At 41.5% G+C, this 56263-nt stretch carries 57 protein-coding genes and 10 tRNA genes (1 of these 67 cut by a window edge); 16 read left to right on the top strand and 51 right to left on the bottom strand.

Going from position 1 to position 56263, the window contains the following annotated elements:
• On the top strand, positions 1-26 hold the final stretch of the coding sequence (locus ACRYKC_RS14565) for an NAD(P)/FAD-dependent oxidoreductase (RefSeq protein WP_433807582.1). 1063 nt of this gene lie to the left of the window's left edge; 26 of the gene's 1089 nt are visible here — the last part of the coding sequence; its start codon lies off the left edge, out of view; its stop codon occupies positions 24-26.
• A gap of 35 nt (positions 27-61) precedes the next feature.
• Here ACRYKC_RS14565 and ACRYKC_RS14560 read toward each other — a convergent pair whose 3' ends face one another.
• Positions 62-643, bottom strand: a complete 582-nt coding sequence (locus ACRYKC_RS14560; RefSeq protein ID WP_433807580.1) for a cell wall hydrolase — start codon at positions 641-643, stop codon at positions 62-64.
• Positions 644-871: 228 nt separating this feature from the next.
• Between ACRYKC_RS14560 and ACRYKC_RS14555 the strand changes: the two genes are divergently transcribed.
• Positions 872-1534, top strand: a complete 663-nt coding sequence (locus ACRYKC_RS14555) for a TVP38/TMEM64 family protein (RefSeq protein ID WP_433807578.1) — start codon at positions 872-874, stop codon at positions 1532-1534.
• A 9-nt stretch (positions 1535-1543) separates the two neighbouring features.
• Entirely contained in the window at positions 1544-2122 is a 579-nt protein-coding gene (locus tag ACRYKC_RS14550) for a CDP-alcohol phosphatidyltransferase family protein (protein WP_433807959.1), read from the top strand.
• Positions 2123-2219: 97 nt separating this feature from the next.
• Here ACRYKC_RS14550 and uvsE read toward each other — a convergent pair whose 3' ends face one another.
• The 5 genes from uvsE to ACRYKC_RS14525 form a co-directional block, all read right to left on the bottom strand.
• Entirely contained in the window at positions 2220-3176 is a 957-nt protein-coding gene (gene uvsE / locus ACRYKC_RS14545) for a UV DNA damage repair endonuclease UvsE (RefSeq protein ID WP_433807576.1), read from the bottom strand.
• A gap of 96 nt (positions 3177-3272) precedes the next feature.
• A complete protein-coding gene (locus ACRYKC_RS14540; protein ID WP_433807574.1) occupies positions 3273-4040 on the bottom strand; it encodes a helix-turn-helix domain-containing protein in 768 nt (255 codons plus the stop codon).
• A 255-nt stretch (positions 4041-4295) separates the two neighbouring features.
• On the bottom strand, positions 4296-5120 hold the full coding sequence (locus ACRYKC_RS14535) for an aldo/keto reductase (RefSeq protein WP_433807572.1): 825 nt from the start codon (positions 5118-5120) through the stop codon (positions 4296-4298).
• 90 nt (positions 5121-5210) lie between these two features.
• Entirely contained in the window at positions 5211-5675 is a 465-nt protein-coding gene (locus ACRYKC_RS14530; RefSeq protein WP_433807570.1) for a DUF4362 domain-containing protein, read from the bottom strand.
• Between the two features lie 60 nt (positions 5676-5735).
• Entirely contained in the window at positions 5736-6515 is a 780-nt protein-coding gene (locus ACRYKC_RS14525) for an SAM hydrolase/SAM-dependent halogenase family protein (protein WP_433807957.1), read from the bottom strand.
• A gap of 188 nt (positions 6516-6703) precedes the next feature.
• Between ACRYKC_RS14525 and ACRYKC_RS14520 the strand changes: the two genes are divergently transcribed.
• A complete protein-coding gene (locus ACRYKC_RS14520) occupies positions 6704-7006 on the top strand; it encodes a sunset domain-containing protein (RefSeq protein ID WP_433807568.1) in 303 nt (100 codons plus the stop codon).
• Between the two features lie 122 nt (positions 7007-7128).
• On the opposite strand, the gene ACRYKC_RS14515 is transcribed toward ACRYKC_RS14520, so the two are convergent.
• The 4 genes from ACRYKC_RS14515 to ACRYKC_RS14500 are packed head-to-tail and all read right to left on the bottom strand — an operon-like array spanning position 7129 to position 9753.
• Complete coding sequence (locus ACRYKC_RS14515; RefSeq protein WP_433807566.1) at positions 7129-7980, bottom strand: pirin family protein; 852 nt, start codon at positions 7978-7980, stop codon at positions 7129-7131.
• 55 nt (positions 7981-8035) lie between these two features.
• Positions 8036-8530, bottom strand: coding sequence for a DUF1189 family protein (locus tag ACRYKC_RS14510; protein ID WP_433807564.1), 495 nt, complete (start codon positions 8528-8530; stop codon positions 8036-8038).
• Positions 8531-8544: 14 nt separating this feature from the next.
• Positions 8545-8793, bottom strand: coding sequence for a YuzB family protein (locus ACRYKC_RS14505; RefSeq protein ID WP_085031662.1), 249 nt, complete (start codon positions 8791-8793; stop codon positions 8545-8547).
• 27 nt (positions 8794-8820) lie between these two features.
• Positions 8821-9753, bottom strand: coding sequence for a bifunctional riboflavin kinase/FAD synthetase (locus ACRYKC_RS14500; protein WP_433807562.1), 933 nt, complete (start codon positions 9751-9753; stop codon positions 8821-8823).
• A 148-nt stretch (positions 9754-9901) separates the two neighbouring features.
• Between ACRYKC_RS14500 and ACRYKC_RS14495 the strand changes: the two genes are divergently transcribed.
• On the top strand, positions 9902-10441 hold the full coding sequence (locus ACRYKC_RS14495) for an HD domain-containing protein (RefSeq protein WP_433807560.1): 540 nt from the start codon (positions 9902-9904) through the stop codon (positions 10439-10441).
• A 128-nt stretch (positions 10442-10569) separates the two neighbouring features.
• On the opposite strand, the gene ACRYKC_RS14490 is transcribed toward ACRYKC_RS14495, so the two are convergent.
• The 6 genes from ACRYKC_RS14490 to ACRYKC_RS14465 all read right to left on the bottom strand — a co-directional run bounded on the left by ACRYKC_RS14490 (position 10570) and on the right by ACRYKC_RS14465 (position 18784).
• Positions 10570-12063 carry a UDP-N-acetylmuramoyl-L-alanyl-D-glutamate--2,6-diaminopimelate ligase gene (locus ACRYKC_RS14490; RefSeq protein ID WP_433807558.1) on the bottom strand — a complete coding sequence of 498 codons (1494 nt, stop codon included), beginning with the start codon at positions 12061-12063 and terminating at the stop codon, positions 10570-10572.
• 317 nt (positions 12064-12380) lie between these two features.
• Entirely contained in the window at positions 12381-13514 is a 1134-nt protein-coding gene (locus ACRYKC_RS14485) for a Ger(x)C family spore germination protein (protein ID WP_433807556.1), read from the bottom strand.
• A gap of 20 nt (positions 13515-13534) precedes the next feature.
• On the bottom strand, positions 13535-14995 hold the full coding sequence (locus ACRYKC_RS14480; protein WP_433807554.1) for a spore germination protein: 1461 nt from the start codon (positions 14993-14995) through the stop codon (positions 13535-13537).
• Complete coding sequence (locus tag ACRYKC_RS14475; protein ID WP_433807552.1) at positions 14992-16077, bottom strand: GerAB/ArcD/ProY family transporter; 1086 nt, start codon at positions 16075-16077, stop codon at positions 14992-14994. The genes ACRYKC_RS14480 and ACRYKC_RS14475 overlap by 4 nt, the downstream gene beginning before the upstream one ends.
• Positions 16078-16307: 230 nt before the next feature.
• Complete coding sequence (locus tag ACRYKC_RS14470; RefSeq protein ID WP_433807550.1) at positions 16308-18431, bottom strand: heavy metal translocating P-type ATPase; 2124 nt, start codon at positions 18429-18431, stop codon at positions 16308-16310.
• Between the two features lie 14 nt (positions 18432-18445).
• On the bottom strand, positions 18446-18784 hold the full coding sequence (locus ACRYKC_RS14465; RefSeq protein WP_433807548.1) for an ArsR/SmtB family transcription factor: 339 nt from the start codon (positions 18782-18784) through the stop codon (positions 18446-18448).
• Positions 18785-19024: 240 nt separating this feature from the next.
• Between ACRYKC_RS14465 and ACRYKC_RS14460 the strand changes: the two genes are divergently transcribed.
• Together ACRYKC_RS14460 and ACRYKC_RS14455 are read left to right on the top strand one after the other, a co-directional pair.
• Positions 19025-19684, top strand: a complete 660-nt coding sequence (locus ACRYKC_RS14460) for a type 1 glutamine amidotransferase domain-containing protein (protein WP_433807546.1) — start codon at positions 19025-19027, stop codon at positions 19682-19684.
• An 82-nt stretch (positions 19685-19766) separates the two neighbouring features.
• Positions 19767-20186 carry a VOC family protein gene (locus ACRYKC_RS14455; RefSeq protein ID WP_433807544.1) on the top strand — a complete coding sequence of 140 codons (420 nt, stop codon included), beginning with the start codon at positions 19767-19769 and terminating at the stop codon, positions 20184-20186.
• A 42-nt stretch (positions 20187-20228) separates the two neighbouring features.
• On the opposite strand, the gene ACRYKC_RS14450 is transcribed toward ACRYKC_RS14455, so the two are convergent.
• The 5 genes from ACRYKC_RS14450 to ACRYKC_RS14430 all read right to left on the bottom strand — a co-directional run bounded on the left by ACRYKC_RS14450 (position 20229) and on the right by ACRYKC_RS14430 (position 25516).
• Positions 20229-21350 (bottom strand): NAD(P)/FAD-dependent oxidoreductase, encoded by a 1122-nt coding sequence (locus ACRYKC_RS14450; RefSeq protein WP_433807542.1) that lies wholly within the window; start codon positions 21348-21350, stop codon positions 20229-20231.
• A 98-nt stretch (positions 21351-21448) separates the two neighbouring features.
• The gene (locus ACRYKC_RS14445; protein ID WP_433807540.1) at positions 21449-21670 is read right to left on the bottom strand and encodes a hypothetical protein; all 222 of its coding nucleotides are present in this window, start codon (positions 21668-21670) and stop codon (positions 21449-21451) included.
• A 67-nt stretch (positions 21671-21737) separates the two neighbouring features.
• Positions 21738-22121, bottom strand: coding sequence for a carbonic anhydrase (locus tag ACRYKC_RS14440; protein WP_433807538.1), 384 nt, complete (start codon positions 22119-22121; stop codon positions 21738-21740).
• Positions 22122-22228: 107 nt separating this feature from the next.
• Positions 22229-23941, bottom strand: a complete 1713-nt coding sequence (locus tag ACRYKC_RS14435; RefSeq protein ID WP_433807536.1) for a DNA-binding protein — start codon at positions 23939-23941, stop codon at positions 22229-22231.
• 633 nt (positions 23942-24574) lie between these two features.
• Positions 24575-25516 carry an MBL fold metallo-hydrolase gene (locus ACRYKC_RS14430; RefSeq protein WP_433807534.1) on the bottom strand — a complete coding sequence of 314 codons (942 nt, stop codon included), beginning with the start codon at positions 25514-25516 and terminating at the stop codon, positions 24575-24577.
• A gap of 135 nt (positions 25517-25651) precedes the next feature.
• On the opposite strand from ACRYKC_RS14430, the gene ACRYKC_RS14425 reads away from it, so the two are divergent.
• Positions 25652-26044 (top strand): hypothetical protein, encoded by a 393-nt coding sequence (locus ACRYKC_RS14425; protein ID WP_433807532.1) that lies wholly within the window; start codon positions 25652-25654, stop codon positions 26042-26044.
• A 113-nt stretch (positions 26045-26157) separates the two neighbouring features.
• Here the strand turns inward: ACRYKC_RS14425 and cydC are convergent, their stop codons facing one another.
• Both cydC and cydD read right to left on the bottom strand, forming a co-directional pair.
• The gene (cydC, locus tag ACRYKC_RS14420) at positions 26158-27873 is read right to left on the bottom strand and encodes a thiol reductant ABC exporter subunit CydC (protein WP_433807530.1); all 1716 of its coding nucleotides are present in this window, start codon (positions 27871-27873) and stop codon (positions 26158-26160) included.
• Positions 27870-29600, bottom strand: coding sequence for a thiol reductant ABC exporter subunit CydD (gene cydD, locus ACRYKC_RS14415; protein ID WP_433807528.1), 1731 nt, complete (start codon positions 29598-29600; stop codon positions 27870-27872). The genes cydC and cydD overlap by 4 nt, the downstream gene beginning before the upstream one ends.
• A 682-nt stretch (positions 29601-30282) precedes the next feature.
• Here cydD and cudC point away from each other — a divergent pair.
• Positions 30283-30837: a choline uptake/conversion transcriptional regulator CudC gene (cudC, locus tag ACRYKC_RS14410; RefSeq protein ID WP_433807526.1), complete on the top strand. Its 555-nt coding sequence runs from the start codon at positions 30283-30285 to the stop codon at positions 30835-30837.
• A 108-nt stretch (positions 30838-30945) separates the two neighbouring features.
• Entirely contained in the window at positions 30946-32577 is a 1632-nt protein-coding gene (locus ACRYKC_RS14405; RefSeq protein ID WP_433807524.1) for a high affinity choline transporter 1, read from the top strand.
• A gap of 148 nt (positions 32578-32725) precedes the next feature.
• On the opposite strand, the gene ACRYKC_RS14400 is transcribed toward ACRYKC_RS14405, so the two are convergent.
• The 4 genes from ACRYKC_RS14400 to ACRYKC_RS14385 form a co-directional block, all read right to left on the bottom strand.
• A complete protein-coding gene (locus tag ACRYKC_RS14400) occupies positions 32726-33241 on the bottom strand; it encodes a P-loop NTPase family protein (RefSeq protein ID WP_433807522.1) in 516 nt (171 codons plus the stop codon).
• A gap of 2 nt (positions 33242-33243) precedes the next feature.
• Positions 33244-33969: a nucleotidyltransferase domain-containing protein gene (locus ACRYKC_RS14395; protein ID WP_433807520.1), complete on the bottom strand. Its 726-nt coding sequence runs from the start codon at positions 33967-33969 to the stop codon at positions 33244-33246.
• Positions 33966-34415 (bottom strand): NUDIX hydrolase, encoded by a 450-nt coding sequence (locus tag ACRYKC_RS14390; protein WP_433807518.1) that lies wholly within the window; start codon positions 34413-34415, stop codon positions 33966-33968. Before ACRYKC_RS14390 ends, ACRYKC_RS14395 begins: the two co-directional genes overlap by 4 nt.
• A 436-nt stretch (positions 34416-34851) precedes the next feature.
• The gene (locus ACRYKC_RS14385) at positions 34852-35175 is read right to left on the bottom strand and encodes a DUF2628 domain-containing protein (RefSeq protein WP_433807516.1); all 324 of its coding nucleotides are present in this window, start codon (positions 35173-35175) and stop codon (positions 34852-34854) included.
• 167 nt (positions 35176-35342) lie between these two features.
• On the opposite strand from ACRYKC_RS14385, the gene ACRYKC_RS14380 reads away from it, so the two are divergent.
• The gene (locus ACRYKC_RS14380) at positions 35343-36065 is read left to right on the top strand and encodes a 3-ketoacyl-ACP reductase (RefSeq protein ID WP_433807514.1); all 723 of its coding nucleotides are present in this window, start codon (positions 35343-35345) and stop codon (positions 36063-36065) included.
• A gap of 102 nt (positions 36066-36167) precedes the next feature.
• Here the strand turns inward: ACRYKC_RS14380 and ACRYKC_RS14375 are convergent, their stop codons facing one another.
• From ACRYKC_RS14375 to ACRYKC_RS14360, 4 genes are all read right to left on the bottom strand, one after another.
• Complete coding sequence (locus tag ACRYKC_RS14375) at positions 36168-37403, bottom strand: MFS transporter (RefSeq protein WP_433807512.1); 1236 nt, start codon at positions 37401-37403, stop codon at positions 36168-36170.
• Positions 37404-37407: 4 nt separating this feature from the next.
• Complete coding sequence (locus ACRYKC_RS14370) at positions 37408-38454, bottom strand: ArsR/SmtB family transcription factor (protein ID WP_433807510.1); 1047 nt, start codon at positions 38452-38454, stop codon at positions 37408-37410.
• A 96-nt stretch (positions 38455-38550) separates the two neighbouring features.
• On the bottom strand, positions 38551-38967 hold the full coding sequence (locus tag ACRYKC_RS14365) for a GNAT family N-acetyltransferase (protein ID WP_433807508.1): 417 nt from the start codon (positions 38965-38967) through the stop codon (positions 38551-38553).
• A gap of 106 nt (positions 38968-39073) precedes the next feature.
• The gene (locus ACRYKC_RS14360; RefSeq protein ID WP_433807506.1) at positions 39074-39829 is read right to left on the bottom strand and encodes a class I SAM-dependent methyltransferase; all 756 of its coding nucleotides are present in this window, start codon (positions 39827-39829) and stop codon (positions 39074-39076) included.
• 228 nt (positions 39830-40057) lie between these two features.
• Here ACRYKC_RS14360 and ACRYKC_RS14355 point away from each other — a divergent pair, with 228 nt between their 5' ends.
• Genes ACRYKC_RS14355 through ACRYKC_RS14345 form a run of 3 tightly spaced genes read left to right on the top strand, consistent with a single transcriptional unit; the run spans position 40058 to position 43955 of the window.
• Positions 40058-41011, top strand: a complete 954-nt coding sequence (locus ACRYKC_RS14355) for a glycosyltransferase family 2 protein (RefSeq protein ID WP_433807504.1) — start codon at positions 40058-40060, stop codon at positions 41009-41011.
• Positions 40983-41369, top strand: a complete 387-nt coding sequence (locus ACRYKC_RS14350) for a GtrA family protein (protein WP_433807502.1) — start codon at positions 40983-40985, stop codon at positions 41367-41369. The genes ACRYKC_RS14355 and ACRYKC_RS14350 overlap by 29 nt, the downstream gene beginning before the upstream one ends.
• Positions 41370-41381: 12 nt before the next feature.
• A complete protein-coding gene (locus tag ACRYKC_RS14345) occupies positions 41382-43955 on the top strand; it encodes a YfhO family protein (protein ID WP_433807500.1) in 2574 nt (857 codons plus the stop codon).
• Between the two features lie 50 nt (positions 43956-44005).
• Here the strand turns inward: ACRYKC_RS14345 and trxB are convergent, their stop codons facing one another.
• Positions 44006-44959, bottom strand: coding sequence for a thioredoxin-disulfide reductase (trxB, locus tag ACRYKC_RS14340; RefSeq protein WP_433807498.1), 954 nt, complete (start codon positions 44957-44959; stop codon positions 44006-44008).
• A 230-nt stretch (positions 44960-45189) separates the two neighbouring features.
• On the opposite strand from trxB, the gene ACRYKC_RS14335 reads away from it, so the two are divergent.
• On the top strand, positions 45190-45459 hold the full coding sequence (locus tag ACRYKC_RS14335; RefSeq protein ID WP_433807497.1) for a phospholipase: 270 nt from the start codon (positions 45190-45192) through the stop codon (positions 45457-45459).
• 87 nt (positions 45460-45546) lie between these two features.
• Here ACRYKC_RS14335 and ACRYKC_RS14330 read toward each other — a convergent pair whose 3' ends face one another.
• The 8 genes from ACRYKC_RS14330 to sigW all read right to left on the bottom strand — a co-directional run bounded on the left by ACRYKC_RS14330 (position 45547) and on the right by sigW (position 53604).
• Positions 45547-45744 (bottom strand): hypothetical protein, encoded by a 198-nt coding sequence (locus tag ACRYKC_RS14330; protein ID WP_433807496.1) that lies wholly within the window; start codon positions 45742-45744, stop codon positions 45547-45549.
• Between the two features lie 302 nt (positions 45745-46046).
• Complete coding sequence (locus tag ACRYKC_RS14325) at positions 46047-46310, bottom strand: hypothetical protein (protein WP_433807494.1); 264 nt, start codon at positions 46308-46310, stop codon at positions 46047-46049.
• A 277-nt stretch (positions 46311-46587) separates the two neighbouring features.
• Positions 46588-48390, bottom strand: a complete 1803-nt coding sequence (glmS, locus tag ACRYKC_RS14320) for a glutamine--fructose-6-phosphate transaminase (isomerizing) (RefSeq protein WP_433807492.1) — start codon at positions 48388-48390, stop codon at positions 46588-46590.
• A 489-nt stretch (positions 48391-48879) separates the two neighbouring features.
• Positions 48880-50232 carry a phosphoglucosamine mutase gene (gene glmM, locus ACRYKC_RS14315; RefSeq protein WP_085026824.1) on the bottom strand — a complete coding sequence of 451 codons (1353 nt, stop codon included), beginning with the start codon at positions 50230-50232 and terminating at the stop codon, positions 48880-48882.
• Positions 50233-50308: 76 nt separating this feature from the next.
• Entirely contained in the window at positions 50309-51283 is a 975-nt protein-coding gene (locus ACRYKC_RS14310; protein WP_433807489.1) for a CdaR family protein, read from the bottom strand.
• On the bottom strand, positions 51276-52088 hold the full coding sequence (cdaA, locus tag ACRYKC_RS14305; RefSeq protein WP_085026828.1) for a diadenylate cyclase CdaA: 813 nt from the start codon (positions 52086-52088) through the stop codon (positions 51276-51278). Before cdaA ends, ACRYKC_RS14310 begins: the two co-directional genes overlap by 8 nt.
• Positions 52089-52371: 283 nt before the next feature.
• Positions 52372-53022, bottom strand: coding sequence for a zf-HC2 domain-containing protein (locus ACRYKC_RS14300; protein ID WP_433807487.1), 651 nt, complete (start codon positions 53020-53022; stop codon positions 52372-52374).
• A gap of 18 nt (positions 53023-53040) precedes the next feature.
• On the bottom strand, positions 53041-53604 hold the full coding sequence (sigW, locus tag ACRYKC_RS14295; RefSeq protein WP_433807485.1) for an RNA polymerase sigma factor SigW: 564 nt from the start codon (positions 53602-53604) through the stop codon (positions 53041-53043).
• A 163-nt stretch (positions 53605-53767) separates the two neighbouring features.
• Between sigW and ACRYKC_RS14290 the strand changes: the two genes are divergently transcribed.
• Positions 53768-53962, top strand: coding sequence for a Spo0E family sporulation regulatory protein-aspartic acid phosphatase (locus tag ACRYKC_RS14290; RefSeq protein ID WP_433807483.1), 195 nt, complete (start codon positions 53768-53770; stop codon positions 53960-53962).
• A gap of 14 nt (positions 53963-53976) precedes the next feature.
• On the opposite strand, the gene rocF is transcribed toward ACRYKC_RS14290, so the two are convergent.
• The 11 genes from rocF to ACRYKC_RS14235 all read right to left on the bottom strand — a co-directional run bounded on the left by rocF (position 53977) and on the right by ACRYKC_RS14235 (position 56234).
• Positions 53977-54879, bottom strand: coding sequence for an arginase (gene rocF, locus ACRYKC_RS14285; protein ID WP_433807481.1), 903 nt, complete (start codon positions 54877-54879; stop codon positions 53977-53979).
• Between the two features lie 243 nt (positions 54880-55122).
• Positions 55123-55198: transfer RNA gene (locus ACRYKC_RS14280), tRNA-Ala, on the bottom strand.
• Between the two features lie 3 nt (positions 55199-55201).
• A tRNA-Gly gene (locus tag ACRYKC_RS14275) sits at positions 55202-55276 on the bottom strand.
• A gap of 63 nt (positions 55277-55339) precedes the next feature.
• Positions 55340-55412 (bottom strand) — tRNA-Lys (locus ACRYKC_RS14270).
• A gap of 113 nt (positions 55413-55525) precedes the next feature.
• Positions 55526-55600 (bottom strand) — tRNA-Gln (locus ACRYKC_RS14265).
• 106 nt (positions 55601-55706) lie between these two features.
• Positions 55707-55792 (bottom strand) — tRNA-Tyr (locus ACRYKC_RS14260).
• Between the two features lie 26 nt (positions 55793-55818).
• Positions 55819-55894, bottom strand: a tRNA-Thr gene (locus ACRYKC_RS14255).
• Between the two features lie 17 nt (positions 55895-55911).
• Positions 55912-55987, bottom strand: a tRNA-Val gene (locus ACRYKC_RS14250).
• A 7-nt stretch (positions 55988-55994) separates the two neighbouring features.
• Positions 55995-56069 (bottom strand) — tRNA-Glu (locus ACRYKC_RS14245).
• A gap of 15 nt (positions 56070-56084) precedes the next feature.
• Positions 56085-56156: transfer RNA gene (locus tag ACRYKC_RS14240), tRNA-Thr, on the bottom strand.
• A gap of 3 nt (positions 56157-56159) precedes the next feature.
• A tRNA-Asn gene (locus ACRYKC_RS14235) sits at positions 56160-56234 on the bottom strand.
• Positions 56235-56263 lie beyond the last annotated feature (29 nt).

Below are 56263 nucleotides of genomic sequence, written 5' to 3'. Positions count from 1 at the left end.
CTCATCCTATTCCAAGAAGAACATAAAAAAGCAAGCATGCCGGGCATGCTTGCTTTTCGTTTTATCTTAAGAAGACGTGGTTACCAATGACAGTTGTTACTTCTTGATTGCTCAGATAGTCACTGGATGCTTTTCCAGGGTTATAAAAGAATAAAGACTCTCGGTCAAACCCCTGGTAATTTAGTGCTTCTTGTACGGCTTTTTTAGATTCCTGACTTGCAGGATTGTTAATCGTTCCATTTAATACAGGCGAGAACTGAATGCCATCATAAATGACGTTGTACAACGTATCTGGGAAACGATCACTTTCTACGCGGTTAAGGACTACCGTGGCTACGGCAACTTTCCCTGCATAGCTTTCGCCTTTAGCTTCTGCTTCCACTAAACGCGCAAGCAAGTCCTTCTCTGACTCGTCAAGCATGACAGGAAGTTCCAGTGTTTCGCCAGGGTAGATCATAGTACTGTTTTTGTCATTCACGGCTTGCAATTGTTGGGCTGAAATTCCGTATTTATTAGCAATTTTATATAGGGACTCGCCCTTCTGGACGGTGTGGACATTTTGTTGAGCATGCGCATGCGCGGGAGTGGAAAAGGAAAGTGCGCAAGCTATCGTTAAGCCTGTGATAAGCAAACGTTTTAACATTTTGCTATACCTCCTTAAAATTTATCTATTATACGGTAACATAGCATTCTAGCGGTTTTCACTATTAATTCTTTCCAGCATTACCAGCCTCCCTGGCTCCTTTTCCAGTTATTATCCATCCGTTTCTTACCACTTTGTAATAGAATTGATCGGACTTAAATAACCGTAACTATTCCATGGCATGTATAATATAAAATATACGTACTGGCGCAAGAAGGAAGTGTAGCGATGAGCCATAAAAAATACTGGATTAGATTTTTCGTAGCCGCCTTTCTCATTGTCACGATTATTTACTTTGTCTATTTTAAATGGTCCATCACTCCAAATGAGATCCGCGATTTTATTCTCTCCTTCGGATGGTTGTCTCCGGTCATATTTTGGGTGATGTATTCCTTAGGTCCCTTCATTTTCTTTCCGACCACTATTTTTTCAATGACTGCTGGGCTTTCGTACGGGGCCTGGCCTGGAATATTATATATATGGATCGGACTAACAGCAGCAGCCATGACAGGGTATTGGATCGGTCAGCTGTTTGGAAAATCTATGATCAAGTGGCATGCCTTGTCCTGGTCTGAGCCATTTCAAGAAAGGATCAGAGAACATGGATTTCTCTACGTCTTAATTTTACGCGTGTTTCCTTTAATAGGATTTGATTTACTCTGTTATACTTCAGGGTTTGCCAGAGTACGATTTAGTCACTACCTTGCTGCCACTATGCTTGGAGTCCTGCCTGGTGCTACCGCCTACGGACTGCTGGGTTCAAGTATAGCTTCTGGTGATAGAAGATTAATTTTTCTAGCCGTGACTGGAGTCCTGATACTCCTTGGGATGAGTTATTTGTTTCGCTCGAGGGTAAAAGAATGGTTAGGATTGGATCATGAAGAAAAGTAGGTGTTCGTCTTGTTAGATACTCATGCGAGAAAATATGTTCAGCCTTCAATTGATAAAACTGCTTCCTTTTTCCTTAACAAAGGACGAACAGCGAATGAAATTACGATTGCTGCCCTGATTATTGGCGTTTCGACTAGCGTTTTTTATGTACTTGGATACCCTGTCCTTGCAGTACTCATGTTATGGCTATCAGGGTTTTTAGATGCCGTTGACGGTACGATGGCGAGACACACAAAAACCTCACCATTTGGGACGGTTATGGATATTACATTTGACAGAGTCGTAGAAATTGCAATAATCGTAGCCATTGCCTATGTGCATCCTGAAGTGATGTTTCCACTGCTCTTACTCAGTGTTTCTATTGTCGTTTCCATGACAATCTTTCTAGTGGTCGGCGCTGTCTCTGAGAAAGCTGGAATCAAATCATTTTACTATCAAGCTGGGGTGGCTGAAAGGACAGAGGGGTTTATTTTATTCAGTATTATGCTGCTTTTCCCTGATTTTCTTCTATGGTCGACGCTACTGTTTTTTGGAGTTGAATTATTTACAGGTATTCAGCGATTCATGGAAGCTAAACACATACTTTAACTCTAGTAGTCAGAAGACTAAGTTTGGCCTTTCCTCGTTTTCACGTGCTCTTATAACATAAAAAACCATCCGGTACAGATTCACCTGGATGGTTCTATTACAAATTCACCATAGCTCCCCCCAGCCGCTTTACCCCCCGTATGTTCGCTATCTCTTCAACAAGCTGAAGCAATGCTCGATCCTTTGCTTTTGCCTCAATCATAAAATCAACCGGTTCATCGAGTGTCTTGAGTATTTTTAATAAGGGCTTTATATAATCAAGGCTGACGTAATCTGCATGACTGCGGTAAGCTTTTTCTGATTTTGGCGATGAGATATGGATTTTCGGCGGTACGCCCATCCCTTTCCATGTATCAAAGAACCTTGGCAGCAACTCATCCAGCTTCTCCTCTTGCTCGTGATTGGCCAAATAATGGTGATAATCAAACATGAGGGGAATACTTTCTTTTTCGCATACCTCAAGCGTCTCAGATGTCGTATATGTCTTATCATCATTTTCCAGAGTCATTTGTTTTTTTATCTGAGTTGGAAGTTGTTTCAGATTATCATGAAATCGTGCAACAGCTGCTTCCTTATTTCCATATGCTCCCCCAACATGAAGGTTGATGTGACCTTCTTTCTCCAAACCCATCGCTTCTAATAACGCATAATGGTATTCCATATCCTTCACAGCATTATCCGTTACATGGGGTTTATCACTAGTAAAAAGCGTGAATTGATTGGGATGAAAGCTTGTGCGCATCTGATGAGTTTGGATCATCTCTCCGATCTCTTGATAAAGAGACTTAAATGGACTGATATAGTCCCATTGAACTTCTCTATGAGTGGCGAGCGGCACAAGGGAAGATGAAAAACGATAAAGATGGATTTCATGAGCAATATTGAAGTGTAATGCCCTTAGAGTGTTACGGAGATTGATTTCTGTAATCTTTTCTAGATGGGGAATACGCTCCTCGTCATCTAATTTTTTATACCTAGCATATGTCATGGTTCTAGCCGGTGTTGCTTCCCATAAGGAAAGAGCGTGGGAAACATAGCCAAATCGGATTCTCATAATTAATCTCCTTTAGTTAATCATTTCCTACTCTTAAATTGCCCTTCCTTCCTATAAAAAAACACCGTGATGTTCACCGGTGCTTAAAAGAATTTCTTAAGTAAGACTCAATGGATAAAGCTGAGTATTCTGCTGATATTGCTTACGGTATTGCTTGGGCGTAACTCCAAACTGATCCTTAAACTTTTTTGTATAGTAACTTTGGTTACAAAAAACAAATTGATTAGAAATATCCGCGATCGGTCTTTTCGAATGCTGCAAATAATACACCGATGCGGAAACTTTCATTTCATTGATGACCTTTTTCAACGTCTTTCCTGTTTGTTCTTTGAATTTTCGCGCTAAATGAGAAGAACTAATCTCCAGCTCTTTTGCTATATCCTGAATGGTAATAGATTTTTCTAAATGAGCACTGATAATGTAATAAGCCTGTGAGATCATGGGGTGGTCTGACGCAGGCATCCGCCATTCTTTTACAATATTTGAAAAGTAGGAGATTAAAAACTCCATCGATTCTTTAAGCTTATCAGGCGTGGTATGTCGCTCTATGTAATCAATACTCGCTGCATTATAAGCGAACACACGTGACCGCGGAATGTTCCACTCCAATGTGTTTTGAAAAAAGTTTGAAATGAGCGCAATATAAAAATTGCGATAAGCCCGGTAAAGGTCGTTCGGTGCTCTTTCAGCGAGCATTCGATTAACCATTAAAAGAGAATTTATAGCATTTTCCTCATTCCCTAATTTCATGTCTTCTACGATTTGATTGGCTGCCTCAAAAAAGAGATCAAGATCCGGATGGTCAAGCGTAGCATCAATCTCTTCCATGATCATTGTCGAGAATAATTGGTTTTGATCTGTCATACTCTCACCTCTGATTTAACGATAAACAAGATCTTTCTGCGTGCTTCTCGACGCTTTTTCAGAAAAGCCCGATAGTTTTCCTATGAACTAATATAATACTAAAGAACTAAACACCTTTCTATCAAATTTTTGATATTTTTTAATAATAAAGCGTTGTTTTTTGATACTTTATGGACATATCTGTAAAATAATAAACAAAAATAAGCTGCCGGCGTATCATCCGGCAGCTTGTCAACGTTTTATTATCATTTCTATTTACCTTACATTCATTTCAGAAGGCTCTGGTCCTTTACGCTCACCGCGGTCCAATTTATTAATGGCCTGCATATCTTCTCCTGTCAGCTCAAAATCAAACACATCAAAATTTTCTTCGATGCGAGAAGGCGTAACAGACTTAGGAATGACAATCGTATCATTTTGTAAATGCCAGCGAATAATAACCTGCGCTGGTGTTTTTCCGTGATTTTTAGCGATGGACTGAATCGTCTCATTCTTCAAAACTTCTCCACCTTGCATGAGCGGGCTCCAAGCCTCTAAGTGAATGCCGTTTTGACGACAGAAATCCTTCAGCTCATTTTGAGCAAGATAAGGATGGCATTCTACCTGATTGACGGCCGGTTTCACTTCACATTCATCAAGAATACGCTGGAGGTGTTCAATGTTGAAGTTGCATACGCCGATCGCTTTGACTTTTCCGTCTTTGTGCAATTGCTCCATTGCTTTATACGTTTCAACATACTGGTCGTATTCAGGAGTAGGCCAGTGGATCAAATAAAGATCTACATATTCTAATCCTAATTTATCTAGACTGGTTTCCAGTGCTTTTATAGTGTTGTCATATCCCTGGTCGGTGTTCCACACTTTTGTCGTGATAAAAAGCTCGTCACGTCCTTGATCACTTTGACGAATCGCTTCACCAACTTGCTTTTCGTTGCCGTAAATAGCAGCTGTATCAATCGAACGGTAGCCGGTTTCCAGTGCTTTCGTCACCGCTGGAACTGCATCTGCTTCTTCTACTTGCCACACACCGAAGCCGAGCTGCGGCATTTCTATATTGCTATGTAGCGTCATGGTTTTCATGTGAATACACCCTTCCTAATAAAAGATACAGTTGTAGTGTAGCACGAACCACTTTCCAAATGCCGGAATTTTGCTCACATGAAGCCATGACTAGTATTCTTGATACGCAAGAGTAAGCAGTTCAATATGACCGTAAATTCCACAATTCAAGAAGTAGACAGTCTTCCCCAGTTCTTCCTCTTTTTTTATACTCTGACAGATTCTTTCGATGACTTGACCATTCCCTTGTTTATCCCTTCTTGTATCACGTTTAAATTCGATCGATTCTTTATTAAATGCTAAATCAGTATAAATGGGGTCTCCTTCCACTGTGTACCGAGTAATTCGCACCTTAGCCGGGGCACCCTTTTTCACTTTTTCCATGAAATCCTCAAGCTTTTTCTGATTCTCCAGCTCATTCTTCAACGATGAATCCTCCGGAATTTCTGGCTTTTCTGCTTCCTTTTCTGAACGTTCTTCCTCAAGCTCCGTTGTCTGGGTTGTTTCCTCCACCGGGGTGGTCATTCCGCATCCAATTAGCACGATGAGTAAACCAATACTAAGCATCCGGTACATGATTCATCACCCGCCTTTAATGAATGAGACGAATGAGGTGGAAAAAGGTTACAGGATCTCTTACAGTTTTGTAAACACAATCTCCCAATTAGATCCAGTGCCAATATTGTAAGCTTTAGCAAATGAGCCTTGATTGATCGCAACCCCTAAATTATCTAGGGAATTCACATATACAAGCGGCTCTCCTTTATGTGTATCTGCAAAAGACCTTCCAAATGTCATAGCACTGTGATACACTTCTCGGCCATCATATAGGATTGTGACGTTTAGTGTATCTCCATAAACAATATCCAACTCTCTGAAAAAAGGCCGAGGGATATTTGTCCATAGGTTTCCGAAGCGAACATCTAAAATATCGATGATGCCTTCTGTAGAATGCTTTTTTCTTTTTGGTTCTTTGACAGGAAGTTTGACGATTGACTCATGATCGATTTTCTCTCCGACTTCTTCATATGAAATGACTCCTGAGGCCAGGCGCGCACCTGTGTAAGCATAAATATCACGACCATGGAATGTGTAAGATTCTCCAGATTTCGGGAGCCTGTTAATGGTTTCATCAATGATCCGTGCTTCCACAACCCCTTCTGTACGCTGGATATGAGTCAGTGTGCCATTATCCGGGGTTACAACATAATGCCCTGATCCTGTCTTGACTACAATACTCCTTCTTGTTGAACCTACACCTGGATCAATAACCGAAACGAAAACTGTCCCTTCCGTCCAATAAGTCATCGTCTGCCAAAGCCGGTAGGAAGCCTCCCATATATTGAATGGAGGGATATCATGGGTCAAGTCGAAAATGGATAAATCACTACTCACAGAGTGAGCCACGCCATGCATTGCACTTACCGCCCCATCACTAATGCCAAAATCCGATTGTAATACAAGTGCGTTTTTCAATTGTTCTCCCTACCTTTCTTTTTGGAATTATAAATTATTGATAGTTTATAGAATATTCAGAATAAAATCAACTTAACTCCAGAACGGTTGTAAATGTCAGAGCATACGATACCTTAAGGGGGAAGACTATGAAGTACTTAGGAATGTTGCTATCTAAATCCCGTTCAGTCATTAAAGACCTTTTCTATACAAGCGTATGGATGATGATAAAAATCAAACATCTCTTTACCATGCCGTGGAACATTGCAATCTCTAAAGAACCTAAGTTAAACCGTGAATTCATTGGATTAGTCAAGGGGCATCAAAGTCCCGAAGGAGAATTGATTTATCACATCCCTGGCGACCCTGATTACGAAAGAATAGAACATGCGGTCCTGTTTATCTCAGAATATGAAGCCATGAAAGCCGGCTATAGAAAATGGAACATGTAAAGCTTGCCTACATAGAGAAGGCAAGCTTTCGATTTGTATAGAGAAAATTGGAAGGAAACAGCTTCTCTGTTATCCAATATTCCCTAATATTAACTGGGGAGAATTTATCACTAAATCCTTTTCTAAGATTTCACATCCGGCCCGAATTCCCCTCTTTGAAAATCAAGAAAAGCTTTTTTCACTTCGCCCATCGTATTCATCACAAAGGGACCGTGAGCCACCACTTCTTCACGGATCGGCTCTCCTGAATAAATAAGGACCCGTGACCGGCTGTTAGCCTTTATTATTAGTTCGCTTTCATCTTCTGCTTCAGCTGATTCGTCAAAAGTTAGTGTAGCTGCTCCAGTTTTCTTTAAGTTCTCTTCCTCTTCACCTAAATCAACATCTCCAGACAGGATGTAAAGAAAAGCATTATGGTTAAGAGGAAGATTGTGTGTATAGGTATTTCCTGGTTCTAGCTTAATTTCAGCGAGTGTGATCGCCACTTCCGATTGAAGCGGTCCTTGAACTCCTGCAGTTTGTCCAGCGTAAACAAGAACATCCGCTCCGTCTTTAGAGACTTTCACCGCATCTTCTTTTCGAACATCCTGATAGCAAGGTGTTAATCCCTTTTTCTCTTTAGGAAGATTGATCCATAGCTGCAAGGTGTGAGCAATATCTTCATCTACAGCTTCTTCTGCGTGCCTTGCTCCAGACCCTGCATTCATATATTGAATATCTCCAGATTCAAGGATTCCATGTCCGCCACGATTATCAATGTGCTCCAATCTTCCATCAATGACATAAGTTAAGGTTTGAAACCCGCGGTGAGGGTGGTCAGAGAAAGTTCCTCTCTTAAACCAGTCTTCTGCCATCAATAGAAAAGGATCAAACTCCTGCCAGCGGCCTGGTTCAAGGATCATTCCTTTTTGCACAGCCGGGAACTCCATCTCGTCATACTTCACGTACCATTTCTTCTCTACTTCCCTTTTCATGCTTATCACTCCTCGGCACATTTTACATAAAAAATACCAACGAAAAAGTTTGATATCAAGACAAACGCTTCGTTGGTACTCTCGGATAAATAGTAATCATTCGATACATTAAAAAACTGAATAACAAGAAAAACAATATAGCGCTCACCCCATCGGGGATGGCAATATTTTTAAGAACAACGGTTAAGATTAATGGCAGCGTGGCCGCATAGGCGGTCAGTTTCCACAGCTGCTGGTAGGTCAGCTTACGCCCGAGTGCTTTACGCATTAACAAAGCAACCCCCGCAAGCATCGAAACCCCAATAAGAATCAGGAAAAGGATGAACATCGGATAAAAAACGATCACCTGTACCAGGTACTGGCCCCGTGATACTTCCGTCAAGTTGGTATCAAGATTGCGAATCGTACGAATCATATCCGGTAAGAAAAGAACAGCTAAAAGGATAAACAAATAGACAATTGTATTTGTCATCCCCTTACGATTCAAACGAAACATCGCTTCTCTTTTCGGTAAACGTAAACTGTTAATCAACGAATCAATAAACCCCATTTGTCTCTCCTACCTTAATCGGCATATACAGCCAGTTCTTCCTCAATCTTAACACGAATTTTGTCTAGGGCTTCTTCGGGTGTTTTGGCAAAAACTCTCGTGCCGTTTACGATCGCGTATGGCCGTAGCGCGCACATGCCGCAATAAGAAAGGCATTCATTCATGAGTACCGCCACTTCAGGGTATTCAGACTCAATGATCCCTTCAATATCAAGTTCCGTAATCAAGTTACCGTCACAGACTTCGACAACGACTACCCCCATGGTTCAATACTCCTTTCTATGATGACTTTAATCTATGCCTAAAATTAATCGTGCTTCACGCTCGTCCTCTTTCATTTGCTCTACTAATGCCTCAATCCCGTTGAAGTCCACTTCATCGCGCAAATGTCTCAAAAATTTAATTCGAACCTTTTGATTATACAAATCACCTGAATAATCGAGAAGGTAAGCCTCAACTTTATAAGAATCACCATTGACCGTCGGGCGGTAACCCGCGCTGATCAATGTGTAATAATGTTCATGTGTTTCATCTAGCTCAACAACTCCTAAATATACGGCAGGCTTCACTTCCACATATTCTGCAATTTGACCGAGATTTAGTGTAGGGAAACCAAGCTCTCTTCCCAGTTTTTCCCCTTTTTCCACAACTCCTGAGAGTTCGAAGGGGCGAGAAAGCATAGCTTGTGCAGCCTCCATATGACCTTGCTGGACAAGCTTTCTAATTGTTGTACTGCTGATTTTTTCTCCGTTCAATTGCACTACAGGCAGAATGGTGACTGGGATGTCAATTTGGCTGCAAAGCTTAGCAAGGCCTTCTGCATCGGACCCTCTTCCTTTTCCAAAACGAAAATCCTCTCCTACTACGATTCGGGAAAGCTTCATCTGACTCAAATGCTCAAACACAAACGTTTCAGGAGATGTCCGGGCATATTCCTCTGTAAACTGAACATGGTAATAACGGTCGACACCGAAGTGATCAAGAATTTCACGCTTGTGCTGAGGAGAAGTAAGCGTATATTTGTATTCCTCGTTCCCTTTCAGCACCCATTTAGGATGATCGGAAAAACTATATACAGCCAGCTGTTCACCGTTCACCACCTTTTTTTTCGCTTCTTGGAGAAGAAATTGATGTCCAAGGTGAACGCCATCAAGCTTTCCAATGACTAACACTGTTTTATTTTCATTTTTCGGTGGTCTGCCTGATACTTCTATCGTTTCCATCTCCCATGCATCCCCTTCTGCCTATTGTTTAAACCTATTAATTATAATATACCAACATTTATTTAATCAACCCAACAAACAATTTGCAACTGATGTGCACCTTCGATTTAATGGAAATAGAAATAGAGTTCCGAAAAGGAGTGAGCCCATGATAGAAGAAGCAAAAGCCTTTGCCGCAAAAGCCCATGCTGGTCAAAAACGGAAGAATTCTAATGTCGATTATATTGTCCACCCTATACGAGTTGCGAAGACCTTAAAAGAAGCAGGATTTCCAGAAGAAGTTATTTGCGCCGGATACCTTCATGATGTTGCGGAAGATACGGACTATGACTTAAGTGACATCGAAAGACGTTTCGGCACTGAAGTAAAGGAGATGGTCGCTGCCCACACGGAAGATAAAAGCCAGTCATGGAATGCGAGAAAAACTCATACGATTGAAACTTTAAGAGATGCCCCATTGGAAGTTAAAGCACTGATCATTGCTGACAAGCTCGATAACCTCCAGTCTTTAAGTGAGGATTTGGAACAGGAGGGTGATGCCATTTGGATTCATTTTAACGCAGGGTATGAAAAGCAGAAGTGGTATAACGAATCGATTGCAGAGGTGATGGAAGAGGGACTTGAAGCGGAAGAAGTCCCTGAATTTTTCCACACCTATCAAGAGCTGGTCAAACAAACGTTTGATTAGAGTTGTGACTCATGGAATGAGGGGGATTATTGCAGTTACTCATTTGAGTGTGGTATTGCACCATTCTCTGTCTGGATTGCACCAATTTCATCACAAAAAACAGATCAGGCCAAATACCTGATCTGTTTTTATTGGACAACTGGAGGGAAATACGCATGAATGATCTCTTCATCAGAATGCGGAATTTCTTCTCCTTTTATAATTTGCGCATTATTGATACACCCGCTTGTAAGCAGGATGATGTCATTCTCTTGGCCCAACTCAAGTGATTTCAGTACGCCTTCTCTTCTTGTTAAAGATGTGTGGACATTCGGAGCGGTGGGCTGTTGGAATCCCGTAAGCACTTGATCAACAACTGTTTGCGGGTCGTTATAACCAGGATGGTCGACAGTCACCACTACTTCATCCGCTTTGCCTTCTATAGTTGCTGCCATCTTTGGCATTTTGTTAAAATCGCGAATGCCGATTCCTGCGATCATCACAATTAATCGGTTGTAATCGAGTTTTTTCACTTCTTCAAGCAAACGGTTCAGGGCTACTGGTGTATGAGCATAATCAAGGATGACTTTTTGGTTATGAGGGGTTTGAATCACTTGAAAACGCCCTTCTGGTCCTTCCAATTCAGGCAGGACGGTTAGCACCTCATAAATGCTGTATCCAAGGTGAAGTGCTGTACCAATCGCCGAAAGGACATTGGCTACATTGTATGTGCCATAAACAGGAACATATACACGGTAAGAGTCCCCTTTATAACTCAAGTTAAAGAAAGATCCTTCTTCTATGACTTCGATGTTTTCCGCCTTTAAATCTGCTTTAGGATGAGATTCAATGCTGTAAGAGATCATCGATCCTGCGCATTTTTCCTGCAAGTCTTCCCCCATTCCCTTATCATCAAGGTTTACGACTTTGTGTTTAGCCTGTTCAAATAACCTCAATTTACATTCCTTATAGTGTTCAATCGTCTTATGATACTCCAGATGTTCTTCAGAAAAATTCGTATGAATCGCAACATCAAAATAGATTCCATCCACTCGATGCTGATCAAGGGCAATCGATGATACTTCCATGACTGCTGCTTCATCATTCATCTCGTAAAGATCCCTAAAAATTTGATGAAGGTCTAAAGATTCAGGCGTCGTAGGAGTACTTTTTTTGTAATCGAGCTTCCTTTTTGAAGTCCATATCCCTGTTGTTCCTATAGACCCTGTCGGCATTCCAAGAAGCGTCAATAAAGACCTGACATAAGCGGTTACCGTCGTTTTTCCATTTGTACCTGTCACACCGATGGTTTTGATGTCTTCATCCGGTGCATTAAAAAAGAACTTCGAAAAAGAAGCCATGGCTTGCCGGATATTTTTTACTACTACGAACGTGCAGTATGGGTTTCGGTAACTCAAGTACTGAAATAATATAGGATCTGTCCCAACAATAACGTTTGCGCCTCTTTCTATTGCTTCTTCAATGTAGTAGTCCCCATCAAACGTTTCTCCTTTGATGCTGAAAAAAGCAGAGTGCGGTTCTACACGCTTTGAATGAAAGGCCAAGTGGTTTACGATTTGCTGGCTTGGACCGAATATGTGTTCAATATTCATATGTGGAAAATCATTTAAATAGATCATCATAGCTGTTTCCTCACTCTTAGTATAGTTTTATCGTCTCTGAATGTAGCAAAAGTATGTATCTTTATAAGACTGGGATTAACGGAAAAGAAACCATAATTTTCTTGAATTCAAAATAGTGGTAAGTATCTTTTCCCATTGGTCATGCAATTTGAAACATAAGAAACCGTCCTTACCAGTAAAACAGGTCTAACGCCTATATAATTTCCATTATCATCCACCTCAGGTCATCCATAATATGGATGACCTGAGGTGGTGAAAATAGGAAAAATTCATATAAAAAAGCCAAGGAGCTCTCTAAGAGAGCTCCTTGTTAATGCTTATTCTTTTATTTTTAGTTTACCTGAAGAAACAATGCTTGCTTTTACTTTTAAATCTTTTAATGTCTCAGGTTTCATCCAATCTTTATGTTCAAGGCCAAGCTTTTTAAAGGCTTTGGGGTTCTTTTTGTACACATGGTACGTGAGTTGATAGACGTCAATGTTTTTCTCTAAAGCTGTTAAATAGGTGTTTTTTATTTGTTCTTCAATTTGCTGTTCAGCTTCTTTAGCAAGCGTTTGGTCACCTTTATGGAATGGATTCTCAATAATTTCCCCTGTTACCTCTACTTTTACAGACACACTCACCTCTTCACCATGAATCTCAGGCTTGATATCAATTTTAGGATCGGTAAAGATTATCGAAGCGTAATCTCCTTCATTCTTGTATAAATAAAGAGGTATCCTATTAGACTCTTTCTGCATCCACCGAACACCTTTCTCTTCTTCTGCAGAAAGACTCCCTTTGTACTTCCCTCTATAGAGATAAGCACTTCCGCCAAATTCATGAACAGGATGCGGTTCATTCCCTTTCTTCCACTGCTTAGCATTAAGGGCAAACTTAGGAATATCTAACATTTTTCCAGGTTCCTTTTGATCAATCAAATACTCCCGCAAAGTAATAGGTGTAATGAGGGAAAACTGCCGGAAAACAGGGTAGGGATTGTTGATTCTTGAATACCAGGGAGAAGTTCCTAAAATCGGTCTCCCTTGTGCTAGACTGGAGAGTTCCTCATCGGTGGCGTAAAGCATCACTTCACTTCTCGTCTCCGAATAGCGGTTGAGCACATCCATGATCTCATCAAGAATTCCGTCCTTTTCCAAAGCCCTGGTTGTTATGACCAGCTCACCGATATGGGCCCATGAAACAGGCTGTTGAGCAGTATAGTAAAGATTATCAGTTGCACTATCGAAGGTTTTACCGATGCCTTTTGCAACCCAAATCGGTAATTCTTCCTGGGAACCCCCACCACCTTCTTGTTTACCCACGTTCTCAAATTGAAGGAACCTCGTATAGATATGAAATTCTCCATTTTCATAATCTATACCCAAACCGGAAACATAATTCACTTGCTCAATAGTCTTACTATCCCAGCAACCTCCCAAAAACATTAGAGAAAATAAGACAAGTATCATCCATTTTCTGTACAATTTATTCACTGCCTTTTTCTCGTAGTATCAATAGGATCCAGCATCTCTGGTCTTCGGTATGTATCATTGGCCGAATTCCATACGGATTTTTTCAAGTCTCCAGGTTTCAATGGTGCAAAAGGAGCCAGGTATGGGACCCCGAACGATCGCATACTTGCTAAATAACCAACTACTGCAAACAGACAAATGAAAAATCCGAACATTCCAAAAATAGAAGTGACAAGTAAAATGACCAAACGTAAAATACCTACAAGACCTGTTAATGATTGATTGATCAAGGTGAAAGTAGCTACAAGAGCGACTGCATTGACAACAAGGATTCCAGGTGCTGTCAAACCTGCTGCGATAGCGGCCTGCCCAATAATTAAACCACCTACCACCGATAAGATTTGTCCAACTACCATAGGTAATCGAACACCTGCTTCTCTAAATAATTCAAATAAGAATAACATTAGAAAACACTCTACAGGAGCAGCAAAGGGAACACCGTCCCTCGAAAGTGTGACGGTTGCTAAAAGAGTAAATGGAAGTTGGTCAGGATGATAAGTAATCAATCCTATCCAAAAAGCAGGCACGAATAAAGCAATGAACAACCCCACCATGCGTAGAAACCGTTCAAAAAGGACAAAGATGGAAGAAACATTGCTATCCTCCGCTGTTTTTAACACGAAAAATAAATTGACCGGTGCGATGAGAGCTGTCGGGGTACCATCAACCAAAATGGCAAACCTGCCATGCATCAAACTTTCCACTACAAAGTCCGGCCTTCCTGTATAGGCAAATAAGGGAAACAATGGATGTTTTCGATCAGCAATCAATTCCTCAATTTGCAAGCTGCTCTCCACTCCGTCAATATTAATATTCCCAAGCCTGGATTTAGCCTCATCAATCATTTCCTTGTTGGTTACATCCTCCAAGTAAAGCAGCTGCACGGTGGTCTTCGTACGTTTACCTACAACGAAAGATACGACCTTCAAACTGGAAGTTCTAAGTCGCTTACGTACAAGAGCCGTATTCATGACAATTTCTTCAACGAAGCCTTCCTTCGATCCTCTAATCGATACTTCTGTACTTGGTTCCTCTACATTCCGCATTGGATGGTCAATGGCTTCGATTTTCCATAATTGGGAATCCTCTTCATGGAGAATGACTGCCTTTCCTTTAAAAACGATGTTGACCATCTTTTCTTTGGTAAGCGATGTACCAAGCTCTGTTACATTTGCTGGAAGAACGTCCTTCAAATCTGCTCTTTTTCTTTTGTTATGCATAATAGGTCTCAGCACGTACTGAAATAAAGCAGTCTGATCGTACAACCCTTTACAGTAAACCACGAGTATTTTCCCCACAGATGTATCTGCTTGATGAAATTTAACATCGGCGCACCCGTCAAATAGTTCTCTCAAAGATTCTTCAGTAAACGTGACAGCTTGTTCTGTAATCTCGTGCTTTTCATTTTTCCTGTTCAAGATGTCCGCCTCCTATGAATCCATACTACCGCTCCCAACAATAAGAAAAGGTACAGACCCATTCCATACACAAAACCGGGCAAAACAAATTTCTTCAATAAATTATAGAACTGCATATCGGATAAAGGTGCATATAAGCTAAGAACTAAAAGAACTGCATACCCCAATTGAAGCCTTCTTTTCACCTTTACTTTTTTAATAGTAAAAATAGCTGGGATCAAGTATATGATTAGAGCTATCCTTATCACAGCGCCCGAAAGCCACTGATAAATCGTCAAATAATCCACATGCGTAATATAAGCCCCTATGGATACCATCCTCCATTGCTCATATGCCGGATATCTTAATTCAGCACCGTGCTCTGGCCCAAACATAGCTATAGCCCCTGTAATCGGTGCTACTAAAAGATTTAGAAGTAAAGCACCAATTATTAAATACTTCCAAAACGCCATCTTTTTTTTCACTTGATCTTGAATACACAAAAGAAGAACCAAATCGATTGCTCCGCTGCTTCCAACAATGAAACCTTTCCACACGGGTTCCCATCCTTCAACCATCACAGGAAACAGTAAGGAGTAATCTTTATTCTGCATATTAGCAATGGTTACAAAAATACCTAAAATCACAACGAAGGGAAGCAGAACTCCTGCTGAAATCGCTAAAGTCTCCATTCCTTCTTTAAGCATTAAAATAACTACCAGTAAAGTTAGAACAGCTAAAAAAATTTGAGGAGTACTCTGTAAATACGAAACTTTCGTCCACATGATCGTGTCGAAATACGTAATAAATCCACTGATACTTAGATAAGCCAATAGAGGTATAACAAATAGCCACTTACCTACTTTTCCGAGACCTTCTTGAATGAACTGAAATAGAGATTGGTCTTTTGTCAGTTTATGAATGATGAATATAATCAAAAGAACAATGAGGAAGGACACCGTCGTCATAGACACAGAAATCCATGCATCTCTTCTCGCCACATTCAAAACAGGGGGTGTCAAAATAACGTGATTATAAAAACCCGAAGACATCATGACTAAAAAGAGCAGTTGTACGTAACTGATTTTTCCATCTCTCGTCATTGAAAGAATCCTTTACCTTTTTTATTAGACTCTGTGAAGGAGAGGTAAAATATACATAATCAGGTGAATAAAAGATATCCAAGAAGAAAAGCCCAAAGCGGTAAGCTTTGAGCTTCAGGTAATTGATGAAGATTCGTTTGCTCACGACAAACCACAAAAGCTTGTAGAGCACAAATAGTGATTACTCTACAAGCCATGGAAAGCCCCTTTATAAAAACACCATATCAATTTTACGCAGAAGGCTGGAATTCTACTTCTTCTTTAGGTGTATGAGATTGTACCTCTGACTTTTGCCATAAGATCGTAAGACTAATCAGTGTTACAAGGATTGTCGCACCCATATCTGACAAGATGGCGACCCATAAGGTCAACCAACCTGGAATCGTCAGTAATAACGCGAACAGCTTTAACCCTAATGCAAGCGAAATATTTAATTTCACTACCCGGTTTACTTGTTTAGCTATTTTAACCGCACTAGGCAGCTTGCCAAGGTGATCCTGCATCAAAACAATATCAGCTGTTTCAATCGCACTGTCGGTACCTTTTCCCATGGCAATACCAAGATCAGCTGTTGCAAGCGCTGGGGCGTCATTAATCCCATCGCCTACCATCGCAATTTTAGTGCTTTGGCTTAACGCTTTCACCTGATCAACTTTCTGATCTGGAAGTAGGTCTGCATATACATCAGTTACGCCAATTTTTCCAGCTACTTTGCGTGCTGTTTTTTCATGGTCGCCAGTAAGCATGATCGTATGTTGAATCCCTGCTTGGTGAAGGCGTTGCATAAGTCCTGCACTTTCTTCTCTAATTTCATCCGCTATTCCAAATACACCGAGAAGTTCTTCATCACTTGATACGATGACAAGAGTATAACCTTCCTCCTTAAGGGCATCAATATCCCTTTGCTGCATTTCCTGAATTGTCAGATGAGTAATCGTCTGTTCACTACCGATATGGTAGGCACGCTCTTCAATCTCTGCCTCAATCCCTTTTCCAGGAATAGCATTAACGACCGTAGGCTCTACCAATGTCTGTTGTGTCGTTTCGACTTCCTTCATGACTGCTTTAGCAATCGGGTGTGAAGAGCTTTTTTCAATCGAACCGGCAATTTTGTAAAAATCTTCGTGGTAGACTTTCACTTCTTGTACGATCGGTTCTCCTTTTGTGAGTGTCCCTGTTTTATCAAAAGCGATACTTTCAATCTTGCCTAGCTGCTCAAGAAATACTCCGCCTTTGATTAAAATTCCATTCCGGGCATTCTTTGTAATTCCTGCAATGATTGCAATCGGCGAAGAAAGAATCAATGCACATGGACACCCCACAATAAGAACGGCTAATCCTTGATAAAAGGACGCTCCCCATGCAGCACTCGTCAGTATGGGCGGTGCGATCATGACTAGACCGGAAATCACCATAATTAATGGCGTGTAGTACTTGGCAAAACGATTGATAAACAGCTCTGTCGGAGTCTTTCTGTCCTGCGCATCTTCAACAAGGTGCAAAATCTTAGCTAAGGAAGAGTCCTGATAAGCTTTGGAGATCTTTACTTTGATTAGCCCTTCATTGTTAATGCTGCCGCCGTAAAGCGATTCACCAGGAGCTTTTTCTACTGGTAGTGACTCTCCGGTGATAGCCGCTTCATTAACGGAACTGAAGCCTTCTATGACAATTCCATCTGATGGAATCTTCTCACCTGCTTTGACGAGCACAATATCCCCTTTTTCCAAAGATTCTATAGGGACGATCGTTTCCGTCCCGTCCTCACATAGCAGGGTCGCTTGCTTTGGTGCCACTTTCAAAAGTTTCTCCATAGAATGACGAGCTTTTTCCATGCCTAAGCCTTCTAAATACTCATTCAATCCAAAAAGAATCGCGACCATAGTGGCTTCCCGCCATTCCCCTATGGCAACTGCTCCGACAAGGGCAATGGTCATTAACGTATCAATGTTGAATTTCAACCGAACAAGGTTCTTTGCGCCTTTGATAAACGTCTGGTAACCGCTAATTGCCATTGCCACAATATACATCAAAATTAAAACAAATCCCGGGACCATGCTCTCAACAAAAAATGTTAAACCGAAAATCAGACCGGAAAAGATGACGAGCAGCTTCATGGTGGGGCCGTGTGAATGGTCATGGTGATGATACTCATCACCTTCTTCTTCCACTAACGTTGCACCGTCCGATTTAAGAATTTGACGGACTTTCGCTAGGTCTACGTCCTCATCGACCATCAGTTTGCTGGATCCGAATTTCAGTTGAGAATCTTCGCCATGGTCCAGTTTTTTTATTTCACTTTCCATTTCTGCTGCACAGTTTGCACAGGATAATCCCTGAAGCTTAAACTCCTTCATATTTCTACTCCCCTTTAATGGTGAAGAGCGTGGTTAATCGTTTGCTGCAAAACGTTCATAACGTGATCATCATCATTGGAATAGTATAAGGTCGTTCCCGCTCTCCGATACTTGACTAAACGTAAATTTTTCAAAAACCGCAATTGGTGAGATACCGTTGACTGTCTTAGTTCTAATGTATCTGCGATTTGATTTACAGACATCTCCTGTTTACAGAGAAGATGAAGGATTCGAATTCTAGTCGGGTCGGACAACGCTTTGAACGTTTGGGAGACAACAAACAACGTCTCCTCATCTAATTGTTCTACTTCCTCTTCATTTCCGTCCACTTCGTGTTTAGGATCTTTTTCCATATATCGGCACCTTCCTTATATGCACATATATTCATATATACACTTATCGTATGATTGAATATTCCTTTTGTCAACGGACGAACACCCATGTTTACTGTTCGTAGTTAGAGGGAAAATCCTCACATGTCGACACTTTGTATAGTTTCATTTACTCAAATGGCAAGCATATTTTTTGTTTTGTATAAACCTGCCGTACTATGATTTCATGGCTATACCTACTTTAGATAAGGAGGAATTTAAATGTCTAAAAAAGTATTAATGGTAGTGACCAATCATGCAAAGATTACTGAGGATACACCGACAGGGATTTGGTTATCCGAATTTGGAGAAGCCTATAATGAGTTTAAAAACCACGGCTATGAAGTGACGGTGGCAAGTCCTTCTGGCGGGGAATCTCCTGTGGATCCAAATAGTGTGAGCGAAGATGAGCCGCAAGAGATTTTAAATACTAAGCCGCATTTAGAAAATACAATACCAATTAGTGAAGTAACTGCTGAGGATTTTGATGCCATCTTCCTTCCAGGAGGTCATGGTACAATGTTTGACTTCCCTGACAACGAAAAACTTCAGAAACTACTTCGCAGCTTTTACGAATCTGATAAAGTTGTAGCAGCAGTCTGCCATGGTCCTTCAGGTTTAGTTGGAGCTACTTTATCGAATGGCGAACCTCTTGTGAAAGGCAAACGAGTAAGTGCCTTTACCGATGCGGAAGAAGTGGAAACAACACTAGATAAACATATGCCATTCTTACTTGAAAGCAAACTGAATGAGCTAGGTGCCACAGTTCTAACAGGTGAGAAATGGGCTACGCACCATGAAGTTGATGGTAATTTAATTACGGGGCAAAACCCGCAGTCTACAGAAGTTGTAGCTAAAGAAGTCGTGAAACATCTGGGATAACTCTACAAAACAGCCTCTTTCCATAAGAGGCTGTTTTTTAATGTGATAAAATGGATGGACCATAGTATAAGGAGATTTTTTGATGAAGAAAAAGTTAGACCATATCGGCGTTGCCGTACGAAATATAGAGGAAAGTATTGAGTTTTACACGAAGGTTCTCGGAGGTTCAATGATTGACCGGTACCGCAGTGAAGCTGAAGGGGTCGAGAGCGAAATTGCCATCATCGATCTTGATGGCGACAGAACAGAGCTGCTGATGCCGACAAATAATACGACTTCGCCCATTGCTCGGTTTATAAAGCAAAAAGGGAAAGGCGTCCACCATGTAGCGTATCAGGTTGAAGATCTGGATGAGGCTCGGAAGGAGCTTGAACTACAAGGGATTCGTACGCTTGACTGGTCTCTCCGCACCAATAAACATGGCAGGCGATTAATTTACTTGAACCCGGCTGACACGGAAGGCACCATAATTGAGTATTGTGATTATCCTGAACAAAATTAAAAAGGATGTCCTACGAGGCGGTAGGACATCCTTTTTGTATCGTTATTCCTCTGTACGGATCGCTTCCGCTACATCATAGTCGGCTGGATCTAATTCAGTTTCCTCTCCAAGTGCCAGACGTGCAAGCTCTGCACCCAGATAGGGGCCTGAAGTTAAGCCTGAGGCTCCTAATCCATTGGCCACTAGCAATCCACCTATATTGGGCACTTCCCCAAAAACAGGTAAAAATCCTGGAGTGAATGGACGGAAGCCAACTCGTGTTTCTACAAGAGTGCTGTCGTATAATCCAGGAGCGATTTCCAATGCCTTGTCGAAAATATAATGCATGCCTCCCGCTGTAGGACGGTTGTCGAACCCTACATCATCCTCGTGGGTCGCACCGGCGACAATGCGGCCTCCGCCGAAGGAAAGCATGTACTGATTGTTTGGCGGCATTACGACTGGCCACTTGCTCGAGTCTGTATTTGGCAGTTCAAGGTGGACAATTTGTGCCTTTTGAGCAGAAACTAAAAATTCGACCCCGAGAGGTTTAAGTAGCGGCTTTGCCCATGCGCCTGCCGTCATCAGCACCTGTCCACGAATGGTTTCACCGTTCACCTTGACTCCTATCACCTCGTTTTTATCAAAAGCCAAGGAAGCATCGCCCTGGACAAACGTCGCACCGTTTTTTTGGGCAGCATTCAAAAGAGACTCTTTTAAAGCACGTCCATTAACCCTTGCAGCACCGCTGACGTGGACTGATCCATATCCGTCAGCTAAAGGAGGAAAATGATTTTTGGTCTCCTCTGGACTCAAGCGGGTAACTTCTCCGATTTCCGGGGCATCCTCTCTCCTCTTTAATGCACGCTCCACCATTTGATCGAGTTTTTTATCATCAGTATGAAGGCTGATTGCTCCTACTCTGCTGTAGCCAGTCTCGTCCTCGCCATCTTCCTTTAACATCTGAATTAGTTCAGGGTAATATTTGGCGCCGCCTTTGACGAGACGATACCATTTTTTATTTCGTCTTTGCGATAACCAGGGGCATACGATTCCAGCTGCAGCTTCTGTGGCCTGCCCTAAATCATTGCGATCTATGACCGTTACATCCACTCCTCTTTTTGCTAAGTGATAGGCGGTTGAAGCTCCTAATATACCTGCTCCGATAACGATCTGTTTTTTCATGTGGAACACCTATTTCCGTATAAGATTCATTTTTACATTTTACAAGAGTTCCCTGGCTCCCTCAACAAAAGGAGAGAGCCTTGACCAAGGCTCTCTCCTTATTTTTCACTGTATTCACATAAATAACGGTAACACTGTTCAAGTGTACTTACACAATCGTGAATGCCATCACTCTCAATTTCATAAAGGTCATAATTGTTTTTCGTAATCGTAAAAGGCGATATGTGTACGACGTTTTGGGCTTGAGAAAACTTCTGAAGCTCTACGTATATGGGATCCCATTCATCCTCCAACAACTCAAAACAGCTCGCCTGTTCCACATTCCATCGCTCCCTCGTGCGAAAATTTATCACCTAATTATTTTCGCTATACGAGTGACGTTTTCCTTTATTGAGAGATAACTTCTACTTCCCAGTTTTCATTCACATACAATCCGATGACGGTAACAGAAGGCTCCCATGAACGAATAATTTCTAAGGATTTTTTCGTTTGCGCAACTTTTTCATTTTTGTCGATAGGGTTTCCTGCACAGTCATGGTGACCGACAACAGCTACGACTTCTGAACCGTGCTTTTCTGTGGAAATTTTAACTTTCGACTTCATAGACTCAAGTCCTTCTTCTGTTCCGTTTAAAATAAAATGGTTCGGGCCAGCCTCCGTAATCATGTCTATGTACTCGACCTGATAATTTTCTTTCATCCAGTGGATGACCGGAAGCTGTACTCTCCCATCCATACAATTGATTGCTGTTGCAAATGTAGCTTTTGACATTTCGATTACCTCCTAAAATGTTCTTTCCATTATTTTATCATAAATAAATAAAAAATAGAGGAATAGCAAAACCCCCTACAGAATGAAACGTAGGAGGCAAAGAATTCTTATTGGTTAATTCCTTCAATTTGCATCTCTTCGACAGTAGCGGTTCCGTTATCGCGGATTCTCGCCTGCATCTCTACTTTGTCGCCTTCTTTTAAGAAAATAGCTAGAGGTGCTTTACTCGTATTAACCGTGTATATCGTCGTTTCTCCTTGTAATAAGAATTGGACAGATTGCCGTGCTTCCGTAGAAGTGACGAGCACACGATTAATAACACCGCTTTTCTCTGTCAGCTCTACTCCACCGCTGCCTTCAACAGTGCTCGGGTCCTGGGCAAGCTGAAGCCGGTAAGCATTTAAGGTTTGCTTCGCTGTATCTCCAAATACGGCAAAATCTGAATCAGACGCTTTTATATAAGCATATTGCTTAAATAACCCATTAGGATCAAGAACGTTTACAATCCAAGTCGGGTGGCCATCCACGTTATACAAAACCGGCATTGAACCAGTCCAGTTCTTTTCAGGAAACTCTTTATTGACGATCTGTTTCGCACCCTTACTATCCATTATTCCATTGTTCTTCTGACCATTATAGTAAGTCAGCGCTCCTGTTCTGGCGTGGATTAACGTGTAGCCGAGCGCAGAATCAATATTTTCCTTCGGAGAAGCCATATCTGTAAAGTAATACATTTCGCCTTCCTCACTGAAAATTGGAGTTACGCTGCTTTCTGTACCGGATTCATTGGGGATCTTGACATCTTTCTTACCAAAAATAGAATTCAGCCAGCCGTGCACATATTTTCCGAAATACTCATTTTCAATTGCAGCCAACTCAGAGCTCACGGATCCTTCTATAAATTCAGGGGCTTCACTTGCATCATAAGTGTCCACATTTCCCGTCACTGGATTAACGACTGCGACCCTAATTTGGTTCATATCAGGACGGTTGGAGAAAAACAACGGCTTATAAATCGTCTGGATATACCAGGGTTTCCCTTCATCATCAATTTCGATCTGAGCTTCCCCGCTTTGAATATAGTCGGGGTGCTTGCCATAAACCGCACGTTGAACATTATGGTGGAAGTAACTTGAGTTGGTATACCTCATTTTACTTTCAATAAACTCAGGTTGGGCATTCACGTTCGTTGCCGGAATAGAAAAGTAGCCTTCCGTTTCATTTCCACGGATATATCTCCAAAAGCTTGTGAATTCGACTGGCGCGATATAGACAATCTCTTCTCCTACGCTCTGAGCCTGTAATTTTCCTAAATCATAAAACTGGGTGTTGGGCACAACACTCATCGCTTTTTGCACCTTATTCCTGGCCGATTCGGGTGCCACTGAAATCGGGGTGTTTTCTTCATTTAAAGGTCTTGCTTCCTCTTCTTCGGATTTTGAAATCGAGTCATACGTTTCACCAAGAGCGACAATGCTGTAGACGAATACACCAATAATGGCGAGTGCCACAACAACGGCGATGCCTCCCGTCCAGGAGTTGAAGGATGTTTTAGCATTGACAGGGACTCTTGCTCCAGCGTAGATGAGTGGTACTAACAGAATCGCCACAATCGTGTTTAAAATTAATAAATTGGGAATCGTGATGGTCGGCATGAAGATGTAGACGAATACGATCATGATAATGACGCCGAAAATAAACAATCCAATCGCATTCTTCATGATCAGGTTGCGTCTCATTGGATTTTTCATATAGGCGATGATAGCCAATAGAAAATACAGAATAAACGATAAGATCGTTGTAGTTAAAATTCCAATCATTTCTCTCTCTCCTATTTATGTGATGTCTTATTTACGTTATGAAACTCAAATTCGTTTCATTAATTTTATTATCAGTGGTTTTGATGAAGCTACCTTCTTTCAACTAAACCTTCTTATCCTGAAGACTTAGTTTCGATGCTAATGTGGGGATGTTTCCGTTACCTAGTAGCCAGACTAGGCGTTCGGGTAAATCGCTCCCTTGCCACTGGAATGACGGCAAGCCTCCTGAGTTTTCCCACCTGTTGGGTCATACCAGCTATAACATTCCCGAATTAGTCACACCATTTCCCCTTTCACTTTACATTTATTTAAGTGAACAAAACGCCATATAAGGATTATCAACATAGCAGTTGTTTGGTTATAAAAGCTATTCGAATGGTAAAGGGTCCGTTAACTTCTTGACAGCAGGTGTGACTGGGAAACGGCGAGACTCCCGCGGGAGAAGGATCTAGGTGAGACCCCACAGAGAGCGTAGCGAACGAGGAAGCTTGACAGTTCCCCCGCAGGAAAGCGAGTCGTTTCCCAGCCACACCAAACCTCTCCCAAGGTTACGGACCCAAGCTATATTGAAAGCGAGGCTTAAAAGCTATAAATAAAAACGGCATAAGCGTGATTTGCTTATGCCTTTTAAGCTTATTGTTTATTCAGGTAGTCCGCGAGCCCCATCGCACAAACTTCTATATCAAGTTTCAACAGATTATACACATGATGGTCGTCGGGGATGTTATTCTCCTTTAAATAGAAACGAATCTTTTGATAGAGCCGCTGCTCAATACCTTCAAGACCTTCATCCAGCTCCATTGCTTGCTTCGCTTCTTCAACAAAAACAGGAATCCATAAGCTGACTTGATCAAAAGCTTCCTTAGGCTGCTTGGACTCACCAAAATGGCCAAAGTATAACCGATCCGGGTTGAGCCTTCGAAACCTGTCTATGGATTGAAGCATCGCATCTGGGTCAAACTGATTGGGTGATGTTGTCGGCAAATAAAAAGTCAGTTGGTGATCTTCTGTTTGATGGTACCTGATCCCAGCTGTGTCTCCTGTGAATATTCCATTGCTTAAAGAATCATGGATTCCTAGATGGTGCTTCGCATGACCAGGAGTGTCATAGAATGTCAGGGTATGATTATAGCCAATCTCCAGAGTATCTCCCTCATGTTTCACAATTAGGTTTTCTTCCGGAATAGGCAGGATCGGATCGAACAGTTCATCAAACTTCTGCCCATACACGGCTTTTGCCCCTTTAATCAACCGGGAAGGGTCTGCTAAATGACGTTTACCTTTTTCATGAACGATCACTTTGGCATTTGGGCATTCCTTCATTAAAAGACCTGCCCCGCCAGCATGATCAAGGTGAATATGGGTCAAGATGATGTATTCTACATCCTCTGGCTTGAGAGAAAGTGCTTTTAACCCTTGCAGTACTCTCGGAACCGAAGGACTTGGACCTGTTTCTACTAATGTTAATTTTTCAGACTGAAGCACATATGTACCTGTTCTGCCCTCAAACCCTAAATCAAAGCCATCAATCAGATGCATATTATGAGTTAATTCAAAAGGAGCTTTCGTTTTCATACCATCCACCTCACCTTTCCATGTTAGTTTCAGTTTACTAAAATATAGATTCTGTTCCTAATGGAAACCCTTACAAAATTTTTTGTAACAAATTTGGGCTGGGTGAATATCATGGGTGTGAGGAGTTGGTTATAAATGACTGAAGAACGAAATACGCACCAGACTCAGGGAGCTGCAATGCCTCAATCTCAAGGTTATATGAAACCTTCTCATAGCAATTGTAAAAAGTATCAATTCTACCATGTCATGATCGTTATGAATGATGGCGGCTCTGCTGATGGGATCATTACTGATGTGCAAGACGATGGCATTACGATGCTCATTAGCGAAGATGTAGAAGTGGATGAGAACGGAAACCCTGTAGATGAACAGCGTCAATTTGGCTATAGCCGCCGAAGAGCAAGACGGTTCCGCAGATCTTTCTTTCCACTTGCCACTTTGACTGCTCTTGCCCTGTTCCCTTATGTCACCCCATATCCGTACTATTATTCCACTTATCCATACTATGGATATCCCTATTATTACTAAGTTATATGGTACACCGGATGTCTCTAAATCCATTTATAAAAATGGAATAAACTTCACCTCAGGACTTCCATTATATGGATGACCTGAGGTGGTTATTTTTTGCATTATTCATCTTATCCGAATACCGTTTGTTCGATTTGTTTCATTTGGTAGAAGTATCCTTGCTTGTTCATCAGCTCTTCAAAGGTTCCTGACTCGACGATGGATCCATTTTCCATGACAACGATTTGGTCCATACCTTCTAGTCCTGTGAGACGATGGCTGACTAATAGTAATGTGTCTTCGGCAGCTTTTGAGAACAAGTGATTGTAAACCTTTTGTTCTGTCAGTGCATCTATGGATGAGGTCGGTTCATCCAGCAGCCAGAGTCGTTCTCCTTTCAACAGAGCTCTTGCGATTGCAAGCCTTTGTTTTTCTCCTCCTGAGAGGTTCTCTCCTTTTTCATAGACGGTGTCTTCAAGAGAAAAACGGGATAAACCAACACTTTCAAGCGCCTTCACCATTTCTTCCCTTTTGACACCTTCACCAGCCAGCTGAAGATTATCCTCAATCGTTCCATAGAAAAAATGATTTTCCTGGAGAACGACATTGCTATGCTGCCATAAGCTTTCTTGATTAATAGACTCTAATGGCAAAGAATCCATGTAGACCCTTCCTTGTTCAGGTTTCGCAAATTTCATTAACAGCTGCAGCAGTGTGGATTTTCCGGACCCACTTGGACCGACAACAGCTATTTTGGCACCAGAAGGAATAGAAAGAGTAACTCCATCCAAAGCCTTCCTTGCTTCACCCGGGTAATGATAATCTACGTTGTTCATCTCAATCTCAGGGGCTTCGCCTCCTTCTAATTGAAGAGGCTCTTTAACCACTGTATCTCTATCCTCACTCACAATGGAAAACAACCGCTTAGAAGCTCGTTTGCTGTCTTCTAAGTGACTTGGGAGTACGGCCATCGGTGTCGCATTTTCAAAAACAGTAAGAGAAATCATAACAAGCATCGCTAAGAACAGCCCGTTCAAATCCCCTTTACTAACAAGGTAGGCACCCAACCCCAACACAAGCCAGGAAATGACTAAAGAAAACATCGTGTTCATCGAATGACTGAACATCATTTGCGCGCCCTCTTTTTCTTGCTCCTTAATATACTCAGCAGAAGATTGCTGTAGTTCTTCCTCCTTCGCATCTAGCTGCTGATAGATTTTCAAATCCCTAAATCCATAGAGGAACTCTGTTGCATCTGTAGAAAGTTTTCCCCTTGCTTCTCTTACTTGCTGATCCACCCTCCGCTGTCGCCACGCAAACCAAGCGGGAATGAGTAGGCCTGTCAGAACAAGTCCCAGAAGCAAAACCACAGCTAATGAAAAGGAAAAAATAGATGTGAACAGAATTGTACTTAAAAAGATAATAACCAGGACGACCGGAGGGTAGTAGACACGAAGGAAAAAGTTTTGCAGACTCTCCACATCTCCGACAATCCTCGAAAGTAAATCACCACTCCGATACTTCTGGAATACTTTTGGCGCATGAGGCTCTAACTTTTCATAAAAAGTCACCCGGAGGTTGCTTAGCATTGTAAACGTTGCCCGATGTGAAAAATAACGCTCCGCATATCGTCCGAGTGCTCTTACAAATCCGAAGAGTTTAAGAAAAGCTATCAGTACTGTAAGAGCATACAACGGAGGCAGTAACGCGGCTCTTGAAATTAAATATCCGCTTGATGCAAACAATCCGACCGCCGAGATACCCGCAAGAAAACCGAATAACACAGAAAGATAGATATCCTTCTTTTCCATGACAATGATTTTTATGACCGCACCTAAGTCCTTCATGTAGTCCTTCCTCCTTGTTGAACATAGACCATATCACGGTAAGCAGGGAGAGATTCTAATAGTTCCTCATGTCTACCCTTTCCAATCAGATGCCCGTCTTCTAAGAAGATGATTTGATCAGCTTTTTTGATCGTATGCATTCGGTGCGCCACCGTAATGATAGTTGAGTTTTCAGCGAGTTCTTTGATCGACTGTTGAAGAATTTGTTCTGTTTTCAGATCCAGACCAGTCGTTGGTTCATCAAACAAAATGACAGAAGGTTTTTTTAAGAAAGCCCTCGCGATAGCAAGCCTTTGCCTTTCCCCACCTGAAAGACCACGTCCAGCTTCGCCGACCTTCGTATCGTATCCCTGTTCTAACGTTTTGATCAGTTCTTCCAGGCCTGCTTTTTCAGCTGCGGCCATAACCTCTTCTCTTGAATGGTTTCCGCGACCACCAATTTCAATATTTTCTGCAATCGTTCCAGAAAAAAGATAAGGATGCTGGGAAATGTAACTAAGCTGTCCAAACCAACCCTTTTCCATATAGGAAGATAACGGATGACCGTTCAATTTGACCTGGCCTTGGTCAGGCTGGACAAGACCTGCCAGCACATTCAGCAGCGTCGATTTTCCCGCCCCGCTTTGACCGACAATTGCCGTCTGTGATTGAGGGGGGAGATTGGCTTCTATGCTCTGTAGAGAAAAACCTGAACCGTAACTGAAATGGACGTCATCTAACTCGATATGAGGCGGAGTCTTAGATTCCTCCAGTTTCTTTTCTCCCCATGTTACGCCTTGTTCTTCTTTTTCCAATTCTCCCATCAACTGGTTGGCTGCCCCTGTGCTTCCTCGCCCTGTATGGAATGCACTTCCGAAATCTTTCAGGGTAAGGTAAAATTCAGGTGCCAATACCAGGATGAAAAAGGCCGGAAAGAAGGCGAGGCTTTCATAAACAACAAGTCTGATGGCAATCTCAAGAGCAATCAGACCAATACTCAACATGGAAATGAATTCAAGCATCAATGAAGATATAAAAGCTACTTTTAAGACAGCCATGGTGGCATCTCTGAAACCGAGACTGCTTCTTTCAATCTCATCTTTTTGTTTCTTCGAGCGGCCAAATAACTTCAACGTTGTCAGACCTTGCAAGGTATCCAAAAACGTACCTGAGAAAGCAGAAAGCTTCTCCATTTGCTCCTCTGATTTTTTCTTCGTCATGACGCCTATGATCGCCATAAAAAATGGAATAAACGGGGCTGTGATCACCATGATTAGTCCCGAATAAATGTGCTGGGTAAAGACCACCACTAAGATCATGACAGGGATGACTGCTGTTTGTATCATTTGAGGGATATAACTGCTGAAGTAGCCATCAACCTCATCCACAGCATCCATGAGCACGCTGACCTTTCTTCCTGACTGTCCAGAGAGGGAAACTTGCAGCGGGTTTCTGGAAAACTTCCCTATCACAGCCTTTCGAAGATGGCTTTTTGCACGTGTTGCCATTCTTACCCCCAGCCGGCCGCTTGCCCATGTAAAGAAAGACCTTCCTGCAAGTACAAGAATCAGGCCAGCAAGAAGAGGAATAATGTCTTGAAACGACTGCTCATCAAGGAAAATCCGATCCACAACCGCCACAAAAAAGTAGGCTTGACCAATAATTGTCGCACCAATAAACATCGAGGATATAAGCAATAGCAAAACAAGTGTTTTTTGCCTAAAGGCTAATTTGCTGAGATGCTTCATATTTATGGGTATCTCCTAACTTAGAAGGCTATTTGTGAATTCATTCACATATCATTAATTATAGTGGATCTTATTGAATTTTTCTAAAGAAAAACCTTAATAAATATAACAATATAGTTTCATTTTTTCCTTATCTAATAACTAGCATACTTCACCCTTTGTATTAAAAAAAGCCTCTCGATTGTTCGAGGGCTTTCAGCGTCTCTTTAATATATTGTTTTTTGGAAACATTGAACACCGCTTAGTATATCAATTTTTAACTCAACTAATTGACAGCCCCAGCCACTTACGAACGGCAGGTATACTTCCCACCATGTTCTATCGCTAGTGGATCTAGTTCATTAATTCCTTTCATTAATAATGTAGCGAATGTTTTTAGAGATGTAATCAACTTGTTCTTCATCAATTAACAATTTCCACTTTTTCACACTTATTCAAAGAAATCGTTAAATTTGTAAAGAAAAAAATTAACGTTTTTAAATCTATTAACGATATCAACTCTTTTTTTGTTTGTCAAAGCGATTAAGAAATTGAATTAATGTTTAGCCTTAGAGTCACAATGGTTATAGGAATTATGGATTTTTTTTGATTTTGACAACAAGGATTTATACGTTAAGATAAAGGTTGTAAAGAAAAAATTTAATAAAATTAATTTGCTGAATGCATGGCGAGGAGGTTATTAATGGCCATTAATAAAAACGAACATGCGAAGCAAACCATCGAGAATGCGAAAGGACTCGTTATAGATTCTATAGCTGAAACGATGGATTTGTATGGGGTTACGCGCAGCGCGGGTACTCTGTATGGAACGATGTATTTCGAAGATGATATGACACTCGATGAAATGCGGGAAAAGCTCGGGATGAGCAAACCAAGCATGAGCACCGGCGTAAAGAAGCTGCAAAATTATGATATTGTCAAGCAGACTTTCCGAAAAGGAACACGCAGACAAACGTTTGTAGCTGAAAAGGATTTCTTTAGTTTCTTCTCAAAATTCTTTGCTAAGAAATGGCTAAGAGAAGCCAAGATCAACTTGGATGCTGTTAGACAGGCCCAAAGAGAAATGAAGGAGCTGCTTGAAACAGAAGGAGTTTCCGATGAAGTAAAGGAAGAAGCGACTGAAATATACAACCAACTGGAAGCTTCCATCCCCTACTATCATTGGTTGCAAAAACTGGTTGACTCTATTGAAAGTGGAGAGATATTCGATCTCATCCCAATAGACGAAAAAAAATAAAAAAATAAAATACGCCTCTCAAAAATAACGAAGAGCGTTATTTGAGGGAGACGTACGCCTTCTATAATTTACAGAATATTCAGATAATATTTATAAGGAGTGATGTCAGTGGAAAAGCAACAACCATTTTTGAAGAAGAATGCACCCGTTATTCTTATCGGTGCCTTATTAACCGTATTTGTCATATATATCGCTTTAACCAATGAAAACATCCAGTGGGGTGGATTCATTGCCATGATCGCCTTCTATGCCCTCGTCTATTACATCGGTGCTTTCCTCGCTACAAGCAAATCCAGTTCCCTCTCAGATATGATGGTTGCGAAACGCAGCTTGCCTCTTGGTATTGCCATGTTCACAATGGCCGCTACATGGGTCGGCGGTGGTTATGTAAATGGAACAGCTGAATTCACCTACAGTGACGGGCTCGTATGGGCTCAGGCTCCATGGGGATATGCGTTAAGCTTAATTATTGGTGGTATTTTCTATGCAAGGAAAATGCGTCGCTACGAATTCATGACGATTATTGATCCTTTGGAACAACGGTTTGGTAAAAAAATGGCCGGTGTCTTATACATCCCTGCTTTACTTGGGGAAATGTTCTGGAGTGCTGCAATTTTAACTGCTTTAGGTACGACTTTTGGTACGATCTTAAATATCGATTTTACCACCTCTATTATTTTATCCGGTATCATAGCGATCGCTTATACAGTCGCAGGAGGCATGTGGGCGGTTGCCTACACTGACGTCTTCCAGATGGCTATTCTACTTATCGGTCTGATTCTTGTCGTTCCCTTCGCGCTTGGCCATGTTGGTGGATTAAACTCGGCCTGGGATAATTATTCTGTAGAGCTCGGTTCCTACGCTAACCTTTTCCCTCCACTGAATGGATGGCAGGATCCAGCATGGGGAAATTGGTTCTGGAATTGGATTGACTATGCTTTACTATTAATCTTTGGTGGGATCGCCTGGCAGGTTTATTTCCAGCGTGTTCTTTCCGCTAAAAATGAAAAAACAGCGATGTGGCTATCTATCACTGCAGGAATCATTTGTATCATTGCTGCTATTCCAGCCGTATTAATCGGTGTTGTAGGATTTAATATTGACTGGGCAAGCATGGGACTTCCTTCCCCGGAAAATCCAGCTGTCATTCTTCCACACGTATTAAGATATTTGACACCTGAAATCGTTTCTGCGATTGGATTAGGTGCTTTAGCTGCCGCAGTCATGTCCTCCATGGACTCTTCTATTCTGTCTGCTTCGTCCATGGCTTCCTGGAACGTTTATCGTCCATTAGTCAACCCGAAGGCCAGTGAGGACAAATTGAAGAAAGTCATCAAACGTACAATTATTATTGTCGGTGTTGGCGCGATGATTATTGCATTGAATGTGAAAAGTGTTTATACATTGTGGTATCTGGCTTCAGACCTCGTCTATACCATTTTGTTCCCTCAGTTGACGATGGCGCTTTTCTATAAAAAAGCCAACTTGTATGGTTCTATCGCTGGGTTTGTTACAGCCCTATTCTTAAGAATTGGAGGCGGCGAACCATCTCTAGGGTTACCAGCCTTCCTGCCTTACCCAATGATTAACGCGGATGGAATTGTATTATTCCCATTCCGTACGCTTGCGTGTATCGCAGCATTTGTTATGATTTATGCGGTCTCTGAACTAACAAATAAAAAATGTAAACCTCAACCGCTTCAAATGCCAGAAGAACGAGAAGAAAAAGGAGCGGCTTAAACTTAAATGCACCCCGTGAGTTTTCATACTCCGGGGTGCTTTCTTTACTTTAGACATCTTAATCTATTTACTCTCGTTATTAAAATAAGTAAATGAGGATGCAGCTTGCTTTTCGACGGCATACACTGATCATTTCTTGTAGGAGAATTCATACATGTTCAAGATAAGTTTCTACTGCCTTTCTTCCTTTCAAGACAATGACCTTTCTAGGGCCACCGATTTCCTGAAAATCTTGCAGTCTCTTATACATTTTCTTCTTCCTTGAATGGTATGTGGTTACGATAAATTTAATAAACTCAAAGTCAAGCTTATCCGGACAACCTTCCCCAAGGTCAGGTCTTGTTTTCCCTCTATGAATCATCCATCTTTTAAACACGCGGTACAAACAGATGGTTAAAGGCATGTCTATATAAATAATGGTATCCGCCTTATCGGCGCGAATTTGATAAGTGGATTGGTAGTTACCTTCTATAATCCATTCTTCCTGATTCATCGCTTCTTGCTGTCTTCTTGTAAAATCCTCAAGACTTGCCTCTTTCCAACCCGGTTCCCAATAAAAGCGGTCCAAATGATAAACATAGATTTCCAGCTTTTCTCCTAATTTACGTGCAAACGTTGATTTACCTGCGCCGGCCGATACCCCCATGACCATAATACGCTTCACTTTTAAGACCTCCATCCTTCTTTCCCCATAGAAAAACCATCAAAGAGACGGCCACCATATGGACGCAATACACCTTCAACTACATTCACTACCTGCTCCTTTTCATCATTCCTGTAATAACAGTCAAGTGTTTTAAACAACCGCTCGGCAAACTCCTTATCAAACTGCCGCAAAGCACGGGCCCACCATTTGGATGAACCGACCCACTGGTTATTTGTCCTTAAAACAAACTCTGCTGTCAGTTCTGCGAGAGTCTGGGAAATAAACATTCCTTCTGCTCGATCTTCACAACCTATGAAATCATCAAGGGTGTCTGTTAAAAAATACCTTTTTGCACGAATATCTTTTTCTGTCCAAGGCGGAGGTCCTTTTTCTAAAATTTCTACAGCTTCTTGCTTCAACGCCTTCATTCGTACATCCTCTTTAATAATGATCCCTTCTGCAACCATCCGTGGCAGTGAAGGTCGGGCTCGTTTTACGTCACTTTTGTAGAACTCTTTATAAGAGGTAAAATTGTGGGCAAAAACCTCTATAGGCCATCCGAATTCATATAAGGATTCCCGATAAGAAGAAAGAAGCTTTTCATCAAAAACGACGATATCCAAATCAGAGGTTTCAGTGTCTTCTCCTCGGACGACGCTTCCCGACAGCAGTGCTGCATGGCATTCTGGGAAGTTTTTATTCACAAATTTCATAGCAGCCTCTTTTCCCTCAAGTTTCTCGTTCATCTGTTTACACCCACTCTATCTAGGATCTGTTTGGCTCTTTGATCTAGTTTCATAGGCAAGTCATGCATGGGAAAATACTGAAGTGACAAACTTTCTCCGTCATCCATAATCAGTTCTCCCGTGCATTCTGTGACCATAAATAGTGCGATTATATTGTAAACTTCATCACCATTAGGGTATTTAAAATAGAACTTTTCACCGGAAAATGTTTCGATATGATCGTAGTGGCCAGCAGTGAGTCCTGTCTCTTCAAAAAGCTCTCTCCTTGCTGTCTCTACGAAACTCTCCCCAGGTTCCATCGCTCCGCCTGGCAATCCCCATTCCTTGGTGTCTGAGCGTAATTGCAGCAGCACACGGTTCTGCTCGTCTTTTACAATAATAGTTGATCCTACAATAATAAAAGGTCTCGTCCCTATCAAGCTCCTAATTTCCTTAACGTACTCCACTGTATGGCACCTCTTTCAACGTTTGCTAAATCTTCTTTTTGGCGAAAAATAATACTACTTATTTCAGAATTGCCTCCTTTAACCGACTTTCTAAAAGAGTGCTGTTTCCTTTACCTATTATTAGAAAAGGTGGTCGGGGAAATCGCTCGCTTTCCGCGGGGATAACGGCAAGCCTCCTCAGAGGGATGATCAGAATAAATAAAGCTATGTAGATTACTTTTCCGTTTAGGAAATTCCAAGCTATCTTTCTCCTTATTACTCATCTATGAAACTTAATTTTATCATAATTTGGAAAATCATTTATTTATTAAAATCATACAATTTCTCATCTAGCATACACCGTGTGCTAAGTATTAATCTTTTATGTACTTTCATGGCCCCCTTATTAAACGAAACCCCCCATTCACCTCAGTGAATGGGGGGTTTTTTCTTGTACCTAATTCAAGGATGGCTCGGGAGAAATAATTCCGTGCATTTGCAGTACAGATTTCGTATTTTCATCCGCAGGACGGTACCCTTTTTCCAGTAATTCTTTAATATAAATCTTGTTGTACACAAACGAAAATATAATGCCCGGAATCCAGGCACCAAATCCAAAAGTAAATGCTCCTGCAATGGCAGCAAATATGAACATGATGGATGCCCATTTTAAATCCCCTCTAAATAGTGCAGGGAAGAACCCAAAGAAGAATGTCGTCCAACTAAACCCAACTTTTACTTCGTTTGTAATGCCTGCATCATTCTTCAGATTAATCATCATGCTTCACCACTCCTTATGTACTAATGAATAGCTTTAAACTATATTATCGTTTGAAATGGACATATATACCTCCTTAAATATGGTGGGGGCCATTTCATTTCAATTGAACATTCCCCTTTGCCCAATTACACTTGCTATAAAGCTTTCATAGAAAGGAAGGTAGATTTATGGGACAAGCAATTGCAGGAAAAGTTGCCTATATTACAGGAGCCGGTCGTGGGATCGGGCGCGCAACGGCTTTGGAACTAGCGAAAGAGGGCGTTCATGTTGGGCTGCTTGCTCGAACGGAAAGTCAGCTTAAAGAAGTAGCAGAAGAAGCGAAAAAGTATGGAGTACACACGAGTGTGGCTGCCGCAGACATTGCCAGCATGGATGAGGTCGAACGTGCCATCGACGTGTTGAAAAATGAAATTGGCCCTGCTGACATATTAATTAATAATGCCGCAATAGGAAGCCACGGCTCTCTACTTGAAGCAGATCCAGACGAATGGAAAAAAACGATAGAAGTTAACGTCTTTGGCACCTATCATGTAACCCGCGCGGTCTTGCCTCAACTTATTGAGAAGAACAAAGGGGATATTATCAATGTCTCTTCCAGTAGTGGGTTGAAAGGCACAGCTGGTTCGACGGCCTATAGTGCTTCCAAATTTGCTGTCCAAGGGATGTCAGAAGCTCTTATGCAGGAATTACGTAGAGATAATATCAGAGTTCAAACACTAAATCCAAGCCGAGTGGCGACGGATATGGGCTTTGGAGACCAATTGAGTGAAGCCGATAAAGAAAAATTCATGCAGCCAGAAGATCTAGCTGAATATATGGTAGCGCAACTGAAATTGCATCAGCGCATCTTTATTAAGCAGTCTCTCCAGTGGGCAACAAACCCTTTTTAAAGAATACAAAACCAAGCTTCAACGGTCGATAGAGTTGATATAGGATACTACCGCAAAAGTTATAAACAGTCTGGTAACAACAATGACCAGACTGTTTTTCTTTTACTCTACTGCTTGTCTACTCAAAGACGGGTGTAAATAAATGAACGTTGCTAGAGTCGAGATCACGCCGCCTATAATGATAGGAAATCCAGTACTTAGATGTTCTCCTAATACACCAGCTAGAAAAGCAGCGACTGGCATGGACACCCATGTCATGAACCTGCTTGTTGCCTGCACACGTCCTAAAAGCCTGTCGGGTGTGAGGACCTGCCGAATCGTTACAATACATGGACTCATAATCGCAGCTGAAATTGTCCCGATCATATTCATTATGGCTAAGTTAATAAACGTCTCGCTTACCCCGAATAAAATTATAGAAATGCCTCCTATGAACCCTGCAGTAAATAAAATCGTCCGATAGGAGAATGTCTTTTTTAATACATTAGTGACCAGCGAACCGGCCACGGCCCCTCCTCCACCAATCGAAAGCAGCCAGCCAATCTGAGCAGCACTTAGATCGACAGATAACTTTAGATGGACAATCATCATTGTTAAAAACAAAGTTGTTCCAAATACGGAGAAAAGCATGGCAAGATTCGTGTATAAGATAGGCTTTTGATTTTTTACAAACACAAATCCCTCTCTGATTTCACCCCACCATGTTTTGGGAATCTCATTATGGACTTCTTCTGCAAGCTTTAGACTCAACACAGTTAGAAAACCAACAAAAAAACTGACACTATTCAAAAGAAGTGCCCAACCTGGGTGGAAGAAGCTTACCAGTATTCCTCCTAACCCGGGGCCTATAAAAACTGCCATATTAAAGATGCCTGTATTCACAGAATTCGCTAACTGTAGGTCTTTCTTTAGAACTAGCCTGGGAATCGAGGCAAATTGGGAGGTGTTATAAATTTGTGTAAGCACACCTATCGCAAGAGACCCTACATACACTTCCCACATCAAGAGCGACCCGGTAATATGTAACATCCCCAAAGCCCCAACAATGAGAGCTCTAAGTAAATCACAAACTAATAAGATTGTTCTTCTATTAAAACGATCGGCAATGACTCCCGCAACGGGCTGTATCAGAACAGGCAGGCGTTCTAAGGTAGCGACAATCCCCATGCTTAAAGGTGAGCCTGTAATGGCTAATACAATGAGTGGTAATGCAATCATGTAAATTTGATCACCGAAAAAGGAAACCAAATTCCCGACAATAAACTTGAAAACCTGGCCGTTCCTTTTAAACTCAGCAATTTCCCCAACCGCTTCAAACTTTTCCTTAGCTTCATTCACGATTTTAATCGTTCTCCAAAAATACTTGTAATTCTTTTGGCAAAGTGGTGAGAGCTTGAATGCTTAATTCGTACCGTGAAGATGGTGCAGCTACGAGCCTGGCTGATTTCAATAATTTCACATGATGGTGGACAGTTGTTTTCCCCATCTCTAACCTTTCCGTCAGTTCCTGTAAGGTCATACTTTTCTCGTGTAATATTTTTAGGATGCGAAGCCGGGTTTCATCCCCCAACGCTTTATATTTCTGCACGAGCATTTGGTTGGGAACATAAGGGTCGTTGGGTTGGATACTCTCATTGGCGACGGGATAATAAAACACCTTTGCCCCTTCGATATCCGCTTCTACATTCCAAGGTCTGTAGATATACTGTGGAATCAGAATAACCTTATAAACGCTAGGTTCTGGTTTATATGTAACTCCGTTCGTCGCCCACTCGACAAAAGCTTCAGCCTCAAGTTTATCTGTCATTGCTTTTTTAAATTCTACATCTCTTGCTAATAGGCGTGACATTTCTTCTTGGTTTGGTTTTATAACCGCTTCCAGCCACCCCTCCATCACTTCGATCAAGTGGTCCTTCAATTTGTCCACATCTGTCTCGCAGATGAACGCAATGTATTCAGGGAAAAAAGCATTATCACTGGTTAGCTTTTGTAATTGTTTCAATGCTTCTATTGAACCTTGTGCGGCCTGTCTTCTTCTATGCTGATGTTTTTCTCCGAGGTATGGGATCGAGATGAATTTTACTTCGTTTGAGGGTAAGTCTTTAATATAAGACCGGAGTTCATCTATTGTTTGGAAGTCTTTTTGATGCAGCAATTGAAGCAGTGTTTTCCAAGTATTTTTCTCACGGACGTATTGAACCTCAGCTGTTAATGATGGACTCAAGGATTTTCTAATTTCCTCCCACTTTTCTTTTGGATACTCTAGCGTTTGAATTAGGGCGTCATTCGTGATCGCAGCAAGTCCTAACGCAGCTTCCCATAGTAGAGAATGCTTCAATTCAATGCGGTACGTTTCTCTTCCTTTTGTACTCGTAGAAAATAATTCCATTTTATCACCTCACTCACATTCTACACTTATAGAACTTATTATTCAAAATAAATTGAACAAAACCTAAAAAAAACACTCCCAACTATAGAGGGAGTGCTAGTTTCGAAATAGTGTGCACTGGTACCTTGTTACACCTTTATACTTTTCACTAAGGCTTTCCATTTCAAATCCCAGTTTCTCATAAAAGCCTACTGCATCATCATCCGTTTCAGCCCTTAACTCTCTTATATTATATTGCTCACGGATAAACTCCACCATCCTTTTACCGATCCACTGTTTTCTATAATCCTGTGAGACTGCAATATGTTGGATGACAGCTTTTTGGTTCATGGAAAGCTCTATTCCAATGCATCCGGCAAGAATACCCTCTTTTTCATATAGAAAAAGGCATTGGTCTTTTGATTTAAGATATTGAAAGAGTGCCCGTTCAGCTTTATTTTCTGAGGTCGCTAAGCTTAGGAGAGGCTTAACGACTTGAATATCGTCGTCCGAGGTAAACCTTTTTATTTTCATCGTCTCCTTTTTAAAACAATCGTTTGATTAAATAAGTTAATAGATAACTTTAACAAAAAGGATAGAAACTATGTAAATGAAAGCTTTAATTAAGCAGGTGGCTAGGCTATAATTCAGCCTGTATTAAGAATCTGTGTTGCCTTACTTCAAAATATCCCCTGTCTTTCATCATTCCATAAATAGAGTAGAGTGCATCTTGATAGTCATCCAGGTTGAAACCAGGAACTTGCCACGGAATAGCTTTTAAGTAGTAAACAAGTGCACCGATATCGAAAAATCGCTGCACAGGGTAATCTTCGCGGCTCGTTATCACCTTAAAATCCTGAGCTTTCAATCCATTCATAGCTTCAGTAAGATTCCAATCTTTGTATTCATTCTCTTCTGCATGAAGAGCTTCATTGATCTGTAGGCAATCAAGCCCGCCAACCTGTTGAGTCAAAAACGTGCCTCCTGGCTTCAACACTCTCTTTACCTCTGAAGGATCAAACGACTCATGCTTATTCACAATTAAATCGAACCTATTGTCCTCAAAAGGAAGTATGTCATCTTCCTTGGTTTGTACAACGTTCACTCCTAGAGGCTCGAGACAATCCCTTGCGACCGGAAGATTAGGCTCGTATCCTTCTGTTGCAGCTGTATAATCAGGCAAAGGACGCAATCGTGATAAAAACTCTCCGCCGCCAGTACCCATATCAAGCATAGACTCTGTATTTCTCATCAACCTTAGTACTTTACTCCCGTAAGACCATGATAAAGCTCCGCTTTGAATCCTGTCTGTTCCAGTAACATAAGAAAAGTCCCAACCACTGAATTCTTTGTCCATTTCCTTCAATTCTTCAAAAAATAACTCATCCCTCTTCATCTTTCACCCTCCCTCTCCCTTATGCTTGGATTCATCATACCATTATTTTCTTATCCTCCCTCTCTTTTCCCATACATCCGACTCACATCCCAAATTTCCTTTGCGATAATCAGTAAATAAGTCCCTTTCATTCCCAAATATGCATAATGTTTATAAATTCGGGAACGAGGTTATAGTGAAAGACTGTGAATTAATTTATAAGTAAAACTTAACTGGAGGTATACGGCCATGAGAAGGTCATTAATATCCTTGATTTTGCCCTCTTTTAACGAAGAGGAAAACATACCTTTGATTTACGATAACCTGCACCACATCATGGCATTGGTGAACTATGATTACGAATTAATCTTCATTGATGACGGAAGCGAGGACCAGACGCTTGAGTATATTCAGGATCTGGCAAGAAAACATCCGCATGTGAAATATGTTTCGTTTACAAGGAATTTCGGGAAAGAAGCCGCTCTGTTAGCGGGGCTCGAAAAATCAAAAGGTGATGCCGTCATCATAATGGACGCCGACTTGCAGCACCCAGCTTTTCTTATTCCTGAAATGATCCAGGGATATGAAGAAGGCTACGATCAAGTCATTGCAAAGCGGAATCGTAATGGAGAGTCTCCTTTACGAAAAACTCTCTCAACGCTTTTTTACAAAGGAATTAACCAATTAGTCGATGTCACGCTTAAAAATGGAATCGGTGACTTCCGATTGCTGAGCCGATCTGTTGTGAATGATATACTAAAACTAAGTGAAGGGAACCGCTTCTCAAAAGGATTATTCGCGTGGGTTGGTTATGAGGAAAAAGTAATCAATTACGAGAATGTGGCCCGCCAATCAGGGTCTTCGAAATGGCCGCTTTCTAAACTGCTGAATTACGCCATTGACGGGCTTGTATCTTTTAATACGAGACCACTGCGTATATGCTTGTACACAGGAATGCTGATCTTATTAATGTCACTTGGGTACATCGCCTTCATATTCGTGCAAATTGTAAGAAACGGCATTGATGTGCCAGGCTATTTCAGTACAATATCCGCTATACTCTTCCTCGGAGGAGTACAGTTGCTCAGTCTAGGTGTCATTGGAGAATATATTGGAAGAATGTACAACGAAGTGAAGCGGCGTCCGCACTATTTAGTAAAGGAATCTAATATACATGATTCAAAAAATAAAGTCTCTCAATAATGAGTTAACCCGGTTTATCCTGGTCGGAGGAATCAATACACTCAATTACTATTTCATCTTTCTACTGCTTCACAATCTCCTCCGGGCTCATTATATGGTAGCTCACATTACCGGATTTTTGGTCAGCTTTGTTATCTCGTTTTACTTGAATACGTATTTTACGTACAGAGTGAAGCCGACCTTAAAAAAGTTTTTACAATTTCCATTGACGCAAGTGGTCAACCTCTCGACCTCCTCCTTTCTTGTCTATGCATTAGTCGAGTGGTTTGCCCTGAACAGCAACATTGCACCAATTATCGCCGTATTCTTCACAGTACCCATCACATTCATTGTGACAAGTAAAATATTAAAGCAGTAATGGTGGTCGCCTATGAAAAAATTTCTTTGGATCTTATTAGGGAGCCTCCTGGCTGCAAGCCTGTCGCACCTTTTTTTCTTGCAAGAATGGGCGGACGGCGGCTATATGGCTGGCCCAAACGACGGTTTGAACCAGATGCTTCCTTTCAAACAATTAATCTATGAGAATTATACAAGCGGAAATTTCTTTTACTCTTTTGAATTCGGATTTGGCGGGGGCATATACGGACAGCTCGGCTACTACTTTTCGACCAACCTTTTCTTCCTTTTGACGATAGTAGTCGTTTTCCTGCTTGAACTCATGCACATCATCGATGCTCCTGATGTGCTGTTTTGGGCTCAATTAACTGTCTTCACCAGTACCCTGAGAATGGCGACAGTCATAGTCATAACCACTTATGTTTTCCGCTATTTTTCCATCCGTGCTTTGCCAGCTTTCGTAGGTGCAGCTTTGTATGGATCAAGTGTCATCTACTTCCGCCACGTCATCTATTGGGAGTTTTTCGCTGATGCGTTTTTATTTATTCCAATACTGGTTTTAGGTGTAGAAAAAATCATCCGTGAACAAAAACCAGGCTGGTTCCTTTTTGGAGTAGCTGCTACTTTGTTCAACAATTTTTATTTTTCCTACATATCCCTGCTGTTTATCGGCATCTACCTGTTGGTACGCTGGTTGATCCCATTGGAAAAGCACGAAACAGGAAAGCTGAAACAAGTGAAGCTTTTTTTAATTTCAGGAGGTCTTGGATTCGGGATTGGCTCCCTCGCCTTCATTCCGACTGTCTATGCTTATTTAAACAACTACAGGCCATCCTTTAACCAGGAAAGACCATTGCTTGACCTATCTGATAATATCTTGCTCGACAGTCGGACATTTTTACTCGCTGGTGTTGTCGTCATTTTCTTGTTCCTGTTTTCCTTTTACAAAAACCGGCTATTCCGTTTCTTTGCATCTATGACAATCCTGTTTATCATTTTTCACTTCAGCCCTTTTATGGGGAGCGTCTTCAATGGGTTCTCCGCACCACGAAACCGCTTTGAATATGGAGGTTTTTTTGTAGCCGGAGCACTTGTAGCCGTGAGTTTACATCTCAGCAGACACATAAAGAAAACAGAGCTCTTTATAGCTGTTGTACTCACTATATTGATGTACAGAATCTTTGCTTTGTCGGATCAGCATTACAGTATTGATAACATTTATGATGTGTATATGATTGTCCAAATTGCCGTTACAGTCGCTTCTGTTTATTTAATCAGTATGACTAACAAAAAGTTAAAGAGGGTGGGGATCTCTCTTCTCGTCCTTATTAATGCCGGCATGATGAATGCCTATCAATACGATAAGCTTTTTACAGCAGGAAACATCCAGGCTACAACAAAAGATTATATCCAAAGTGATGCTTATGATTCCGAAAAGCAAAGCAAGCTCATCGAAACTATTGAAAAACAAAACAAACATACCTTCTACCGTGTGGAATGGAGAGGGATGGATGACAAAAACAATATGCCGCTTATCCAGGACTTTCAGGGCACGAGCGTTTATTCCAGCATTTTAAATAAAAACGTCCTGTTTTGGTATTATGACAGCCTGGAAATCGATATGAAACGAGAAAGCATCAGCCGTTATTCCGGCTTTGGTGACCGTGCCAATCTCTACAGCCTAATGAAAGGGAACTATATTGTTACTCATGAAAATAAGGAGAGGAATATGCCTTATGGATTTGAACCCTTCCTTTCAGAGGGTGGCTATCAAGTGTATCAAAATACCAATAAGCTCCCATTCGCACGAACAACCAGCACCGTTTACAGTGAGCGTTCTCTTGAAGATACATCCATGGTCGGAAGAGAACATGCGATGCTGCAAGGGATCGTGTTAGAAAATCCGAAGCAGACTACAACTTCTATAGAGCCGCTTCCTAACCTTATGGATCAGGCTGAAGTTGAAAGCGTCCGCTCCACTTATAAAGACGGACAGTTGAACGTAGAAGAAAAAACAGGCGGTATTGATTTGAAGCTTTCTAATGTTCCTGAGGAAGCGGAGGACCTGTATGTATCCTTTTATTTGAAAAACAATGTAAAGGAAGCTCCGTGGTTCCCTTTACACGTTAATGATTTTAAAACGTCGAGAAAATCCAGAGAATCTTTTTATCGTACAGGGATTAATAACATCACCATCAGGGTGCCTAAAGAAGAGAAGATCTCGATTAGAGTACCTAAAGGCAGTTATCAACTGAAAGACCTGGAAGTTTATTCTGAAGATTATAAAGTACTTGAGAAGGTATCCAGCGATAGACCTCAGCCTGCAAACGTTGAAGTAAATGGAAATCAAGTGCATGTCCAATTGGATAATCAAAAAAATCACCGTTATTTGACCATCCCTGTTCCCTATGAAAAAGGCTGGCATGTAAAAGTAAATGGCGAACAAAAAGACATCTTAAAAGCCAATTATGCTTTTCTTGGTGTCGAACTGGAGGAAGGTAAGAATGACATTACTTTTACGTACCGTCCACCTTACTTTTCACTCCTATCTATCCTTTCTATTCTATCTTTGATGGTTTCACTTATATGGCTGAGAAAAAGAAGATGATAAGCTAACCCCCTATGGATAAAATAAAACATCCATAGGGGGTTCTTTGTCTAAGATAGGTTTTGACTCCAATCAATCGTCGCTTCTCCTTCAAGGAACCGCTCGGAATCCATAGCTGCCATACAACCGGTACCTGCAGCGGTAATAGCCTGACGATACTTTTGGTCTTGCACATCACCACAAGCAAATACTCCAGAGATATTTGTATTCGTTGTTCCAGGTTCTACAAGAATGTACCCTTTTTCATCCATATTGATTTTGCCTTTTAAGAACTCTGTATTCGGATTGTGACCGATAGCGACGAAAATCCCATCCGTTTCAATGACTTCTTCTACCTCTGAATCATTGTCCTTCACCTTGAGGCCTGTAATCTTCATGCCGTCTGATATCATTTCAACAGGTGTCTTATTTAGCGCCCAGGTAATCTTGTCATTGCCTTTCGCGCGATCTTGCATAATCTTAGAAGCTCTCAGATCATTCCGGCGGTGAACGACCTGAACTTCATTCGCAAATTTAGTGAGGAAGTTCGCTTCTTCCATCGCAGAATCTCCCCCGCCTATAATAACGACTTTTTTCCCTCTGAAAAAGAATCCATCACATGTGGCACACGTGCTGACCCCGCGGCCCATGTTTTCTTTCTCACCAGGGATCTTAAGCATTTTAGCAGAAGCCCCAGTTGAAATGATTAACGTCTGCGTTTCTAATTCACCAAGACCGTCCACCGTCAATTTGAATGGACGCTGATCAACGTTCACGTCCGTGACCCAGCCCCGCTTGAAAGTTGCACCAAAACGTTCGGCTTGCTTTTTCATATTATCCATCAATTCTGGTCCCATAATGCCATCAGGGAATCCTGGGAAATTTTCAACTTCGGTTGTTAGCGTCAATTGTCCTCCCGGCTCCGGTCCTTCGATTACGAGCGGCTCCATATTCGCTCTCGCTAAATAGACAGCCGCTGTAAGCCCAGCTGGGCCTGTTCCTAAGATGATCGATTGATACGTCATGAATGATCCTCCTATTCCAATAAGTAGTCCTATTCTTGTTATAGTTTGTTTCTCCTGTGGTCATTCATTCAAATAATGACTATTCGTAACTATTTATACCCGCTTCTTCGACCTCTTTAACAATTTCACCTTTCAATCCTTATGGACAAACGACCACTCTTCTTCCCTAAATTCTACATATAGTATTCATAGCAGTACTTATATATGAAGAATAGAGGGGTGAAAATTCTATGCACAGAAGGGCAGGTTTCTGTTTATTCCCAGGTTATAAATATTGCGGACCAGGGTGCAGTGGGCCGGGAGAACCATTAAATGCAGTCGATGCTGCCTGCAAACAGCATGACGAGTGTTATCGATATTATGGAAATTATTGCGAGTGCGATTTAGCTTTTATTGAACAATTGGAACGTTTGCAGAATCCGTACACAATTGAAGGGCGTCATGCCAGAAGGATGTACAAATATATGAAATTCCAGCGTTTTTTCACATGTGCGTTTTAAATTATAGGTTCTGTTAAAGATCTTTGTATATTGGAATAAATCAAACCTTACTTATAAGAATTCATTAACTTTAACAGAGTCTTCCTTTCATTTCTTTGGTTCTAAAATGGTCCGTTGAGTCGGAACGCGAGCAGTCGTTACAATTTGCGGATGTAAGACGTAAATTCTCCCATCAATTTCAAAATGAAAATTTCCAATGTAGTTTGCTTCTTTTTCTCTATTATTCAATTCGATCTCAATAGCCTTTACATATTTATTATAATCTTTGTGCCATCTTTGTGCCATTCATCCAAGTGCAATACTCTATTGCCTTTCTTGTACCCAGAAGATTTATAGATAAAATATCCAATAAGCAAGAATGGAGAAAAAAATTAAGAAACCAATAAATAGATCCAATTGAGCTCCTCCTTCCCCTAACATACGACCAAGTCAGGATATGGTTTCAATAACAACGGAAATGAGGAGAGTAGTATATAAACTTTGTTGAACTTCTGATAGTAGCCAAACCAAACAAAAGAGAGCGTGAATTCATCAAGGAATACACGCTCTCTTTTTTGTACTATGGATGAAGGATTCAAATACGCACCCTATTCATACATATCGCGAAGTCTCTCTAGATCTGCCAAAAACTTATGAATGTCCTCCTGACTCAACCTCACCAGTAATTGATCATATAAAGATAGAACCTGGCCATCTACTTCGTCTTTATGCTTTTCTAAGTATTCATAGAGCTGATTCACTTGGTTTTCTTTTAAAACCGATGTGGTCTGCAAATGTTTGACTTGGTTCAATGTAAACTCCTCTTGCATTTCATTATACGAACCAGAAATAATCTGTCCTATTATTTCCATTCTTCATCACCTCAGGTCTTAGCTTGGACGTTTTAAAGTGATGTTAGTCATTTATTTCTGCTTAGCTTCTTCCTCTTGTTTCAAGGATTCTGTCTCTACACGATCCATAAAAACGTAAACAACCTAATATTCTTTTTCTTGCCTCCAAGTTTCATCAGTGCTCTGCCAACAAAATTAGTGCCTTTATTTTGCCCTGGTGCTCCACACGGTCAACCATTCAAGCAGTGCAAACAGAAAAAAGCTTGGGTCTAAGAAGACCCAAGCTTTCTAGAAATATTTATTCAACAGTAACACTTTTTGCAAGGTTACGTGGTTTATCTACATCACAGTCACGGTGAAGGGCAGCATAGTAAGAGATCAGCTGCAACGGTACAACAGACACGAGTGGTGTCAGAAGGTCGTGGACGTGTGGGATAACAAACGCATCCCCAGCTTTGTCTAAGCCTTTCATGCTGACAATTAAGCTGTTGGCACCACGTGCTTCAACCTCTTGGACGTTACCACGGATGGAATAGTTTACGTTTTCCTGTGTCGCGAGAGCGATGACAGGTGTACCTTCTTCGATTAAAGCGATCGTTCCGTGCTTCAATTCTCCTCCGGCAAATCCTTCTGCCTGGATGTAAGAGATTTCTTTCAGTTTAAGAGAACCTTCAAGACCAACATAGTAATCAATGCCTCGACCGATGAAGAAACAGTTACGTGTTGTTGGCAAGTATTCACGAGCCAGATCCTCAAGCTGCTCTTTTTGATCTGTGAGAGCTTCCATTGCGTTGGCAACAATACCTAACTCTTGCATCGGATCGAAATCTAATTCGATTCCTTTTGCACGTGCTGTATCAACCGCTAGGATTGCAAGAACAGCCATTTGAGCTGTGTAAGCTTTTGTAGAAGCTACAGCAATCTCTGGGCCAGCGTGCAAGTGCAGGGTATAATCTGATTCACGGGAAAGGGTGGATCCAGGGACGTTCGTAATCGTCAACGCTGGATGACCAAGTTCTTTTGTTTGGACAAGGACAGAACGGCTGTCGGCTGTCTCACCACTTTGGGAAATATAAACAAATAATGGCTTTTCTGATAGAAGCGGCATATTATAAGAGAATTCACTAGCTACATGAACTTCTACAGGGATGTTCGCCAACTTTTCGATGAATTGTTTTCCAAGAAGTCCTGCATGATAACTTGTTCCTGCTGCAATAATATAAATGCGGTCGCAAGCTTTCATCGCCTCACGAACTTCAGGGTCCAATTTAATTTCATCGTTCTCATTCTGGTATTCCTGGATGATACGACGGATAACGAAAGGCTGTTCATCGATTTCTTTCAGCATGAAGTGAGGGTACGTTCCTTTTTCAATATCTGAAGTATCGATTTCTGCTGTAAATGGTTCGCGTGTTACGGATGTACCGTCTACGTCCTGGATTTCAACTCCATCACGGCGAACAATTACCGTTTCTTTATCCATAAGCTCTAAAAACTGATCGGTTACATGAAGAGCTGCCATTGAGTCACTAGCTACAACATTAAAGTCATCGCCAAGACCCACAAGGAGCGGGCTCTTGTTTTTAGCCACATAAATAGTATCTTCATTTTCAGCGTCGATTAGAGCAATCGCATAAGAACCAGTTAAAAGCTGGACAGCTTTACGGAATGCAGCGGCTACATCGTTCATTTCATTGTGCAATACTTCAATCAGTTGAACGACGATTTCCGTATCTGTTTCACTTTTCAGCTCAACATCTGCAAGGTATTCATCACGTACGTCCACGTAGTTTTCGATTACTCCGTTGTGAACGATAGTGAAGCGGCCTGATTTACTCTGGTGAGGGTGCGCGTTTTCTTTGCTTGGAGCACCGTGAGTCGCCCAGCGAGTATGACCGATACCAAGCGTAGCTTTAACATTTTCATCTACGGCTTCTCTTAAAGTGGCGATACGTCCTTTCACTTTGAAGACATCAACACCGTCTTGGTTCAGTGTTGCAATACCCGCAGAATCATAACCGCGATATTCCAACTTTTCTAGTCCATTAAGCAAAATTTCTTTCGTATCCTCTTGTCCAATATATCCTACAATTCCACACATAATTATTGTCCTCCTCAATCTTCTGAAGAAGGGCAACGAAAAGACATCTGAAAACAAGGGGCTATTCGTCGCCCCTCTCCCGTCGACATTTTAGTTTTATAGACACTTTGTTTAAATGATTTGGACAAAGAGTCGCCTCTTTGGTTTAACATTTAAACATTCAGTTGAAGTGTGGCAACCGGGAGGCATCCGCCGAATGCTCGATGAACCTCCTCCTCGTCAACTGTGTTTCATCAAACACAGCCCTGGCGCTTTTATTACTATTAATTGAACTTCTATCCTCCTTATTTCGTTTGAATAAAAGCTCTTTACGTCATTTACCGGAAACGCAGTCTTATAAACGTTTTCCGCCAAATCTTTCAAGAACAAATCTCATTTTACCTGACAATCGTTTCAAAGGTCAATCAAAATTTCGGCTCGTTAATAAAATGTAAGCCTGATGTAATATATGCGCAGGATACAGCCTCGTGAACCCTGCGCAATTGTTCCCTATTCGTTCTCCATGCCCAATTCTTCAACGACCACTTGGACAACTTTATCCACGTATGTCTCACACTGTTCTTCTGTAGGAGCTTCTACCATGATACGAACAAGTGGTTCTGTACCAGATGGACGGACAAGGACACGGCCGCTGTCACCCATTTCCTCTTCCACAGCTTGAATAGCCTCTTGGATACGCGGGTGAGTTTGCACGCGGTTTTTATCAATGACACGTACGTTCTTCAATACTTGTGGGAATTTTTCCATTTCACCCGCTAGTTCAGATAATGGCTTCCCTGTTTCTTTTATCACATTGACCAGTTGAAGAGCAGACAACAGTCCATCTCCTGTCGTATTGTGATCAAGAAAGATAATGTGGCCTGACTGTTCGCCTCCAAGGTTATAACCCCCGCGACGCATTTCCTCCATGACATAACGATCGCCTACAGCGGTCTTGTCACTCTTCATCCCATTCGCTTCAATAGCCTTATAAAAACCAAGGTTACTCATGACCGTAGATACAACCGTGGAATGGTTCAATGTTCCATGTTCGTTCATATGCTTTCCACATATGTACATGATGTAGTCTCCATCAACAATGTTTCCTTTTTCGTCAACAGCGATTAAACGATCGCCGTCTCCATCAAAAGCAAGACCGATATCCGCGCCTTTTTCTTTCACTAGATTTTGCAGTGATTCTGGATGAGTAGACCCTACTCCGTCATTGATGTTCAGCCCGTCAGGAGACGATCCAATAGAAGTAATATCTGCTTCTAAATCAGCAAACAAATGAGACGCTAAGGATGATGTCGCTCCGTGTGCACAGTCAAGAGCTATGTGCAAGCCGTCAAAATCATAATCAACAGTCTGCTTCAAGTACTGAAGGTATTTCTGACCGCCTTCAAAATAATCATTAATCTGTCCGAGGTCTGACCCTGATGGACGAGGTAGAGTATCTTCTTCTGCATCTATCAACGCTTCGATTTCTTCTTCTTGAGCATCTGTCAACTTGAAGCCGTCCGGCCCGAAGAATTTAATTCCATTATCTTCGACTGGATTGTGAGAAGCAGAAATCATAATCCCCGCTTCCGCTTGAAGGGCTTTTGTCAGAAAAGCAACTCCTGGAGTAGAAATGACGCCTAGACGCATAACTTCTGCTCCAATGGAAAGAAGACCTGCAGCCAAGGCCCCTTCCAGCATTTCACCTGAGATTCGAGTGTCACGTCCAATCAAAATTTTTGGACGCTGCACTTCTTTTGTTAATACATACCCGCCATATCTTCCTAATTTAAATGCGAGTTCTGGTGTTAATTCTTTATTTGCTACGCCACGGACACCGTCCGTTCCGAAATATTTACCCATTGAATAATCAACCTCTCTTTCTGTATTCCCGTTGTTACATCAACATTTGTGGTGCTCTATCGAAATTCAAATTAGTCTATTGAGTTTGTTGAGTATCGTCATCGACATCGATTTGAACCTCAATCGACTCTGGGTCAATTTCAGTGACCCCCTTTGGTACAGGGATATCGACCTCAACCGTTTCATCTTGCGTTACTTCCGATAAATCAACTGGGATCTCCGGAAGACTATCAATTTCAGAAATAACCTCCTCCGGACCATAGACCGTCACTTCTGAAGTTTCCGTCGTAACTGAGTTGACCACTACACCTTGAGGAGCTCCTCCTTGTGGTTCTAAATCAATCCCTACTTGCTTCTGACGTTTAGAAATCGGTACAGAAACATTAACCGTAGTAGGATCAACTAAGACATTCAGCTCATTTCCTTGATTATCATACACCTTCACAGGGGCTTCTTCATTTTCTACTGCTTCCTCAGCATTACTAACGTCAATGATCGCTTTGACAGTAGCCACACGATTCACAACAGAAGAGGATCCGGTGATCGTAACCTGTGCAGGGTCTACTTTTGGCTCACCAAGAGTCAACTCGTTGCTAAGCTGCCTTTCATTAATGTAGTCGACATTGACCTCGTACTCTTCGCTGACTTTTTCCTCAATTGTTACTTCAATGGTCTTTGGTTCAATTCTCACATCCAATTGATTGGATATACCTGAATGTTGAAGCGATACTTCATGCGTTCCAGGACCAAGACCATTTAAATCAACAAATACAGTAAAGTTCTTCTGTCTGACTACTGGAGCAAGCGTACTGGCCGGGCCTTCCACTCTTACTGAAACTTCTTGAGGCAAGCCGCTTACTACATACTCCTCACTATTAAAACGAATTTCAAGCGGAATGTTCTCCATCACTTCCATATCAGAAGAAGTATCATTAAAGAACAGGGAATCAGAATCCATGTTATCATCTACGTTCACCGTCACCCATAATAATCCTGCAAGAATCAAGGAAATGATACGGATGAACCAAACGCTTTTAAACCAGTTATCCATTCTTTTTCCCCCTCCAGTTCCAGGATTTTACCGCAGGGGCGGAGTAATCTAGTTCAGTTCGCAGAATCTCTTCCAGCTTTTCTTGATCGATGTCACGATGCAATTCACCGTTTTTCGTACAAGAAATCGCTCCGGTTTCTTCTGAAACGACAATGGTCAGCGCGTCCGTTACCTCACTAATTCCCATCGCTGCCCGGTGCCTTGTACCTAGCTCCTTAGAAATGAAAGGACTCTCAGATAAAGGCAGGTAACAAGCAGCAGCTACAATTTCGTCATCTTTAAGTATAACAGCGCCGTCATGCAGCGGTGTGTTCGGTATAAAGATATTGGTCAGCAGCTCACTCGAAAGATGTCCACCGACTCTTATTCCCGTTTCCACATAGTCTCCCATACCTGTATCGCGCTCAATTGTAATCAACGCACCAATTCGACGCTTGGCCATATAATGACAGGATTTAATAATGGCCTGAATAGACTTCTCTGTATCTTCTTCTTCAGAGGTATTCCTGCTGAAGAAACTTCCCCGTCCAAGCTGTTCCAGTGCTCGTCTAAGCTCTGGCTGAAACAGGATGATGATGGCAAGAAAACCCCAAGTGATCGCCTGTGACATCAGCCACCTTAATGTGGTCAGTCCAAATAAATTACTCAATAACCATATTCCCAGGACAACGAAGATCCCTTTTAACAATTGGACCGCTTTTGTTCCTTGGATTAGCATGATTAATTTATATACAACAAACCAGACAAGGGCGATATCAACAGCTATTAAGAAATAATCTAATACATCAAATCCCCCATCAAGCATGCCTACACTTCCTTTTATTAAGAAATAAAGCTATTGTTAGAAAATTTTTACCTGTATTATTATATCACATTTCAAATGTCTTCGAATATGAGAAGATATCTTTAGAAGAAAAGCGCGCTATATGCCTCTTTTTCTCAACAGAAAGAAAAGGACCAATAACTTATTCCCCCTTTTTCTCTTACCAAAGCGCAGGACTAAAGCCCTTTTCCCCCCCCCAACATTATGAAATAATATTTACTCCTACACTCAAAAAACCAGGATGGAGATACCATCCTGGTCATTACTAATTTGAATCAACAGAAAATATGTCACTGACCACATTTTTCGTATGGTACCACATCCACTCAAAAACCTGGTTAACTTCAGTCAATTCACCTGTATAAGCTCGAAGGTTGGATGAATCCAACCCTTGATTTATATTCTGATTTTCTTCGTCAAGAATATCACCATTAATAATGGTCACATCCCCATCAATCTTTCCTTCAATTCTCAAATCACCGTTCCGGACGACGAGGTCGCCTTGAACGGTAACACCTTCAGGAACAATAACTGTGTTGTCTCTGATTTCTAAATTCTCTTGTTTTGAAACTGTAACTTGATGGTCTTGATTCCATGCGGTTAACACACTGCTGAACATTAATATAAAAAATACAGCGGCAGCGGTTAAAATCGGGTACTTCTGAAATAGACGGGCATAATTCTTCTTCTTTTTCTCTTTAGGAAGATTAGCCATTACATTAGCCGTAAAATTGTTCGGGGCAGATACAGGCCCTGTGTTTTTAATTAATGTTGCCGTTTTCTTCAGTTCATGAAAATGACTCTGACAGGATGGACAAGCTTGTAAATGTTCACGCAGTCGTCTCTCTTCTTCTTTATCTAAATCTCCATCCATGTATTTATGCATAAGTGCAACAGCTTCTTTATTGCATTTCATAATTCCCTCTCAACTCCTTTACACATGTCGAAGCCTTTTGCGTAAAGCTTCCCTGCCTCTATGGACTCTCGTTTTTACTGTTCCTACTGGAATATCTAGGACTTCAGCGATTTCCTGGAGAGCAAGTTCATCTAAATATCTTAGCACTATAACGCTTCGATACTTGGGCGGCAAGGCTAAAATTTCTCGATGGATATAAGTTTGAAGTTCCAGACTTTCTACTTCCTCTTCCGGCAATGCCTGCTCAGCAGCCAGTTGAGAATACATATCCAATCCGTCAGTCCCTTTTACTTCTGCATCGAGATGATAATCCGGCTTTTTTTTACGTATCCGATCGATCGTCAAATTAGTGGCAATCCGATACAGCCACGTAGAAAATTTCCTGCGATTATCAAACGTATGAATGTTCGTATAAGCTCTAATAAAGGCTTCTTGTGCAAGATCTTCCGCTTCATAAGCGTTCCCAATCATACGAAAACAGATGTGATACACTTTATTCTGATAAAAAGATACAATGTCTTCAAATGCTGATTGGTCACCTTTTTTTACTTCTTTAACTTTCTGTTTAATCATGGTTTCCATCTGCTATACCTCCGCTATTGTTGCGGTCGATATCCTTTACGGATGACCCCACCCCTAGGTTTCATAAAAATATATTTTTTTAATTTATAATATAAGTTTAACTCTTTTTATTATCGGATATAAGAGAGTAGATGTAAAAAATTGCATTGGAGGAATTACAAACATGAAGCGAGAAGTTATTTTGATTAGGGAAATCGAACATTGTCGTTCTGAGATGAATCGTGTGGCTCGCGTACATCCGCTGACTTCTCCTGAGGTATTAAGAATGAGCATTCGCCTTGATCAATTGATGAACGAATATGAAGGTTTAAAACAAAAAAGACAGCAACCTGCCTTTAGAGAGGCAAGTTACTGCTAAGATAATTAGATAGATTATTTTAAGCTTTCTCCAAAAAGAGACCCCATCAAACCGACTGCTAATGTAGCGGTCTTATTTTTTTCGTCAAGAATAGGGTTAACCTCTACGAATTCCGCTGATGTAATCATTTCAGATTGGAACAACATTTCCATTGCCAGGTGACTTTCGCGGTAGCTTAATCCACCAAGTACTGGCGTTCCCACTCCTGGTGCTTCATTAGGATCCAATCCATCTAAATCGAGACTCAAATGTACACCATCCGTACGATCTTTCAAGTAATCAACTGCTTCTTCCATCACTTTAGTCATCCCCATACGGTCAACCTCATGCATTGTGTACACTTTAATTCCTTTTTCCTTAATTAACACACGTTCACCCTCGTCCAATGAACGCGCACCAATAATGATGACGTTTTCAGGTTTAATTTTAGGCTCATATCCATAGATATTCGTAAGCTTTTCGTGACCGACTCCTAAACTAACAGCTAGAGGCATTCCATGAATATTTCCAGAAGGAGAACTGTCTCCTGTGTTTAGATCGCCGTGTGCATCGTACCAGATAACTCCTAAATTATCATAATGCTTAGCGACTCCTGCCAATGTCCCCATTGCGATACTGTGGTCTCCGCCCAGTACTAGAGGAAAGCGCCCGCCTTCTACCACTTGATCAACCTTCTCAGCTAAACGCTCTGTGCCTTCAGCAATCTCATTCAAGTTACGCAAGTTATCCTGTTTAGGATTCGCTTCTTGAGCGGGACGTGTGATTTCAATATCCCCCAGGTCTTCAATGTCATATTTCAATTGAGATAATCGCTCAATCATACCGGCGTAACGGATGGCACTTGGCCCCATATCTACTCCTCTGCGCATTTGACCTAAATCCATAGGAACACCTATTACGGAAAGTTGTTTATTCATTTAAGTCTCCTCCTTTATTCGATACTTTAATTGTATCCGTTTTTACAGGAATGACTCAACTGGACAAGAAAGTGTATATATATGCGTATTCTGCTATGTAAACGCCTGTAATATTGCATGTTTACAAATTCCATCTATCTTATCCAATCAAATAAATTAAATAAACACAAAAAAACTGACACCAGGATGATGTCAGTTTTATCGTCGGTTATTGAAGTTAAAGCTGGTAATGGAAATTAAGTATGGTGGAGCCTAGCGGGATCGAACCGCTGACCTCCTGCGTGCAAAGCAGGCGCTCTCCCAGCTGAGCTAAGGCCCCGTATGGAGCGGGAGACGGGATTCGAACCCGCGACCCCCACCTTGGCAAGGTGGTGTTCTACCACTGAACTACTCCCGCTTAATTTTGCTTTTTCTTTCATATGATTTATATCAATACCCTAAAATACCAAATTAATAGAAATGAGCCATGAAGGATTCGAACCTTCGACCCTCTGATTAAAAGTCAGATGCTCTACCAGCTGAGCTAATGGCTCGTAATAAAAATTAAATCTCGTAAGTTTGATGAGTGTCTTTTCCGATAACATCTATGTACTCATGTTCATGATTCATTAAACGACTTTGATCATCGTCCATTATAGTTAAAAAATGGCTGGGCCAGCTGGATTCGAACCAGCGCATGACGGTACCAAAAACCGTTGCCTTACCGCTTGGCTATGGCCCAACAGTTACAAACATAGTATAGACTCTGTGTCGGAAATTATACTCCAAATACAAATGTTTTTTCATAAAAATAAGCTGATCAAATGAATGCCAGCAAATTTAATAAATGGTGGAGGGAGTAGGACTCGAACCTACGAACCCGATGGGAGCGGATTTACAGTCCGCCGCGTTTGGCCAACTTCGCTATCCCTCCACGATTTAAAGTATAAAAACTCTTAGTGGTGCCGGCCAGAGGACTTGAACCCCCAACCTACTGATTACAAATCAGTTGCTCTGCCAGTTGAGCTAGGCCGGCTAATTATAAAAGTTAAATGGTGGAGGATGCAGGGATCGAACCTGCGACCCCTTGCTTGTAAGGCAAGTGCTCTCCCAGCTGAGCTAATCCTCCATATTGTTGGTGACCCGTACGGGATTCGAACCCGTGTTACCGCCGTGAAAGGGCGGTGTCTTAACCACTTGACCAACGGGCCTAGCGTTCTTCTCAGAGCTTCCAGCCGGATTTGAACCGGCGACCCCTTCCTTACCATGGAAGTGCTCTACCACTGAGCTATGGAAGCAAGTGGCTCCAACGGTAGGATTCGAACCTACGACCGATCGGTTAACAGCCGATTGCTCTACCACTGAGCTACGTTGGAATAATAAAAAGCATAAAGATAAGAATGAC

The sequence above is a fragment of the Halobacillus sp. A1-3 genome (assembly GCF_050971765.1).
Taxonomy (GTDB): domain Bacteria; phylum Bacillota; class Bacilli; order Bacillales; family Halobacillaceae; genus Halobacillus; species Halobacillus mangrovi_B.
This window is presented reverse-complemented; position numbering and strand designations above follow the sequence as displayed.

What these genes read in the sequence shown, in the direction of transcription:
- trxB (WP_433807498.1), bottom strand. Translation starts at nt 44,959, where the DNA reads ATGACGTATCAATCGATCATCTTAGGAACAGGCCCAGCTGGGCTTACA.
- cudC (WP_433807526.1), top strand. Translation starts at nt 30,283, where the DNA reads ATGGCCATTAATAAAAACGAACATGCGAAGCAAACCATCGAGAATGCG.
- ACRYKC_RS14300 (WP_433807487.1), bottom strand. Translation starts at nt 53,022, where the DNA reads ATGAAATGCAATAAAGAAGCTGTTGCACTTATGCATAAATACATGGAT.
- ACRYKC_RS14440 (WP_433807538.1), bottom strand. Translation starts at nt 22,121, where the DNA reads ATGTCAAAAGCTACATTTGCAACAGCAATCAATTGTATGGATGGGAGA.
- ACRYKC_RS14530 (WP_433807570.1), bottom strand. Translation starts at nt 5,675, where the DNA reads ATGTACCGGATGCTTAGTATTGGTTTACTCATCGTGCTAATTGGATGC.
- ACRYKC_RS14370 (WP_433807510.1), bottom strand. Translation starts at nt 38,454, where the DNA reads ATGGAATTATTTTCTACGAGTACAAAAGGAAGAGAAACGTACCGCATT.
- ACRYKC_RS14450 (WP_433807542.1), bottom strand. Translation starts at nt 21,350, where the DNA reads ATGAAAAAACAGATCGTTATCGGAGCAGGTATATTAGGAGCTTCAACC.
- cydC (WP_433807530.1), bottom strand. Translation starts at nt 27,873, where the DNA reads ATGAAGGACTTAGGTGCGGTCATAAAAATCATTGTCATGGAAAAGAAG.
- cdaA (WP_085026828.1), bottom strand. Translation starts at nt 52,088, where the DNA reads ATGCTTGATGGGGGATTTGATGTATTAGATTATTTCTTAATAGCTGTT.
- ACRYKC_RS14360 (WP_433807506.1), bottom strand. Translation starts at nt 39,829, where the DNA reads ATGAAGAGGGATGAGTTATTTTTTGAAGAATTGAAGGAAATGGACAAA.
- ACRYKC_RS14525 (WP_433807957.1), bottom strand. Translation starts at nt 6,515, where the DNA reads ATGCATGGCGTGGCTCACTCTGTGAGTAGTGATTTATCCATTTTCGAC.
- ACRYKC_RS14385 (WP_433807516.1), bottom strand. Translation starts at nt 35,175, where the DNA reads ATGATGATTAATCTGAAGAATGATGCAGGCATTACAAACGAAGTAAAA.
- ACRYKC_RS14560 (WP_433807580.1), bottom strand. Translation starts at nt 643, where the DNA reads ATGTTAAAACGTTTGCTTATCACAGGCTTAACGATAGCTTGCGCACTT.
- ACRYKC_RS14515 (WP_433807566.1), bottom strand. Translation starts at nt 7,980, where the DNA reads ATGAAAAGGGAAGTAGAGAAGAAATGGTACGTGAAGTATGACGAGATG.
- rocF (WP_433807481.1), bottom strand. Translation starts at nt 54,879, where the DNA reads ATGAATAAACAACTTTCCGTAATAGGTGTTCCTATGGATTTAGGTCAA.
- ACRYKC_RS14435 (WP_433807536.1), bottom strand. Translation starts at nt 23,941, where the DNA reads ATGATTGGAATTTTAACTACAACGATCTTATCGTTTATTCTGTATTTT.
- glmM (WP_085026824.1), bottom strand. Translation starts at nt 50,232, where the DNA reads ATGGGTAAATATTTCGGAACGGACGGTGTCCGTGGCGTAGCAAATAAA.
- ACRYKC_RS14540 (WP_433807574.1), bottom strand. Translation starts at nt 4,040, where the DNA reads ATGACAGATCAAAACCAATTATTCTCGACAATGATCATGGAAGAGATT.
- ACRYKC_RS14475 (WP_433807552.1), bottom strand. Translation starts at nt 16,077, where the DNA reads ATGACGAGAGATGGAAAAATCAGTTACGTACAACTGCTCTTTTTAGTC.
- ACRYKC_RS14395 (WP_433807520.1), bottom strand. Translation starts at nt 33,969, where the DNA reads ATGAACGAGAAACTTGAGGGAAAAGAGGCTGCTATGAAATTTGTGAAT.
- ACRYKC_RS14455 (WP_433807544.1), top strand. Translation starts at nt 19,767, where the DNA reads ATGAAGAAAAAGTTAGACCATATCGGCGTTGCCGTACGAAATATAGAG.
- ACRYKC_RS14505 (WP_085031662.1), bottom strand. Translation starts at nt 8,793, where the DNA reads ATGGGGGTAGTCGTTGTCGAAGTCTGTGACGGTAACTTGATTACGGAA.
- cydD (WP_433807528.1), bottom strand. Translation starts at nt 29,600, where the DNA reads ATGAAGCATCTCAGCAAATTAGCCTTTAGGCAAAAAACACTTGTTTTG.
- ACRYKC_RS14510 (WP_433807564.1), bottom strand. Translation starts at nt 8,530, where the DNA reads ATGGGGTTTATTGATTCGTTGATTAACAGTTTACGTTTACCGAAAAGA.
- ACRYKC_RS14490 (WP_433807558.1), bottom strand. Translation starts at nt 12,063, where the DNA reads ATGATGATCTATTTAAATGATTTTCCACATATGAATATTGAACACATA.
- ACRYKC_RS14485 (WP_433807556.1), bottom strand. Translation starts at nt 13,514, where the DNA reads ATGATACTTGTCTTATTTTCTCTAATGTTTTTGGGAGGTTGCTGGGAT.
- ACRYKC_RS14470 (WP_433807550.1), bottom strand. Translation starts at nt 18,431, where the DNA reads ATGAAGGAGTTTAAGCTTCAGGGATTATCCTGTGCAAACTGTGCAGCA.
- ACRYKC_RS14425 (WP_433807532.1), top strand. Translation starts at nt 25,652, where the DNA reads ATGACTGAAGAACGAAATACGCACCAGACTCAGGGAGCTGCAATGCCT.
- ACRYKC_RS14430 (WP_433807534.1), bottom strand. Translation starts at nt 25,516, where the DNA reads ATGAAAACGAAAGCTCCTTTTGAATTAACTCATAATATGCATCTGATT.
- ACRYKC_RS14380 (WP_433807514.1), top strand. Translation starts at nt 35,343, where the DNA reads ATGGGACAAGCAATTGCAGGAAAAGTTGCCTATATTACAGGAGCCGGT.
- ACRYKC_RS14500 (WP_433807562.1), bottom strand. Translation starts at nt 9,753, where the DNA reads ATGGAAACGATAGAAGTATCAGGCAGACCACCGAAAAATGAAAATAAA.
- ACRYKC_RS14365 (WP_433807508.1), bottom strand. Translation starts at nt 38,967, where the DNA reads ATGAAAATAAAAAGGTTTACCTCGGACGACGATATTCAAGTCGTTAAG.
- ACRYKC_RS14495 (WP_433807560.1), top strand. Translation starts at nt 9,902, where the DNA reads ATGATAGAAGAAGCAAAAGCCTTTGCCGCAAAAGCCCATGCTGGTCAA.
- sigW (WP_433807485.1), bottom strand. Translation starts at nt 53,604, where the DNA reads ATGGAAACCATGATTAAACAGAAAGTTAAAGAAGTAAAAAAAGGTGAC.
- ACRYKC_RS14465 (WP_433807548.1), bottom strand. Translation starts at nt 18,784, where the DNA reads ATGGAAAAAGATCCTAAACACGAAGTGGACGGAAATGAAGAGGAAGTA.
- ACRYKC_RS14355 (WP_433807504.1), top strand. Translation starts at nt 40,058, where the DNA reads ATGAGAAGGTCATTAATATCCTTGATTTTGCCCTCTTTTAACGAAGAG.
- uvsE (WP_433807576.1), bottom strand. Translation starts at nt 3,176, where the DNA reads ATGAGAATCCGATTTGGCTATGTTTCCCACGCTCTTTCCTTATGGGAA.
- ACRYKC_RS14535 (WP_433807572.1), bottom strand. Translation starts at nt 5,120, where the DNA reads ATGAAAACCATGACGCTACATAGCAATATAGAAATGCCGCAGCTCGGC.
- ACRYKC_RS14330 (WP_433807496.1), bottom strand. Translation starts at nt 45,744, where the DNA reads ATGGCACAAAGATGGCACAAAGATTATAATAAATATGTAAAGGCTATT.
- ACRYKC_RS14290 (WP_433807483.1), top strand. Translation starts at nt 53,768, where the DNA reads ATGAAGCGAGAAGTTATTTTGATTAGGGAAATCGAACATTGTCGTTCT.
- ACRYKC_RS14345 (WP_433807500.1), top strand. Translation starts at nt 41,382, where the DNA reads ATGAAAAAATTTCTTTGGATCTTATTAGGGAGCCTCCTGGCTGCAAGC.
- ACRYKC_RS14350 (WP_433807502.1), top strand. Translation starts at nt 40,983, where the DNA reads ATGATTCAAAAAATAAAGTCTCTCAATAATGAGTTAACCCGGTTTATC.
- glmS (WP_433807492.1), bottom strand. Translation starts at nt 48,390, where the DNA reads ATGTGTGGAATTGTAGGATATATTGGACAAGAGGATACGAAAGAAATT.
- ACRYKC_RS14555 (WP_433807578.1), top strand. Translation starts at nt 872, where the DNA reads ATGAGCCATAAAAAATACTGGATTAGATTTTTCGTAGCCGCCTTTCTC.
- ACRYKC_RS14335 (WP_433807497.1), top strand. Translation starts at nt 45,190, where the DNA reads ATGCACAGAAGGGCAGGTTTCTGTTTATTCCCAGGTTATAAATATTGC.
- ACRYKC_RS14520 (WP_433807568.1), top strand. Translation starts at nt 6,704, where the DNA reads ATGAAGTACTTAGGAATGTTGCTATCTAAATCCCGTTCAGTCATTAAA.
- ACRYKC_RS14460 (WP_433807546.1), top strand. Translation starts at nt 19,025, where the DNA reads ATGTCTAAAAAAGTATTAATGGTAGTGACCAATCATGCAAAGATTACT.
- ACRYKC_RS14310 (WP_433807489.1), bottom strand. Translation starts at nt 51,283, where the DNA reads ATGGATAACTGGTTTAAAAGCGTTTGGTTCATCCGTATCATTTCCTTG.
- ACRYKC_RS14325 (WP_433807494.1), bottom strand. Translation starts at nt 46,310, where the DNA reads ATGGAAATAATAGGACAGATTATTTCTGGTTCGTATAATGAAATGCAA.